Source organism: Achromobacter dolens (assembly GCF_902859745.1).
In the GTDB taxonomy this organism is placed as follows: Bacteria; Pseudomonadota; Gammaproteobacteria; order Burkholderiales; family Burkholderiaceae_B; genus Achromobacter; species Achromobacter dolens.
The window spans coordinates 1-55566 of sequence record NZ_CADIJW010000037.1; the positions used below are offsets into that span (position 1 = coordinate 1).

A 55566-nucleotide genomic window follows, 5' to 3' on the forward strand; every position below is an offset into this window, starting at 1 on the left:
CTGGGCGCGGGCCGCGCGGTGCGGCTGCATGCCGGCGCCGGGGCCGCCGCGTTGCTGGCGTTGACGCTGGCAATCGGCCTGAACGCGGCGCCGGCCGTGCTGGCGGCCTGCGCCATGATGGTGGCCGCGGCCATGGGCGCCACCGCCGCCCTGGCGTTCGGCCTGATGATGTCGCATGCCAGGCCGGGCCTGCAGGCGCTGGACTACGGCATCCAGTCCAGCGTGTTCGCACTGACGCGCATCGCCGCGCCGCTGGCGGCCGGGATCCTGCTCGACATGGCCGGACCGGTCGCGATGCTGGCGGCGTTGACGACAGGCGCGGCGGCGGTGCTGGCGCTGGCTTGGCGGCGGGCGGCCGCGCTGCCGGGCTAGGGGTTCGCGGCGCGGCGCCCTCAACCGCCCGGCCGGTGCCCCGCCAGCACCGCGCTCATGGACTGCGCCGCGCCCTGCAAGACCGGCACCGCGCGCAGCAGGTCGTCGAGCATCAGCCGCGCGGTGGGCGCATGGCACGCCACCGCCGCCACCACGCGGTCCTGCGCGTCGCGCACCGGCACCGCCACCGCGCTCATGCCGCGCACGAACTCCTCGTTGTCGATGCCGATGCCGCGCGCGGCCAACCGTTCCAGTTCGTCTTCCAGCCGCGCCGGATCGGTCAGCGTGCGCGGCGTGTTGCGCGTCAGCGGCAGGCGCGCCAGCACCCGGCCGCGTTCGAGCCGGTTCATCGACGCCAGGAACAGCTTGCCGCTGGCGGTGCAATGCATCGGCACGTGGCTGCCGACCGCGAAGAACAGGCGCAGCGGTTCGGTGGTCTCGACCCGCTCCATGTAGATCACCTGGTCGCCGTCGGGCGCGGTGAGATTGCAGGTTTCACCCAGCTTACCGACCAGTTGCGCCAGCACCGCGCGGCAGGCGCGCGTGAAGGCCGAGGCGTGCAGCGTCGACAGCGCCAGCGCGGTGGCCTGCGGCCCCGGCACGAAGCCGTTTTCAGTGGGCGTGGCGGCGACAAAACCGGCGCGCTGCATGGCCGCCAGCAAACGCATCAGGGTGGACTTGGGCATGTCCAGGCGCTGCGCCAGTTGCGCCAGCGTGGGCGGATGCTGGGCGCGGGCCAGGTAGTCCAGCACCAGCAGCGCGCGCAGCGAACGCGCGGCATCCTGCGGCTCGTCGGCGTCGTGCCTCCGCGCCGATGCTGCACTGCGATTTTGAAACCGAAGATCCATGTTCTGTGCCATTTCGCCGTTCCCGCGCTTGCCGCGCTTTCTTTCCCGTGGCGGCTTCCTAGAATCGCCACAGATACGGAACCTTTGCGCGTCGCCGCGCCCCCCTCGCATCAGGCCAGTATATAAGTGCGCGGCGATGCGGCAAGCAGGGTAAACGCGCCGTCCGGACGAGGGACTCCCCGCGTCACGGCACGGCCAGGCCAAGGAGGAAACAGACATGTCCGATGCCGTGGACTACATCGTGGTGGGGGCCGGTTCCGCCGGCTGCGTGCTGGCGAACCGCTTGAGCGCCAATGGCCAGCACAGCGTGTGCCTGCTGGAGGCGGGACCGCCGGACCGCTCGCCGTGGATCCACATCCCCATCGGCTACGGCAAGACCATGTTTCACAAGGTGCTGAACTGGGGCTACTACACCGAGCCCGACCCCAACATGCTGGACCGCCGCATCTACTGGCCGCGCGGCCGCACGCTGGGCGGTTCCAGCGCCATCAACGGCCTGATCTACATCCGCGGCCAGCGCCAGGACTACGATGCCTGGGTCGCCGCCGGCAACCCGGGCTGGAGCTGGGAGGAATGCCTGCCCTACTTCCGCAAGCTCGAGAACAACGACCTCGGCCCGGGCGCCACGCGCGGCACCGAAGGCCCCCTGAACGCCACCTCCATCAAGACGCCGCACCCGCTGGTCGAAGGCCTGATCGGCGCGGCGCGCGCGCTCGGCCTGCCTCACGTGACCGACTTCAACAACGGCGACCAGGAAGGAGTGGGCTACTACCAGCTCACCACCCGCAATGGCCGCCGTTGCTCCACCGCGGTGGCCTATCTGCGCCCGGCGCGCGGCCGCGCCAACCTGCGTGTCGAGACCGGCGCGCACACGATGGCGGTGCTGTTCGAGGGCAGCCGCGCCTGCGGCGTGCGCTACCGCCAGGACGGCCAGGTGCGCACGCTGCGCGCCCGCCGCGAGGTGATCCTGTGCGCCGGCGCGCTGCAATCGCCGCAACTGCTGCAACTGTCGGGCGTAGGGCCGGCCGCGTTGCTGCGCCGCTTCGGCATCGGCGTGGTGCGCGACCTGCCCGGCGTGGGCGAGAACCTGCAGGACCACCTGCAGATCCGCCTCATCTACGAGACGCGCCGCCCCATCACCACCAACGACCAGCTGCGCACCCTGCACGGCCGCGCCGCGATGGGGCTGCAATGGCTGCTGTTCCGCGGCGGGCCGCTGGCGGTGGGCATCAACCAGGGCGGCCTGTTCTGCCGCGTCGATCCGGCCAGCGCCACGCCCGACACCCAGTTCCATTTCGCCACGCTGTCGGCCGACATGGCCGGCGGCAAGGTGCATCCGTTCTCGGGCTGCACCTATTCGGTGTGCCAACTGCGGCCGTCCTCGCGCGGCACGGTGCGGTTGCGCAGCGCCGATCCGTTCGAGGCGCCCGCCATGCAGCCCAACTACCTGTCCACCGAGCTGGACCGGCGCATGACGGTGGCGGCGGTCAAGTACGCGCGCCGGCTGGCCGCCACCGAACCGCTGGCCGGCCTGATGAAGCGCGAATTCCGACCCGGGCCCGAGGTGCGGAGCGACGACGAGATCCTGCACTTCTGCCGCGAGTACGGCGCCACCATCTTCCACCCGTCGGGCACCGCAAAAATGGGGCCGCGCGAGGACCCCATGGCCGTGGTCGACGAGCGCCTGCGGGTGCACGGCGTGAGCGGGCTGCGGGTGGTGGATTGCTCCATCATGCCGACGCTGGTCTCGGGCAACACCAACGTGCCGGTGGTGATGCTGGCCGAGCGCGCGGCCGACTTCATCCTGCAGGACCTGCACGCGGCGCGGCCGCGCGCGCAGGCGCAACCGGCATTGCAACAGGCGGCATGACATGAGCTGACCGCAACCCGCGGAGCGGCGCCGCAGAGCGCCGCCCGCTTCCCCCAAAGGAGACAGGCATGGCCAAGCAGAACGAAACCGCGGTGAGAAAAGTCGTCGCCGCGTCGCTGATCGGCGCCACCATCGAGTGGTACGACTTCTTCCTGTACGGCGTAGTCGCCGGCATCGTGTTCAACAAGCTGTACTTCCCCACCGGCGACCCGCTCATCTCGACCATGCTGGCCTACACCACCTTTGCGGTGGGCTTCATCACCCGGCCGCTGGGCGGGCTGGTGTTCGGGCATTTCGGCGACCGCATCGGCCGAAAGAGCATGCTGGTGGTGACGCTGATGATCATGGGCGTGTCGACCTTCCTGATCGGCCTGGTGCCCACCTATGACAGCATCGGCCTCTGGGCGCCGATCCTGCTGCTGCTGTTGCGCGTGTTCCAGGGCATCGGGCTGGGCGGCGAATGGGGCGGCGCGGTGCTGATGGCCTACGAATACGCCCCGCCCGACAAGAAGGGCTTCTATGCGTCGCTGCCGCAGATCGGCCTGGCGATCGGCCTGTGCCTGGCGTCCGGCACGGTGGCGCTGCTGTCGACGCTGCTGACCGACGCGCAGTTCATGGCCTGGGGCTGGCGCCTGGCATTCCTGGCGTCGGCCGCGATGGTCGGGGTCGGCATGTACATCCGCCTGAACATCAAGGAAACGCCCGAGTTCACCGCGGTCAAGCGCGACAACGCCGAAAGCCGCATTCCGTTCATGGACATGATCCGCCGCTATCCCGGCAACGTCGCCAAGGGCATGGGCGCGCGCTACATCGACGGCGTGTTCTTCAACGTTTTCGGCGTGTTCTCGATCTCGTACCTGACCCAGACATTGCAGATCACGCGCACGGAAGCGCTGACCGGGGTGATGGCGGCGGCGCTGGTGATGTGCTTCACCATCCCCTACTTCGGCCGGCTGTCCGACCGCATCGGGCGCACGCGGGTGTATTTCTGGGGCTCGCTGGTCACGGCGGTGGCCGCCTTCCCCGGCTTCTGGCTGATGCTCAACAGCCAGGGCAGCGTGATGCTGGTGTGGCTGGCCATCATCATTCCGTTCGGCATCTTCTACGCCGCCGTCTACGGGCCCGAGGCCGCGCTGTTCTGCGAGCTGTTCGACGCCAAGGTGCGCTACACCGGCATCTCGTTCGTCTACCAGTTCTCGGGCATCTTCGCCTCGGGCATCACGCCGATCATCGCCACCGCGCTGCTCAAGACCGGCAATGGCCAGCCGTGGCTGATCTGCCTGTACGTGCTGTTCTCGGGCGTGGTGTCGGCGTTGTGCGCCTGGCTGATCGGGCGCGGCGGGCGCACCGCGGCGCAGGACGGGCTGGCCCCGCCGGCCAGCGCGACCCTGCGCAAGGCCTAACCGGCGCGCGGGCGGCGCCACGCGCCGCCCCTGCCCGCCGTCAGGCCACCGTGACCGGACGGCCGTAGAACGGATAGTTGGGATCGTTGTAGCCGTGGGTCGAGGCGTGGCCCGGCGTGACCCAGCTATCCACCAGCGCCTCGTCCTCGGGCGTGATGGTGACGTCCAGCGCGGCGTAGTAATCGTCCATCTGCGCCAGCGTGCGCGGGCCGGCGATGACGCCGGTGACGATCGGATTGGCCAGCACCCAGGCGGTGGCGAAATGGCCCGGCTGCACGCCGCGGGCGGCGCTGTGCTCGACCAGCCGCTGCGCGATCCGCAACGACTCTTCCCGGAACTCGGTGGCCAGGATGCGGCGGTCGCCGCGCCCGGCGCGGGTGTCGGCGGCCGGCGCCTGGCCCGGCAGGTACTTGCCGGTGAGCACGCCGCGCGCGATCGGGCTGTACGGCACCACGCCCAGGCCGTAGTGCTGGCAGGCCGGCAGGATCTCGACCTCGGGGCCGCGATTGAGCATGTTGTAGTACGGCTGGCACACCACCGGCTGCGGCACGCCCAGTTTTTCGCACAGGCGCAGGGTTTCGGCGATGCGCCAGCCGCGGAAGTTCGACAGCCCGAAGCTGCGCAGCTTGCCGGCGCGAATCAGGTCGCCCAGCGCCCACAGCGCTTCTTCCAGGTTTTCCTCGTGGTAGTCGCGGTGCAGGTACAGGATGTCCAGGAAATCCGTGCCCAGCCGCGCCAGGCTCTGCTCCACGCCGCGGATCAGCCACTGGCGCGAATAGTGCGACTGGTTCGGGCCCTTGCCCACCACGTTGCCGATCTTGCTGGCCAACACCCAGTCGTGGCGCTGCCCTTGCAGCAGCTTGCCCACCACTTGCTCGGAACGGCCGTCGTTGTAGACGTCGGCGGTGTCGATGAAATTCAGGCCGTGGTCGCGCGCGGAAGCGACGATGCGCGCGGCCTCGTCATCGGGCGTCTGCTCGCCGAACATCATGGTGCCCAGGCACAGGGGCGATACGCGAAGATTGCTTGATCCGAGACGGCGGTAGTTCATGGCGAAATCCTTGGTCGGCGCGCGGGGTGCGCGGGGGAAGCGAAACAGGAAGCGGTGCGGCGCGCCCGGGGCGCGGCGGGGCAAAGGGTCATGTTGCCAGAAGCCGGCCGGCATGCCGCTGAAAATCCCTGCCCCGGGCAGGGACTCCACCGACGACGCGCCGGCGGCGTGTCAGGCCGGCTGGGCGTCCACCGCCGCCAGGATCCTGCCGAACAGCGCGTCCGCGTGCGCCGAATCGAGCCAGCGCACGATCGCCACCAGCTTGCGTTCGGGCTCGACCCAGGTGAACGAACTGCCCGCGCCCACGCCGAAGAAACTGGACGCCGGCACGCTCGGAAACACGCGGCCCTCGTGGTTCAGCCAGATCAGGTAGCCATAGTACGGCGCGATCGCGCAGGGCTGGCGCATGGCGTCGATCCATTCCGGCGACAGCACCTGGCGGCCGTCGGCCGCGCGGCCCTGGTTCAGCAGCATCTGGCCGATCAGCGCCTGGTCGCGGGCGCTGATCGACATGCCGCCGCCCCAGTGCGAGCCGCCCGGCACCGACGGCATGCGCTGGCCGTCGATCTCGACCCAGGCGTTGTCGTAGCCGACCCACTGCCAGTTCTCGCTGGCGCCCAGCGGCCGCGTGACGGCCTCGCGGAACACCTCGGGCAAGGGCCTGCGGAACAAGTGCAGCAGCGCATACGACAGTTGGTTGATGCGCACGTCGTTGTATTCCCAGTACGTGCCCGGCGCCTGCAAGGGACGGGCCTCGCCCTTTTTGCCGTCGGGCGGCACGCCGAAGGTGACGGCGCGATAGCGGTCGGCCTGGTCGGAGACGCCGAAGCGCTCGCCTTCCCATTCGCTGGTCTGCTGCAGCAGATGACGCCAGGTGATGTCGGCGTTGCGTCCATGATCGAAGCCGATGCCGGGCACGCGCTTGCCCACCGGCTCGTCGACGTCCGGCAGCAGGCCGCGGTCGTGCGCCAACCCGGCCAGGATCGCCAGGTACAGCTTGGCCACGCTGAAGGTCAGGTCGGCGCGGTCGGGATCGCCCCACGCGGCGATCTCGCGGCCCTCGCGCAGCACCACGCCCGACACCGGGCCCCGGTCGTGCAGCGGGCCCAGCAGGCGGTTCCAGGGCGGCGGATCGTTCTGGTGCACGCCGAAGACCCCGTTGACGCTGCGGTCCCAGGCGGTTTCGTGGTCGTTGGCGAACTGGATCGCCTGCTGCATGAGCGCGTTCATTGTTTTCCCTTGTGTCGTCGTCGGGTGTTGGCTGATGGCGCTAGCGAGTATATCCACCCAGCCACGCCGCAAGCGCCGCAGCGCCCGTCCGCGCGTTATGGCCACGGGCAATAAGCAACTCGGGAATCAATCGTTGGCGCGCGCCGCCGCGAACGGTAGAGTCCAACGCCCCGCATCCCTCGATGACATTTTCCGCCTCATGCCTGATCGCTTCATCTCTATCGCCGAGCGCGCCGCCCGCGCGACCTTGCCGGCCCTGCGCGGCGCCCGTGTCCGCCTCGGCGCCGCCTTGCTGGCGCTGGCCGCCTGCAGCGGCGCCGCGCACGCCGAATCGCGCGTCGTGCGCATCGTTGTGCCGTACGGCACCGGCGCGGTGCAGGACACCATCGCCCGCGCCATCAGCGACGAACTCGGCCGCGCCCTGGATGCGTCCATCGTGGTCGAGAACCGCGCCGGCGCCGGCGGCACCGTCGGCACCGCGCAAGTGGCACGCGCGGCTCCCGACGGCAACACGCTGGTGCTGGCCGCCGCCAGCCACCACATCGCCGGCTACCTGTACAAGAACCTGAGCTACGACCCCTACAAGGATTTCACCGGCGTCGCCTACCTGGGCAACACCGGCTACATCCTGCTGGCGTCCTCGACGCTGAAGGTGGCCAACACCGCCGAATTCATCCAGGCCGTCAAGGCCAAGCCCGACGCCTACGACTACGCCTCGGCCGGCAACGGCAGCGCCTCGCACCTGGGCATGGCCTCGCTGCTGGCGGCCGCCGGCGCGCGGATGCAGCACATCCCGATGAAGTCCACCGGCGACGCCGTGACCGAGCTGCTGGCCGGCCGGGTGCAGGCCGTCACCGCCGCCACCATCGGCGTCACCGGCTACCGCAACGATCCCCGCGTGACCTTCCTGGCCTACACCGGCAAGCAGCGCTCGCGCTTCGCCCCCGACCTGCCGACCGTGGCCGAGAGCGGCCTGCCCGGGTTTGCCTTCGATTCGTGGCTCGGATTGCTGGCGCCGGCGGGCATCGCCCCGGCCGAACGCGACCGCATCAACGCCGCCGTCAACCAGGCGCTGTCCGATCCCAAAGTACAGGCGCGCCTGGCGGCGCTGGGCGTCGAAGCCGAAGCCAAATCGCCCGCGCAATTCCAGCAGTTGCTGAAAGCGGACTGGGAGGCCACAGGCGGCCTGGTGGCCGCCTCCGGCGCCCGCGTCGAATAGGCGGAACGAAGATGTTCCCGGCAGGCCGCCGGCAGCGGCCGCTCGGCCGGGATACGCCGGCTAGCGCTGGCGCACGCCTTCCAGGAACATATCCGTGATGAAATCGGCCAGCGCCTCGCGCTCTTCGGCATTGGGCTCGCGGCGCGTGAAGCGCTCGATCACCCCCATGAACGCGTGCGACAGCCATTCCGGCGGAATGTCCTTGCGGAACACGCCCGCGCGCTGGTCGATGCGCACGTTCTCGGAAATCATCTCGACCAGCTCGTCCTTGAGCGCCTCGGCCGCATCGACCTGGAAAAAACCGATGCGCGTCAGGTTGGGATCCTCTTGCAGGATCGCCAGCCAATTGCTGACGCCGCGGCGCACCCGCACCTCGACCGGCAGGTCCTGGTCGTCGGACAGCCGCGCCTGGCAGACCTCCTGCCGCAACCGCTGCGCGAACATGCCCACGAGCTCATCGTACGCCGCCTGCTTGCTGGCGAAATACTGGTAAAAAACGGGTTGCGTCACCCCCGCGCGGGCAACAATATCGCTGATCCGGGTGTGCTGGAAACCGCGCTCGGCGAACTCCGCCGCCGCCACTTCCAGCAGTTGCAACCGGGTGCGCTCACCTTTCGTCAAACGCTTTTCTTGCGGTACAGATGGGGGTATTGCCGTCGTCATCGCGTGAAAATACTCTCATTCCGGCTTTTTTGCCATACATTCCTGCATACATAGGATCCTGATGCGCCGACTATCGCGCCCGCTGCACGCTTTCTGCGCCGCCGTGCTCCTGCCGGCCCTGGCGGGCTGTGTACCTTACCCCACTTACAAGACCCTGCAGCCGCGTGCGGCCATCGCCGTGCAGGACGAAGCCGGGCAACCACTGGCCGGCGCCCGCGTGGTGCTGATCGCCGGCGCCTACCCCTATGGCTACGACCGATACCGAGTCGAACAGCGCACCGGCGCCGACGGCCGAGCGGACTTCGATGCGCGCCATGAATGGCGGATGGAGGTGCTGGCGATCCATGGCTCGGAACAGTTCTTCTGGAACTGGTGCGTCGAAAAGGCCGGCTACGAGACTTACGCCACCCACGACCGCAATGCCGAGGCCTTCGACGCCAAGGCGGTCGTCCGGCTCAAGGCCGGTGTGTCGCAAACCTGCGACAACCCCAATGGTTCGCCGTTCATGCGCGAGACCCGCACAAGCCCCTGAAATCACTTGAAATCTTCGTAATTCTTGACACAACTATTGCGTCGCCTCGGCGTTACAGTACGGTATCGTCGGCCGCCGCAGCACGTGGACGTCCGACGGCTCAGGAGCAAGATCATGAAGCGGTTTACAGGTCGTATGGTCGGCGTCGCGCTGGCACTGGCCTTGGCAAGTTCCCCCGCGCTGGCGGGCGGGTATCGTGGCGGCTATCACCATCACCACGGCGGTGGCGGCGGCAACGGCTGGTGGATTGGTGGCGCGTTTGCGCTCGCGGCCACCGGGCTGATCCTGGCGGCCAATAACTCCGGACCGAGCTACGTACAGACCGGCGTCTACGCCCCGGGCGTGGCCTACTACCCGCCCCCGGTGTACACGGCGCCCGTGTACGAGGCGCCGCCTGTCTATGAAGCGCCGCCCGTCTACCAGGCCCCGGCACAATACGCTCCGGTGCAGTACGAACCGGCCCCTCCGGTCAACCGGGCGCAGGCCAGCGCCTCGGCCGACTGCCAGCGCTGGGCCATGAACCAGAGCGGCTACGACCCGGCAACCATTTCGCAATGGACCACCCAGGTCATGGTGGACACCTACAACCGCGCGCTGGATTCCTGCATGAACAGCCGCGGTTACCGGGCCAACTGACGACCATCGCGCCCACGGCGCGTCAGCCAGGGAGGAGCCCCGCCAGGGCCTCCTCCCTGTTGTTTTCACGGCCGTTGACGCCCGCGTGCATGGCGCCCCTCAACCGCGCCCGCCGCCCCATCCGCGCCAGGCGAAAAACGCCCCGGCCAACAGGGCCAGCGCGGCCGGCAGCACCCAGACGAAGCCGCTGTCGGTGTAGACAACCCCATCGACGGGATCGTAGTAGCGGCCCAGCTCGTTGAAATCCCACTTCAGGTACTGCGCGTACCAGAGCCAGAAGAAGAACGCCGACAGCGCCAACGACACCACCGCCCCGGCCCGCGCCAGCAGGCGCCCGCGGCCGGTGCCCGCGATCAGCCGCCAGGCCGACAGTACGCCGGCCGCCACGGCTACCAGGACCAGCCAGTCGCCGACGTTAAAGCCCATGCCCCGCCTCCAGGCGCGCCAGGCAGGCAGCGGCGTCCGCCCATTGCCCTTCGCTGAAGACGCGCACCCCGGCATCGGCCAGCAATTGCGCGGTCACGCCCACGCCCGGCCGCCGCTGCCCCGAAAAGCTGCCGTCGTAGACATACCCGCTGCCGCAGGACGGACTGCCCTCCTTGAGCACCGCAATGCGGATGCCGCGCTCGCGCGCAGCGGCCAGCGCCAGGTGCGCGCCGCGCAGGAACGGCACGGTGGCATCCTCGCCCGACACCGCCATCACGCGGGCGCGACCGCCCAGCACGTCAGCGGCATTGGCGCCCGGCTCGATCTCGGCGGGCGGGCGCGGAATCGGCATGCCACCCGCCACCTCCGGACAGACTGGCACGACCCGGCCTTCATCGAGCCAGCGCGCCAGGATCGCGTGGCCTCGCGGCGCCGAGCGGCCGTCGTAGCGCACGGGGTGGCCCAACAAACAGGCGCTGACCAGGACGTATTGCATGAGCGGGAAACTCCTAGACCACGGTGCCGAACAAGGCGCCGACGCCAGCCGTCACTGCCATCGCCAGCGCGCCCAATATCGTCACCCGCACCGCCGCCGGCCCCTTGGGCGCGCCCCCGGCGCCAGCCGCCAGGGCCCCCAGACAGGCCAGACAGGCCACGGACGCGCCGATCACCCAGCCGATAAGCTGCGGCAACGGCGCCACCGCGGCCACCGCAAGCGGCAACGCGGCGCCGCCGGCGAACGAGGCGGCCGAGGCCACCGCCGCCTGCACCGGCCGGGCGCGATTGTGGATCGAGATGCCGAGTTCGTCGCGCGCATGCGCGTCAAGCGCGTCGTGGCGCGTCAGTTGCCGCGCGACCTGCTCGGCCAGGTCCCGCGACAGCCCGCGGCCGACGTAGATCTCGACCAGTTCCTCGAGCTCTTCGCCCGAGTTGCGCTTGAGCGAACGCTGCTCCATGCGCAGGTCGGCGGCCTCGATATCGGATTGCGTCCGCACCGAGACGTATTCACCCGCCGCCATCGACAGCGCCCCGGCCACCAGGCCGGCCAGGCCCGAGGTCAGCACCGCCTCGTGCGAGGCCTGGGCGGCCGCGACGCCGGTGATGAGGCTCGCGGTGGAGACGATGCCGTCGTTGGCGCCGAGCACCGCGGCGCGCAGCCAGTTGCTGCGGAAAATCCGGTGATGTTCTTTGGAAGGCATTGCCGTGGACCCGTTCAAGGCGCGACAAGGCTGGCGGCGGACGGCCGCCGCCAGCGGCTCAACGCGGCGTCACGCGCACCGCGGTGAGCAAGCCTATCACGCAAAGCGTGGCCTGTTCGCCCTCGTAGGCATGCACTTCGACCTGGCAGATCGACAGGCGCTTGCCCGGCTTGACCACGCGGCCGCTGGCCACGTAGCGCTCGCCCTTGGCGGGCGCCAGGAAGTTCATCTTGAACTCCGAGGTCAACACGTCCTCGCCCGGGTGGAACAGGCTGAAGGCGGCATAGCCGCCGGCCGAATCGGCGATGGTGGTGGAGATGCCGGCGTGCAGGAAACCGTTCTGCTGGCACAGATCGGCGCGGTACGGCAGCACGATGTCCACCCTGCCCGGCTCGACCACGTCCAGGCTCGCGCCGAGCAGCCGCATGATGCTCTGCCGCTCGAAGCTCGCCTGGACCCGCCCGGCCGGATCGACACAAGTCGCGGGCGCGGCCATGTCAGTCCTGGTCGCGCTTGACCAGATTGACGATGCTGGAGAAGTCCAGCCGGCCCGAGCCGCCCGCGCTGTGCAGCGAATACAGGTTGCGCGCCAGTTCCCCCAGCGGGATCGAGGCGCGCGCCGACAGCGCCGCCTCGGCCGCCAGGCCCAGGTCCTTGAGCATCAGGTCGACGCCGAAGCCGCCGGCGTAGCCCTTGGAGGCCGGGGCGTGTTCCATCACGCCGGGCCACGGGTTGTACAGCTCGGTGGCCCAGTTGCGGCCAGAGCTCTTGGCGATGATGTCCGACAGCACCTTGGGATCGAGGCCGTTGGCCACGCCCAGCGCCAGCGCCTCGGAGGTGCCGGCCATGAGGATGCCGAGCAGCATGTTGTTGCAGATCTTGGCGACCTGGCCGGCGCCCGCGGGCCCGGCGTGGAAGATGTTCTTGCCCATCTTCTCCAGCACCGGACGGGCGCGCTCCAGCGCGGCGGACTGGCCGCCGACGATGAAGGTCAGCGTGCCCGCGGCGGCGCCGCCGGTGCCGCCCGAGACCGGCGCGTCGATCATGGCGATGCCGCGCACCTCGGCGGCCTGCGCCACCTTGCGGGCCGAGTCCGGCGCGATGGTGCTGCACTCGATCACGAGCGCGCTGGACGCAATCTTGCCCAGCAGGTCCTGGTCCAGGTACAGGCCTTCGACGTGTTTGCTGGCCGGCAGCATCGAGATCACCACCTCGGCCCCCTTGACCGCCTCGGCGGCCGAGGCCGCCGACTTGGCGCCCGCATCGGTCAGCGTCTTGACCGCCGCCGGCACCAGGTCGAACACCGTCAGGCTGTGGCCGGCCTTGACCAGATTCAATGCCATGGGCGCGCCCATGTTGCCCAAACCGATAAACGCGATACTGCTCATGATGTCCTGTCTCCTGTTGCTATTGCTGTAGGTATGAAATCAGTGTTGCGACGCGATGCCGGCCCGCTCCGCGGCGGACGTCAGCGGCCTTCCTTGCCCAGGTCGTCCAGCGGATGCGGCTGGCCCTCGGGCCAGGGCTCGTCGAAGAACTTCTGCACCCAGGCCTCGGTGGCCATGTCCAGCACCGCGGGGTTCCAGCGCGGCGTCTTGTCCTTGTCGATCAGCAGCGCGCGGATGCCCTCGGCGAAATCGCCATGCGCGGTGCAATGGAGCGCGGCGATGTACTCCGCGCGGAACACATCGTCCAGCGACCGCAGCCGCATGCGCTGCTGCAGCGCGAACGACAGCCGCAGCGAACCGGGCGAACCGGCCAGCATGGTGGCGGCGGCGCGCGCCAGCCACGGGTCGGCATGGTCCTTCAGGCCGGCCAGTTCCTCGTAGATCTCGTCCAGGCGGTTGCCGCTGCACAGGCTGTTGATCATGAACGAGTGCTGGCGCAGGTGACCACTCTCGAGCGGCGTCTGCGGTTCGAGCGCCGTCAGCGCCCGGCGCAACAGGCCGTCGTTGATCGAGCGCGGCGGGATCGCATCCTCCGCGCCGCCTGCGGCCTGGCCGGCCCAGGGCTGTTCCTCCAGCGAAGCCAGCAGCTTGGGCCAGTCTTCGTGGTTCAGGCGGAAGTCCGCCAGGCCGGCGAAAAACGCGTCGGCGGTATTGATCTGCGCGCCGGTCAGCGCCAGGAACACCCCGATGCGGCCCGGCATGCGGTTCAGCAGCCAGCTACCGCCGACATCGGGAAACAGGCCGATGGAGATTTCCGGCATCGCCAGGCGCGAGGTCTCGCTGACCACGCGGTGGCTAGCGCCCATCATCAGGCCGATGCCGCCGCCCATGACGATGCCGTGGCCCCAGCACAGCACCGGCTTGGGGTAGCTGTGGATGCGGTAGTCCAGGCGGTATTCATGCTCGAAAAAACGGCGCGCGTAGGCATTGCCCCACGCGCCCTTGCCGGCGTTCTCGGTCATGCTGCGGTACAGGCCATGCAGGTCGCCGCCGGCGCAGAAGGCCTTCTCGCCCGCGCCCTGAAGCACCACCAGCGCCACCGCCGGATCGCGCGCCCAGGCGTCCAGGCGCTCTGCCAGCAGGTCGACCATCTCCAGCGACAGCCCGTTCAGGGTCTGCGGCGAATTCAGCGTCGCGATCCCGAAGCGCATTCCATTGGCGGCGGCCCTTTCTTCGAACAGCACCGGTGCATTCATCTTATGTCGGCTCCTTTTTCCAACAATTGGCGGGCGATGATCACGCGCATGATCTCGTTTGTCCCCTCCAGAATCTGATGTACGCGAGTATCGCGCACCAGACGCTCCAAGGGATAGTCCCGCAGGTAGCCATAGCCGCCGTGGATCTGCTGGGCGTCCAGGCAGATCTGGAAGCCCATGTCGGTGGCAAAGCGCTTGGCCATCGCGCAGTAGGTGGCCGCGTCGGGCGCGCCGGCGTCCAGCTTGCAGGCCGCCAGCCGCACCATCTGGCGCGCCGCCACCAGGTGGGTGGCCATGTCCGCCAGCTTGAATTGCAGCGCCTGGAATTCCGCCAGGCGGCGGTTGAACTGGCGCCGCTCGTCCATGTAGCGGCGGGCCGCGTCCAGCGCGCCCTGGGCCGCGCCCACCGAGCAGGTGCCGATATTGATGCGGCCGCCGTCCAGGCCCTTCATGGCGATCTTGAAGCCCTCGCCCTCCTCGCCCAGCAGGTTGCCGGCGGGCACACGCACGTTCTCGAACACAATCGGACGGGTGGACTGGCTGTTCCAGCCCATCTTCTCTTCCTTGCGCCCGTAGCTGATGCCCTCGCTGTCGGCGGGCACGGCAAAGGCGCTGATGCCGCCCGCGCCCTCGCCGCCGCTGCGCGCCATCACCACCAGCAGGTCGGTGTCGCCGCCGCCCGAAATGAAGGCCTTGGCGCCATTGAGCACGTAGTGGTCGCCCTGGCGCTGCGCCCGGGTCGACAGCGAGGCGGCGTCGGAGCCGGCGCCCGGTTCGGTCAGGCAGTACGAGGCCAGCTTCTGGCCGCTGGCCAGCAGTGGCCCCCAGGCCTCGCGCAGGGCCGGCTGGCCCCACTTGCCGACCATCCAGGTGGCCATGTTGTGGATCGTCAGGAACGCGGTGGTCGACGGATCGACGGCGGCCATTTCCTCGAACACCAGGGTGGCGTCCAGGCGCGGCAGCCCCAGGCCGCCGATGTCCTCGCTGGCATAGATGGCGCAGAAGCCCATCTCGCCGGCGCGCGCGAACGCCTCCTTGGGGAAGATGCCCTCGGCATCCCACTGCGCCGCATGGGGCGCCAGTTCGCCCTCGGCATAGTCGCGCGCGGCCTGCGCGAACGCGCGCTGCTCGTCGGTCAGTTCCAAGTCCACAGCCTGTCTCCTGATGTCATCGGTATTGTCTGTTGGCGTTGCTGCCGTCTCGTGAACGTCAGCCGGATCATTTTGACATGACGTTGACGTAAACGTAAGGGTGCGGCGCCGTCAATGTTACGCCGGAAGGGCCGGCGTGATTTGTCCTGATGATGACAATGTGGCGGCAGCCCGCCGGGCGCCGGCGGCGCGCGCCCCGGGGCCGACTGCTACAGCAATCCGGCCGGACGCACACGGCCGTTGCGAGCGGTCCTGGCGCGCCGGTGCTCGGCGCGGCGGCGGCGCGATTCCTTGGGATCGAAGCTCAGCCCGCGGTAGATCTCCACCCGGTCGCCGTCAGCCAGCGGCGTGGCGGCCTCGACCGCGCGGCCGAACACGCCCACGCCCCGCTCCCAGGGCTGGACCACCGGGAAGGCCTGGGCGAAGCCGCTGGCGCGCAGGGCGTCCGCCACGGTCGCGCCGGCCGGCAGCCGCACCTCGCGCAGCCAGACCTGGGCCGACAGGGCATAGCAGACCGACACGGCGATCTGCCCGTCGGCGGACGGCTCATTCCCCATACTTGGCCTGCGCGCGCTTGGTGAAGGAATCGATGAAGCTGGTGGCGATGCGGTTGAACACCGGCCCCACCACCATCTCCAGCGCCCGGTTGGAAAAGGCGTATTCCATGGTGAACAGCACCTTGCAGGCATCCTCGGCCAGCGGCTGGAACTCCCAGTGCCCCACCAGGCTGGAAAAAGGGCCATCGACCAGTTCCAGGTCGATGCGGTCGGGGTAGACGTGCCGGTTGCGCGTGGTGAAGCGCTGCTTCATGCCCGCGAAACTGATCAGGATGGACGCCTGCATGCCGTGCTCGTCGCGCGTCTGCACCTCGGCGCCGCCACACCACGGCATGAACTCGGGGTACTTTTCCACGTCGGCGACCAGGTCGAACATCTGGGCGGCGCTGTAGGGCACCAGGACGGATCGCTGTACTTTGTGCATCGACTATCGCAAATGGCTAGAATGATAGGATTTTACCGGCACTGCGCCGCCGGGGCGCAAACGAGCACAAACGAAGAACAAACGGGCATATTGGGCCCCACAAGATGAGCATTATCGATAACCGCAAGGCCACGCACGACTATTTCATCGAAGACCGCTACGAAGCCGGCCTGGTTCTCCAGGGCTGGGAAGTCAAGGCGATCCGCGATGGCCGCGTGCAGCTCAAGGAAAGCTACGTCATCGTGCGCGATGGCGAACTGTTCCTGCTGGGCATGCACGTCAGCCCCCTGCCCACCGCGTCCACCCACATCCACCCGGACGCCATGCGCACCCGCAAGCTGCTGCTCAAGGCCGAGGAAATCAGCAAGCTGATCGGCAAGGTCGAGCAGCGCGGCTACACCCTGGTGCCGCTCAACCTGCACTACAAGAACGGCCGCATCAAGCTCGACTTCGCGCTGGGCCGCGGCAAGAAGCTCTTTGACAAGCGCGACACCGCACGCGAGAAGGACTGGCAGCGCGAGAAGGAGCGCATCATGAAGCACGACACGCGGGCGTCGCGCAAAGACAGTTGAATCACGCGGCCGCCGGCAGCGGCACGCGCTCGGCCGGCTGCATGCCCGGCCCCAGCACCCGGTTGCGGCCGCCCTGCTTGGCCGCGTACAGCATGCGGTCGGCGCGCTCAAAAAAGGCCTGCAGGTTCTCGCCCGGCACCCACTCCGCCACCCCGGCGCTGAACGTATAGGCAATCACGCTGCCGCCATGGGCGCAGGGCGTGCGCTGCACCGAGTCGAGCAAGCGCTGCGCCACGTCCATCACGGCGTCGCTGCGCAAATCGGCGAACAGCACGCTGAATTCCTCGCCCCCCACCCGGCCGACATGATCGCCCGTTCGCAACGTGGCCGTGGCCAGCAGGCCGAAATGGCGCAGCACCGCGTCGCCGGCGGCATGGCCGTGCGTATCGTTGATCCGCTTGAAGTGGTCGATATCCAGCAGCATCAGGGACAATGGCCGCCGCGTGCGCAGCGCCTGGGCGCAAAAGCGCTCCGCCTGCAGCCACCATGCCTTGCGCGACATCAACCCTGTCAGGAAATCGGTGCTGGCCTCATGCTCGCGATCGGCCAGCATGCGGTCGTGGATGATCATGATGGTGCCCAGCGTCAGGCAGGGCATCGCCAGCACGCCCAGCGTCATGAACACAATGTTCCAGTTGGTTGGCTGCAGCAGGAAATCGGCCCGGGCCACGCCGGACGCGAACAGCACCGACCGCAGCGCGCAGGTCAGGCCGGAGATCATCGCCACCGACCAGACGAAGTAATAGCTGTAGCGCGAACGGTTGGCGGGCAGCCCCCGCCACACCGCCGCCGCCACCGCGAACATGAAGCCCATCTGCAGCGTCGACATGGCCACGATGCGGGGCGCCACCTGGTTGTCCAGGTAGGTATATCCCGCCAGCACCAGCCAAGCCGCGCCGCAGGCCAGCCCCATCAGGTGGCGCGGCACCCGCTGCCCCAGCAGGCGCCGGATCCCGGTGTAGTAGGCGCACAGCGCCAGGCCGATCAGCACATTGGGCAGCACGATCGACAGCCAGCGCGGCGCCTCGGTGGCCTGCAGCCCGAACAGAAAAAACGCCAACAGCGTGAGCAGGTTGGCGCGTATGGTTTCGCGGATCCCGGCCATGCCGCTGCGCGCCAGGGACCCCAGGACACACAGCGATAGCACTCCCGTCAGTACTGCGATCGACAGCAAATGGACGGGAGCGATCATGGGCGAAGCGCCTCGCGGCGCGCGGTTCAGCTATTGCGGGTGGACTTGACGATGGTCATGGCCGAGGCAATCATGCCGCCCACGTCCGACAGGTTGGCCGGCAGGATCAGCGTGTTGCCTTCCTTGGCCACGTTGCCGAAGGCCTCGACGTAGCGCTCGGCCACCTTCAGGTTGACCGCTTCCATGCCGCCGGGCTGGCGCACGGCGTCGGCCACCTGCGTGATGGCCTTGGCGGTGGCTTCGGCGATCGCCAGCACCGCCGCGGCCTCGCCCTGGGCCTGGTTGATCTGGGCCTGCTTCTCGCCTTCCGAACGGGCGATGGCCGCTTCGCGTTCGCCCGTGGCGATGTTGATCTGTTCCTGGCGGCGGCCTTCCGAGGCCGCGATCAGCGCGCGCTTCTCGCGCTCGGCGGTGATCTGCGCCTGCATCGAGCGCAGGATCTCGTTGGGCGGGGTCAGGTCCTTGATCTCATAGCGCAGCACCTTCACGCCCCAGTTCAGCGCCGCCTCGTCCAGCGACGACACGATGGTGCTGTTGATGGCGTCGCGTTCCTCGAAGGTGCGGTCCAGTTCCATCTTGCCGATCACCGAGCGCAGCGTGGTCTGCGCCAGTTGCGTGATGGCCGAGATGTAATTGGACGAACCGTACGACGCGCGCATCGGGTCGGTCACCTGGAAGTAAAGCACGCCGTCCACCTGCAGTTGGGTGTTGTCGCGCGTGATGCAGACCTGGCTCGGCACGTCCAGCGGGATTTCCTTGAGCGAATGCTTGTACGACACGCGCTCGATGAACGGGATCACGAAGCCGGCGCCCGGCGACAGTACGCGGTCGAACTTGCCCAGACGCTCGACCACCCAGGCGTGCTGCTGGGGGACGATGGCGATTGCCTTGATGACGATCAGGATCGCCAGTGCGACGATAACGAGCAGGACGATAGTGGAAGTGTCCATCATGGTGTAGTGCCTCTTCTGGGGTGAATGCGGTGACGCGCCTGCCCGCGATAGCCAGGGCGCCTGCTGCGGCCGGCCCGTCTGCGCGGGTCCGGGTCCTGCCTTGGAACGGGCCGGCGCGCAAAGGCAAGGAGCCTTCCACGCCGCCACGCCCTAGCGCGTGGCGCCGGTCGCGTCCCCCTTCGGAGTCAGGACCAGGCGCGTGCCGCGCATTTCGGTGATGATGTGTTCGCCGCCGTGGGCCGGCTGTCCCTCGGCCAGTTCCGCCTGCCAGTGCGCGCCGCGGTACCAGACGCGCGCGGTGCCGTCCTGGCTCCAGGCTTCCACCTTGACGGTCTGGCCGATGTCCAGGTTGACGTCGGCGTTGCGCGAGGCGTCGACCTCGCGCTTTTTCAGGACGCGCGTCTTGCGCAGCACCAGCAGGCCCAGCAGCAGCACGACGCCACACGCCACCAGTTGCCATTCCAGGCCCGCCAGCAGCCAGGCGGCGACGCCCCCCGCGGCCAATCCCAGCGCCACCAATAGCAGGTAGAAGGTTCCTGTCGCCAGTTCGCCGATGAGCGCCAGCGCGGCCAGCCCTAACCAAATCCACATAGTTACGTTTGCCTGAAAGGATGAGTCGGTCAGCGGATTGTACGTATTTCCATGACGCCGCGGTGACGCCCCCGCCCACCTCGGACAATCGCCTGGATTATGATGTGCGCTGGCTGCCGTCCCCGGCCGCTGGCATTTACCACGCATACACCCCCAATGACCGCTGCAATCTCCCCCGCCCGTCCCGTCCTCATCCTGCACACGGGCGACCCGGACGATACGCTCAAGAGCCAGTTCGGCGGCTATGCCGAACAGTTGGCGCGGGCCTCCGGCCTGGCGCCCGACGCCCTCGAAGTGGTCGCCGTCCACGCCGGCGAACGGCCGCGCGCGCCGGACCAGTACCGCGCCGCCCTGATCACCGGGTCGCCGGCCATGGTCACCGACCTGGAACCCTGGAGCGAAGACACCGCCGCCTGGTTGCGCGAAGCCGCCGCGGCCGGCCTGCCGATGTTCGGCATCTGCTACGGCCACCAGCTCCTGGCGCACGCCCTGGGCGGCAAGGTGGGCTACAACCCCGCCGGCCGCGAAGTCGGCACCCAGACGGTCGAACTGCTGCCCGCCGCCGCTGGCGACAAACTGCTGGCCGGCCTGCCGCCCACCTTCCCGGCCCAGATGCTGCATGCGCAGACCGTGCTGCAGTTGCCGCCCGGCGCCGCCGTGCTGGCGCGTTCCGACCTGGACCCGCACCAGATGATCCGCATCGGCCGCAACGTCTTCTCGACCCAGTTCCACCCCGAATTCGGCCCCGATTTCGTGCGCGCCCATCTCGAACGCTTCGGCCGCCGCTACGCCGCCGAAAACCTCGATGTGCCCGGCCTGTCCGCCAACGTGCGCGCCACCCCGGTGTCGGGCGAACTGGTGCGCCGCTTCCTGGACGCCTACGCGCCCGCCTGAGGCCCCGGCCAGGGGAGCAGGCCGCCCCCGGCAACAACCGGAGTGCAGCGCGGGCAGGCCTTTGAGAACATGGTCGAAAGCGCGCAAACCGGCGCGCCCCCGGAGCCCGACATGACCCACGCCGTCCCCTTGAGCAAACAGCACGCCGCCGCCGTCGAACGCGCCTGCCGGGCGCTGGAGGCCGAGCAGCCGCCGGACCTGAACACGCTGGCCGAACAGGCCGGCATGAGCCGCTTCCATTTCCACCGCATCTTCAAGGCGGCCACCGGCATCACGCCCAAGGCCTACGCCAACGCGCTGCGCGCCGACCGCGCCCGCCAGCAACTGCGCCAGAGCGCCAGCGTCACCGACGCCATGTACGGCGCCGGCTTCAACTCCAGCGGCCGCTTCTACGAGGCGGCGCCTGCCATCCTTGGCATGACGCCCACCGCCTTCCGCAAGGACGGCGAAGGCGTCGAAATCCGCTTCGCCGTGGGCCAGTGCGCGCTGGGCGCCCTGCTGGTGGCGGCCAGCGACACCGGCATCTGCGAAATCGCGCTGCACGAAGACCCCGAACAACTGGTGCGCAACCTGCAGGACCGCTTCAAGGCCGCCCGGCTGATCGGCGCCGACCGCGAATTCGAGCAATGGATGGCGGCGGTGGTCGGTTTCGTCGAGAATCCCGCGGTGGGCCTGCACCTGCCGCTGGACGTGCGCGGCACCGCGTTCCAGCGCCGCGTCTGGGAAGCGCTGCGCGAGATCCCCGTCGGCACCACCGCCACCTACACCGACATCGCCGAACGCATCGGCTCGCCGCGCTCGGTGCGCGCGGTGGCGCGCGCCTGCGCCACCAACAACATCGCGCTGGCGATTCCCTGCCACCGCGTGGTGCGCACCGACGGCTCGCTGGCCGGCTACCGCTGGGGCATCGAACGCAAGCGCGAACTGATCGAGCGCGAGGCCAAGGCGGCCTGATTCCAGGGCGCGCCGCCACGCGGCGCGGTCGGCCGCGGCGCCCTCCTCTTCCAACGCCGCGCGCGCCAGGCGCAAGCCTCGCACGCGCCACCGCCTGCCCCAGGCGACGTTTTCACCTTGGGACGGCCCGATGGCAAAAAAAAACCCGCGCCATCCGTGGCGCGGGTTTTTTGCATGCGGACCGGCGATTACTTCGCCAGGCGCTGCCAGGTGTCGACCACCGTGTCCGGGTTCAGCGACATCGACAGGATGCCTTCGTCCTTGAGCCACTGCGCGAAGTCCGGGTGATCGCTGGGGCCCTGGCCGCAGATGCCGACGTACTTGTTGGCGGCCAGGCAAGCCTTGATCGCGCGGCGCAGCATGAACTTGACGGCGTCGTCGCGTTCGTCGAAATCGGCCGCCAGCAGTTCCATGCCGGAGTCGCGGTCCAGGCCCAGGGTCAACTGGGTCATGTCGTTCGAACCGATCGAGAAGCCGTCGAAGTACTGCAGGAACTCGTCGGCCAGGATGGCGTTGGACGGCACTTCGCACATCATGATCAGCTTCAGGCCGTTCTCGCCGCGCGCCAGGCCGTGCTTGGCGAGCAGGTTGACCACCTTTTCCGCCTGGCCCAGGGTGCGCACGAACGGCACCATGATCTCGACGTTGGTCAGGCCCATGTCATCGCGCACCTTCTTGAGCGCTTCGCATTCCATGCGGAAGCACTCGGCGAAGTCGTCGGCGATGTAGCGCGAGGCGCCGCGGAAGCCCAGCATCGGGTTCTCTTCCTCGGGCTCGTAGCGCGAACCGCCGACCAGCTTGCGGTACTCGTTGGACTTGAAGTCCGACATGCGCACGATCACGGGCTTCGGGTAGAAGGCCGCCGCGATGGTGGCCACGCCTTCGGCCATCTTCTCGACGAAAAAGGCGCGCGGGCTGGCATGGCCGCGGGCGGCCGATTCCACGGCCTTCTTCAGCTCGCCGTCGACGTTCGGATAGTCCAGCACCGCCTTCGGGTGGATGCCGATGTTGTTGTTGATGATGAATTCCAGGCGCGCCAAACCGACGCCGCCGTTGGGGATCTGGGCGAAGTCGAACGCCAACTGGGGGTTGCCCACGTTCATCATGATCTTCAGGTCGATGGCGGGCATCTCGCCGCGGCGCACTTCCTCGACCTCGGTCTCGATCAGGCCGTCATAGATGCGGCCTTCGTCGCCCTCGGCGCAAGACACGGTCACGGCCTGGCCTTCCTTGAGCACGTCGGTGGCGTTGCCGCAGCCCACCACGGCCGGAATGCCGAGTTCGCGCGCGATGATGGCCGCGTGGCAGGTACGGCCGCCACGGTTGGTCACGATCGCCGAGGCGCGCTTCATGACGGGTTCCCAGTTGGGGTCGGTCATGTCGGTGACCAGCACGTCGCCGGGCTGCACCTTGTCCATGTCGGAGATGTCGCCGACCACGCGCACCGGGCCCGAGCCGATCTTCTGGCCAATGGCGCGGCCGGTGATCAGGACCTGGCCGGTGGCCTTCAGGCGGTAGCGCTGCTGCACGTCGTTGGCGCCCTGCTGCGACTTCACCGTTTCCGGACGCGCCTGCAGGATGTAGATCTTGCCGTCGACGCCGTCGCGGCCCCACTCGATGTCCATCGGGCGGCCATAGTGCTTCTCGATGATGACGGCGTAGCGGGCCAGCTCGATGACCTCGTCGTCGGTCAGCGAGTAGCGGTTGCGCTCGGACACCGGCACGTCGACCGTGCGCACGGCGCGGCCTTCCGGACGCTCGGGGTCGAATTCCATCTTGATCAGCTTGGAACCGATGCGGCGGCCGACGATGGGGAAATGGCCCTGGGCCAGCGTGGGCTTGAAGACGTAGAACTCGTCGGGGTTGACGGCGCCCTGCACCACGGTTTCGCCCAGGCCGTACGACGAGGTGATGAACACCACGTCCTGGAAGCCCGATTCGGTGTCGATGGTGAACATCACGCCGGCGCTGCCCTTGTCCGAACGCACCATGCGCTGGATGCCGGCCGACAGGGCCACATCGGCGTGGGCATAGCCCTTGTGCACGCGGTAGGAGATGGCGCGGTCGTTGTAGAGCGAGGCGAACACGTGGCGGATCTTGTCCAGCACGTCGTCGATGCCGACCACGTTCAGGAAGGTTTCCTGCTGGCCGGCGAACGAAGCGTCGGGCAGGTCTTCGGCGGTGGCGGACGAGCGCACCGCGAACGAGCCCTTGCCATCGGCGTCGAGCTTGGCGAAGGCCTCGCGGATCTGCGCTTCGAATTCGGCCGAGAACGGCGCTTCGACGATCCATTGACGGATCTGCGCGCCGGCGTTGGCCAGCTCGCGCACGTCTTCGGGGTTCAGCGTGGTCAGGCGTTCGGCGATGCGCTTGTCCAGGCCCGAGGCCTTGAGAAAGTCACGGAAGGCGTCAGCGGTCGTGGCAAAGCCGCCCGGCACGCGGACACCCGCGCCAGACAACTGGCTGATCATTTCGCCTAGTGATGCGTTCTTGCCTCCTACCGAGTCCACGTCCGTCATGCGGAGCTGCTCGAACAAAACAACGTACGACATTGAAGTCACCTTTTACAATGGAATGAAAGCGAGTTTGGTCAATGCAGATTCGACGCCGGCTTACCGCCCGGATTTCGCCGATCCGCCTGCGCTGACCAAACTGGCCTTGGACCGCCCTTGGGGTGACTTATAGGGGCCTGATTGTACTCGGAGGAGCACATCCGGCCATCCGCCTGGTTGGAATTTTTACATATGACATCTACCCCGATCGTACGCACGGTATACATCGTTTCCGACAGTACCGGTATCACCGCGGAAACCTTCAGCCAGTCGGTGCTTTCCCAGTTCGAACAAGTCGATTTCAAGCCGGTGCGGCTGCCGTTTGTCGACACGCTGGAAAAAGCCGCCGAAGTGGCCATGCGCATCGACCGCAGCGCCCAGGAAGCCGGGGTGCCGCCGATCGTCTTCAGCACCCTGGTCAATCCCGACATCCTCGCCCGTGTTCGCCAGGCGAACGGCATTTTCCTCGACCTGTTCGGCACCTTCGTCAGCCACATCGAGCAGGCGCTGGGGCTCAAATCCAGCCATTCCATCGGCCGCTCGCACATGCAGGCCAATTCGGAAAAGTACCGCAACCGGATCGACGCCATCAACTTCAGTCTGGCGCACGACGACGGCCAGTTCGTCAACCAGCTCGACCAGGCCGATGTCATCCTGGTGGGCGTGTCGCGCTGCGGCAAGACTCCGACCAGCCTGTACCTGGCCATGCAGTACGCCATCAAGGCAGCCAACTTCCCGCTGACGCCGGACGATTTCGAGCGCGGCACCCTGCCCTCGACCATCGCGCCGCACCGCGCCAAGCTGTTCGGCCTGTCGATCCAGCCCGAGCGCCTGGCCGAAGTGCGCAACGAACGCCGTCCCAACAGCCGCTACGCGCAACTGGAGCAGTGCCGCTATGAAGTGGCCGAGGCCGAGCGCATGATGCGCCGCGAGGGTATCTCCTGGCTGTCCACCACCACCAAGTCGATCGAGGAGATCTCGACCACGGTGCTGCAGGAAGTCGGTCTGGATCGCGGCTGAAAATGACAGGGTCCGGCCATGGGCGCCGGCCCCCCTCCGTCGCGCAACCGGCGATCGCCGGCCGCGCGGGCCGTCACTGCCGCACCGCTCCAGGCAGGACGACGGGGCGGGACAGCTCGATGTAACTGCTGTCGGCCGGCAGGTAGAACCCCACCAGCTTGCCGGACGAGGCCACCAGATAGGCGTCCGTGCGGCGCGGCAAGGCAATCGCGAACGGACCGCCCAGCGGTCGGAACACGTCGCCCTGCACGATGGCGCCGGCCCGCCGCCATTGCGAGCCGGAAGGCAGCGTCACGGCGGCGTCGTTGGGCAGCTTCGCCACCACCTCACGCGACAATTGCAGCCGGCCGGCCGATTCGGTCATGTCGACCGGCACCAGACTGACCCGTTGCGGTGCGCCCGAGGCGCATCCGCCCAGCGCCAGCGCGCACAGGCAGGCGGCAAGCAATGACTGGCAGCGGGCGCGGCCTGGCAGGGAGTGAGCGACCGGCAATGACGCCATGGAACACCTAGGGAGCGGCAAAGCGTCGAGTATATGCCGGCCCGGCGCCCGCCTGGCGGGTCAGACACGCACCAATGCAGAATCAGCGCGCCGCGTCCGCCAGCGCCTGGCGGCGCTGCTCGAACAGGCAGATGGCGGCGGCGGCGCCCACATTGAGCGACTCGACCGCGGCCATGTCGTGGGGAATGCGCAGCCTGAGCCGCGCCGCCGCCAGCAACTCGGCCGCGACGCCCTGGCCCTCATGGCCGAAGACCCAGGCGCAACGCTCGGGCAGGCGCCCGGCATACAGGTCCTGGGCGCCTTCCAGCGCGGTCGCCACCAGCGGCACGCGCAACCGGGGCAGCAGCGCCTGCAGGTCCACGTGCTCGTGGATCGCCAGCGCGAAATGCGCCCCCTGGCCGCTGCGCAACACCTTGGGCGACCACGCGGCGGCCGTGCCGGTGGCCAGGAACACGCGCTTGACCCCGGCCGCGGCACAGGTGCGCAGCAAGGTACCGACATTGCCCGGGTCCTGGATGCGATCGAACAGCACGCAATTCTCGTCCACCGCCTCGGGCAGGGACGGCAACGGCGGCGTCACCACGAAGGCCACGCCCTGCCCGCTTTCCACGCTGGCCAGCGCCTGCATCAGGCGCGCGTCCAGCGCCAGGCAGCGGGCATCCGGCACGGCGGCCGCCAGCGCCGCGATATCGGGCTGCGACAGGCGGTCGACGTCGAAGATGGCCTGGTCCGGCGCGCCATGGTGCTGCAACCACGCCTGGCACAGGTGCACGCCGTCCAGCAGCACGGGCGCGCCGCGCTTGCCCGCAGTGCCGGCGAGCTTGACCAGCGCCTTGACCGCGGGATTGTCGCGGGAACTGATGTGTTTCATGAGACCAGGCCGAAGGCCTTGATGGGCGCGAAACTGCGGCGGTGCTCGACACAGGGACCGTGCTCGCGCAGCATCTGCAAGTGCAAGGCGGTGCCATAGCCCTTGTGCTGGTCGAACGCATACTGCGGGTACAGCGCATGCAGGCGCAGCAGATCGGCGTCGCGCGCGGTCTTGGCCAGGATCGACGCGGCGGAGATCGCCGGCACCAGGGCATCGCCCTTGATCACCGTCTGCACCGTGCAACCCAGCTTGGGGGCCTGGTTGCCATCCACCAGCGCCAACTGAGGCGCCGTCGACAGGCCCTCGACGGCGCGGCGCATCGCCAGCAGGGTGGCGCGCAGGATGTTCAGGCTGTCGATTTCGGCCACGCTGGCGCTGGCCACGCACCAGGCCAGCGCATGCGCCTGGATCTCGAGGGCCAGCGCCTCGCGCGTGGCGGCCTTCAGCACCTTGGAGTCGGCCAGGCCGTCGATGGGCCGCGCCGGATCCAGGATCACGGCGGCCGCGTATACCGCGCCCGCCAGCGGACCGCGGCCGGCTTCATCGACGCCGGCCGTCACCAGGGCCGGCTGCGCCGGCGCGGCAAACAGGTCAGGCTGCTCCACCGGCCACCTCCAGGATCGCCTGGGCCGCGAGCGCCGGCGTGTCGCGCAGCAGCTCCTGGTGCAGCGCCGTGAAGCGGGCCTCGATACGCGCCGCCAAGGCCTCGTCGGTCAACGCCGCCCAGGTGGCCTCGGCCAGCTTCTCCGGCGTGGCGTCGTCCTGCAACAGCTCGGGCACCGCGAAGTCGCGCAGCAGCACGTTGGGCAGCCCCACCCACGGCAGATAGGGCCGTTCCTGGCCGGACTTCCAGGCCATGATGCGACGCATCAGCGGCGACAGCACGTAGGAAATCACCATGGGCCGCTTGTACAGCGCGGTTTCCAAGGTGGCGGTGCCGCTGGCCACCAGCACCGCGGTGCTGGCTTCCATCACCGACCACGCCACCGGCGCCTGGCGATCGCCATCCGCGCCGTGCAGATCCTGCGCGGTCACGCAGCGCAACCCCGGCACGGGATACTTGGCCAGGATCGCCTGGAATTCGGCGCGGCGCTGGTCGTTGACCATCGGCACCACGCATTGCAGCGCCGGATCGCGCTTCTGCAGCATCTGCGCGGCCTGCAGGAAGCGCGGCGCCAGCAGGCGAATCTCGGACGAACGGCTACCCGGCAGGATCGCCAGCACGCGCGCGTCCTGGTCGATGCCCAGCCGCGCGCGCGCCGCCGCGCGGTCCGGCTGCATCGGCACCGCGCCGGCCAGCGGATGGCCGACATAGGTGACCGGAATGCCTTCCTTGCGGTAGATCTCTTCCTCGAACGGGAACAGCACCAGCATGTGCGACACCGATTCGCGGATCTTGTGGATGCGATCGTAGCGCCAGGCCCAGATCGAGGGGCCGACGAAATGGACGGTCGGCGTGCCGGCCTGGCGCAGTTGGTGTTCCAAACGCAAGTTGAAATCGGGCGCGTCGATGCCGACGAACACCGACGGCGGCTCGGCCAGCCAGCGACGCGACACGTCGCGATAGGTGCGCAGCAGACTGGGCAGACGCTTGAGCGCGTCGACGTAGCCGAACACCGTCAGCGCATGCATCGGATGCCAGGTATCGAAATCGCGGGCCTGCATCTGCGGGCCGCCGATGCCCTCGCACAGCACGCCCGGGGCGCGCTGCTGCAGACCGGCAATGATGCGGCCGGCCAGCAGATCGCCCGAGGGCTCGCCGGCCACCATGCCGATCCGCATGTTCATGGACGGATGATGCCGCGCGACGCGACGTCGAGGAAATCCAGCAGCGTCTGCAGATGCTCGGCGACTTCGGGCTCGGCCTGCTGGCGGGCGCGCAGTTCGGCCCGGGCCGTGTCCAGCGGCAAGCCGCGGCGATAGATGATCTTGTAGGCGTCGCGCAGCGCCGACACCTGGGCGGGCGTGAATCCGCGGCGCTTCAAGCCTTCGACGTTGATGCCGACCGGCCGGCATGGATTGCCCGCGGCCAGCACGAACGGCGGCGTGTCCTGCATCAGCGAGCTGTTGCCGCCGGTCATGCTGTGCGCGCCGATGCGCGAGAACTGGTGCACGCCGGTCAGGCCGCCCACGATGGCCCAGTCACCCACATGGACGTGGCCGCCCAGTTGCACGGAGTTGGCCAGGATGGTGTTGTTGCCCACGTGGCAATCGTGCGCGATGTGCACGTAGGCCATGATCCAGTTGTCATCGCCCAGCGTGGTGGCGCCGCCATCCTGCACCGTGCCGGTGTTCAGCGTGACGAATTCGCGCACCGTGTTGCGGTCGCCGATGATCAGCCGGGTCGGCTCGCCCTTGTACTTCTTGTCCTGCGGCATCCCGCCGATCGAGCAATACCGATAGAAGCGGTTGTCGCGTCCGATGGTGGTCACGCCATCGACCATGCAATACGGGCCGAGCTCGGTGCCGGCGCCGATCGTCACATCGGGGCCCACGACGCAGAACGCGCCGATGACCACGCTGGGGTCGATTTTCGCCGCCGGATCGACGACGGCGGTAGGATGGATGTTTCCTGCCATTTACTCTTCCAGGCTGCGGATCGCGCACATGAGCTTGGCCGACGCCACTTCCTGCCCGTCCACCGTGGCACGCGCTTGGTATTTACAGATGCTGCGGCTCAGGCGCTCGGCTTCGACCTCGATGCGCAACTGGTCGCCCGGCACCACCGGGCGGCGGAAACGCGCGCCGTCGATGCCCACCAGGTAGTACGCCGTCTTGGCGCCTTCGCACTTCAGGCCGCCGTTCTCGTCGGTGAACGAGAACAACGCCGAAGCCTGGGCCATGGCTTCCACGATGAGCACGCCCGGCATCACCGGATGGTGGGGAAAGTGACCGTTGAAAAACGGTTCATTGATCGAGACGTTCTTGATGGCGACGATGGATTTGCCGGGCACCATTTCGACGACGCGATCAATCAGCAGCATCGGGTAACGATGCGGCAGCCTCTCCATGATCCCCTTGATGTCGAGTTCCATTTTTCTGTGAATTCCTGCGTAATGAATTAAATCTGTCGGCGCCGCGAGCGCCAGGGCGGCATGGCGGCGCCCTAGTCTTTTTCCAGCGTCCGCAAGCGGCGGCGCAATTGCGCCAACTGTTGTATCACGGCGGCGTTGCGCTGCCATTCGCCATGTTCCGCATACGGGTACACCCCGGTATAGCGGCCAGGCTTGGAAATATTGGACGTCACCGCGGTGCCGCCCGAAATGTGTACGTCGTCGCCCAGCGTCAGGTGCCCTGACAGCATGGCCGCGCCGCCGATGGTGCAGCGCTCGCCGATGGTCGTGGACCCCGCCACGCCGACGCACGCCGCGATCGCGGTGTAGGCGCCGATACGGCAGTTGTGGGCCACCATGATCTGGTTGTCGAGCTTGACGCCATTGCCCACGACGGTGTCTTCGAGCGCGCCGCGGTCGATGGTCGTATTGGCCCCGATTTCGACGTCGTCGCCCACCGTCACCCCGCCCAACTGGGGAATCTTGCCCCAGGCGCCCTTGCCCAGCGACGGATCCGGCGCGAAACCGAAGCCGTCTGCGCCGAGCACCGCGCCGCTGTGGATGATGGCGCGCGCGCCGATCTTGACGCCTTCGTACAGCGTGACATGCGCATGCAGGCGGCTGTCCGGGCCGATCGACGAGCCAACGCCGATGACGCAGCCAGCGCCCAGCACGCTGCCGCGGCCGATGCGCGCGCCTGATTCGATCACGCAATTCGGACCGATACGCACGTCTTCCTCGATGTGCGCATCAGGCGCGACCACGGCCGAGGGATGCGTGAACGCGGGCAGGGCCGGACGCCGCGCGGCGTCGAACCACTGCGCCACGCGGGCGTAAAGCAGATACGGATGCTTGCAGACGACCAGCGTGAAACGCGGCCGATCGGCGCCGGCGGCTTCCAGCGTCTCGGCCACGTCGGCCGAGACGATCACCGCCCCCGCCTGCGTGGCGGCGAGCTGGCTCTGGTACTTGGGATTGGCCAGGAAACTGATCTCATGGCCGCTGGCCGAAGCCAGGGTGCCGATGCCGCAGACCCGCAAGGGGTCTGCGCCGGCGGGCGCGCTGATGCGCCAGTCCATGCCCTGGGTATTGGCGGCGCTCAACAGCGCTTCGAGCGTCGGCGCGCGGGCAAGATCCAGTAGAACCGGCATACGGCGACTGCAGCTTACTTGCCCAGGCTCTGGATCACCTTGTCGGTGATGTCGATGCGCGGGTTGACCGTGACGGCGTCCTGGATGATCAGGTCGTAGTTTTCCTGTTCAGCGATACGCTTGATGGCCTCGTTGGCCTTCGTCACGATGCTGGAAAACTCTTCGTTGCGGCGGCGGTTGAAGTCTTCCTGGAATTCGCGGCGCTTGCGCTGCAGGTCGGTATCCAGGTTCGACAGCTCCCGCTGGCGCTTGACGCGGTCGGACTCGGACAGCACGGGCGCATCCTTGTCGAACTTCTCGGCTTGCGAACGCAGGCTGGAGTTCAGACGCTGCAGTTCGTCGTCACGCTTCTTGAATTCGGCTTCGATCTTGCTTTGCGCCGTCTTGGCCGGACCGGATTCACGCAGGATCCGCTCGGTGTTGACGAAGCCGATCTTGGTGTTCTGAGCCTGAGCGGGCACCGCCGCGACGGAACCGAGAATGAGCGCACCCACCAGGGCAATGGAGCCGCCCAGCTTGCCACGACGATTAACGCGCGGCGAATTCGATGATTTAAGTGCGAAGTCAGACATCATGAAAATCTCACCTTCCAGTAAGGCAAAGCCAAAGTATGTATTGTGCCACTAAACGACAAGGGAGCCGGGCCAGGAGGCCTCTCCCTTGTTTTCAAGCGTAACGCCAGCGCTTAGAACCCGGTTCCGATCTGGAACTGGAAGCTCTGCTTGTCGTCGCCCGGCTTGGCATTGAGCGGACGCGCGTACGACAGTTGCAGCGGGCCCATCGGCGACTGCCACGACAGGCCGATACCTGCCGAGAAACGCCAGCCGCAAGGATCGTCGACCTCGCTGCCCGGCTTGCCGTTGGTGCACGACAGGCCGCTGCCCGCGCCCACCTGGCCCGCATCGCTGAAGATGAACCAGCGCAGCGTGCGGTCCTTGGACGCGCCCGGGAACGGCAGGTACAACTGCGCGTTCGCCACGATGCGGCGCGAACCGCCCAGGTAGTCGCCCGTGACCGGGTCGCGCGGACCCAGCGACGAACCTTCGTAGCCGCGCACCGTGCCAATACCGCCGGCGTACACGTCCTTGATGATCGGGTAGTCCTTGCCGCCGTAGCTCTGGCCCCAGTCGACCATGCCGTTCAGCGCCAGGGTGTACGAATTGCCCAGCGGGATGAAGTACTGCTGCTGACCGGTGAGCATGTAGTACTTCAGGTCGACCGTCGAGAAGTCGCTCTTCAAGCGGGTGTACGAACCCTTGGTCGGCGCCAGGGCGCTGTCGCGGGTGTCGTTGGACCAGCCGGCGGTGAAGATCACCGAGTTGGTCGCATCGCCGTACTGGTCGACGAACTTGCGGTAGGCCAGCGGCGAATTCGAGAACAGATCGATCTGGTTGCGCTCGAGGTTGGCGCCCAGGAAGATCCGGTCGTACTCGGAGATCGGCACGCCGAAGTTCATGCCCAGGCCCATGGACTTGACGCGGTAGTCGCCGTCGTTGTTGTTCCAGGGCTCGGTCACGCGGTAGTAAGCGGACGTGGTGCGGCTGATGCCGTCCTTGGTCCAGTACGGGTCGGTGTGCGACAGCACCACCGCGCGGTTGCTCTTGCTGGTGTTCAGTTGCAGCGTGAGGTTGGTGCCGCTGCCGAACACGTTGTCTTCGCTGATGCCGGCCGACAGGATCGCCTTTTCGGACGAACCGTAGCCCACGCCCAGGTTGATCATGCCGGTGGGCTTTTCCTTCACGTCGACGTTGACGTCGACCTGGTCGGGCGAGCCCGGCACCGGATCGGTCTTGACGTTGACGTCGCTGAAGTAGCCCAGGCGGTCGACGCGGTCGCGCGAGGTCTTGATGTCCTTGGCGTCGTACCAGGCGGCTTCCTGCTGGCGCATTTCGCGGCGCACGACTTCGTCGCGCGTGCGGGTGTTGCCGCCGATCTGGATGCGGCGCACGTAAACGCGGCGGCTCGGATCGACGTAGAACGTCAGGTCGGCCTCGTGCTTGGCGCGGTCGAGCTGCGGGTTCGGGTTGACGTTGGCGAAGGCGTAGCCCAGTTCACCCAGGTAGTCGGTGATGGCCTTGGCCGAATCGTTGGCCTTGGCCGCCGAGAACGTTTCGTCGGGCTTGATCTTGACCAGGTTGTTGATTTCCTGGTCCAGGCCGATCAGATTGCCCGCCAGTTTGACGCTGCGCACCTTGTACGGCTCGCCTTCATGGACCGTGATGGTGATGCGGATGTCCTTGCGGTCGGGCGAGATCGTCACCTGGGGCGGCTCGACCGTGAATTCCAGGTAGCCGCGGTCCAGGTAGAACGAACGCAGGCGTTCGAGGTCGCCTTCGAGCTTTTCCCGCGAGTACTTGTCGGTATCGGTGTACCAGGTCAGCCAGCCCGGCGTGGTCAGCTTGAATTCGTCGAGCAGGTCGCTTTCCGAGAAGGCCTTGTTGCCGACGAAGCGGATTTCCTGGATGCGGGCGACCGAGCCTTCGAACACGTCGAAGCTCACGCCAACGCGGTTGCGCGGCAGCGGCGTGACTGTGGAGGTGACCTCGACGCCGTACTTGCCCTTGGACAGATACTGCTGCTTGAGTTCGTATTCGGCGCGCTCGAGCATCGAGCGGTCGAAAATCCGGCCTTCGGCGAAACCCACCTGCCCCAGCGACTTGGTAATGGCCTTGGAATCGAACTCACGCATGCCGTTGAAATTCACGGATGCAATCGTCGGACGCTCCTGGACCACCACGACCACGACATTATTGTCGGTCTGGATCTGCACGTCGGTGAAAAATCCCGTGCCGTACAGGCGGCGAACGGCCTCGGTGGCCTCTTCCTCGGTGAATTTCTCACCGACCTTGACGGGCAGATAACCGAAGACGGTGCCGGCGTCGGTTCGCTGGATCCCCTCTACGCGGATATCCCGCACGACAAAAGGGTCGAAGGCGTGAGCCATGCCTGGCAGCAGCAATGCGGCGATCAGACTCGGCACTACGCCCGGCAGTACACCCTTTTTGTGATGAAACATCCGGCGAAAAGACATCCTTGAGTATCCTCGGTCGTGCAAATGGCGGGGGATTTTATGCTAATTGGCGCTTAAGTGAACAAGCGCGTGAAATCATTGAACAACGCAAGCCCCATCAGGCTTGCCAATAAACCAATGCCTGCGCGCTGTCCGATATCGATCCACCGTGCGGGCGGCGGACTGCCCCGCACAATTTCGACGAGATAGTACAGCAGATGGCCACCGTCCAGCATAGGAATGGGCAGCAAATTTAGTACGCCCAGGCTGATGCTGATCAACGCGATATAGGCGATATACGCAACAATGCCGATGCGGGCGGTCTGGCCGGCATAATCGGCGATCGTGACCGGGCCGCTGACATTGCGCCAGGAAACGTCCCCCGTGACCATGCGGCCCATCATGCGCAGCGAAAACAGGGCGGTGTCCCAGGTGCGGACGGCGCCGCGCCAGAGGCTGTCGAAGACGCCGTAGCGCACCGTCACCATGGGCACGTCGCCGCCTAGCTGGACGCCGAGCCGGCCGATGACCTGGCCGTTGACCGTTTCGGCGCGCGGCGTGACATTCACGGAAATCTGGGCGCCATCGCGCGCCACCGTCAGGGCCAGCGTCTTGCCCGCGCTGTCCTGGATCTGCTTTACCAGCGCGCCGGTGTCCGGCGTGGGCTGGCCATCGACGGCCAGGATCAGGTCGCCCGCGCGCAGGCCGGCCGCCTGCCCTTCGCCGCCATCGTTGACGACGCGCACGGCGGGCTTGGGTTGGGCCAGGCGGATGCCGGCGGCCAGCAGCGGATCGCCGCCGGCCGGATCCATGGCGTTGGCCGGCAGGGTCAGTTCCCGTTGCTGCGATGCACCACCGGGGGTGCCGACTTCGATCTGGGTGCGGCCGCCCGTGGCCATCACGTCCATCAGGCGCCAGCGGGCGTCCGACCACGACGCGACCTCCTGGCCGTCGATGGCCAGGATGCGGTCGCCCGCCACCAACCCGGCGCGCGCCGCGGGCGTATCGGCAGCGGGTTGGGCGATGACAGCCACCGGCTCCTCGGTGCCCGCCATGTTCAGGCCGGCATACAGGAAGACCGCGAGGATGAGATTGAAAATGGGACCGGCGGCAACGATCGCGATGCGCTTGCCGACCGATTTGTTGTTGAAGGCGCCTGCCGCTTCGGCCGGGCTGGCGCCCGCCGGGGCATCGTCCTGCATCTTGACATAGCCGCCCAGTGGCAAGGCCGACAGGGCCCATTCGGTGCCATGGCGATCGGTGCGGCGCAGGACCACCTTGCCGAAGCCGACCGAAAAGCGCAGCACCTTGACGCCGCACAGCCGCGCCACCCAATAGTGCCCCAACTCATGGAAAATGATCAGGGAGCCAAGCGCAACGGCAAAGGCCAGCAGGGTGAAAAGCATCGGGGTCAGGAAATCAAGGAATCAACGCACGGGAAAAACGGCGCACGGTCCGGGGAACGATCCATGCGCCATCACGCCAGGCCGAGATTGCCGGCGTAAACGCGCGCGGCGGCATCCAGCGCCAGCACATCGTCAAGACTATTGAGCGTAACAGATGATTGCCCCCCCTGCCACTCCAGGGTCGCCTCGATAACCCGCGGTATCCAGGTATACCCCAGACGGCCCGCCAGGAAGGCGTCCACCGCCACCTCATTGGCCGCGTTCAGGGCGATGCAGGCGCCCTGCCCGGCACGCAGCGCCTCGAACGCCAGCGCCAGGCACGGGAATCGCGCCAGGTCCGGCTTTTCGAAATCGAGCCGGCCCAGACGGGTCAGGTCCAGCGGCCCCACGCCGCTGTCCAGGCGCTCGGGAAAGCCCAGGCCGTAGGAGATCGGCGTGCGCATGTCGGGCTGGCCCAATTGCGCCAGGATCGAGCCGTCGTCGTATTCGACCATGGAGTGAATCACGCTCTGCGGATGCACCACGACCTCGATGCGGTCGGCCGGCATGGCAAACAGCCAGTGCGCCTCGATCACCTCCAGGCCTTTGTTCAGCATGGTGGCGGAATCGACCGAGATCTTGCGGCCCATGCTCCAGTTGGGATGGGCGCAGGCCTGCGCCGGCGTCACCTCGTGCAGGTCCTCCAGGTCGCGGCCCCGGAACGGGCCGCCGGAGGCGGTCAGCAGCAGTCGGCGCACGCCCGGCGCCGGCGCATCGGGCGCCCCGGCCCGGCCGCCATGGGGCAGGCACTGGAAAATCGCATTGTGTTCGCTGTCGATGGGGAGCAATTCGGCGCCGTTGTCGCGAATTGCCTGCATGAACAGCGAGCCGGCGGCAACCAGCGCTTCCTTGTTGGCCAGCAAGACCCGCTTGCCGGCACGCGCCGCGGCCAAGGCCGCGGGCAGGCCGGCAGCGCCGACGATGGCCGCCATGACGGCGTCGCACTGCGCATCCGCCGCCGTATCGGCCAGGGCCTGCGCGCCGATCCGGATTTCCGGCGCGGCCTGCCCGGCCGGCCAGGCCGCCACGAATTTGTCACGCGCCTTGGCATCGGGCACCACGACCACCGGGGCGCGGCTGGCCAACGCCTGCTCGGCCAGCCGTTCCATGCGGCTGTAGGCAGACAGGGCATACACCGCCAGGCGATCCGGATGGCGAGCGATCACGTCCAGCGTGCTCTCGCCAATCGAGCCGGTCGATCCCAGCACCACGACGCGTTGAAAAGCCGTCAAAACAACACTCCAGACAAGATTAGCGCCAACGGCGCGACCGGCAGGATCGCGTCGATACGGTCATAGACCCCGCCGTGCCCCGGCAGCAGTGCGCTGGAATCCTTGCGGCCCGCGCGGCGCTTGAGCAACGACTCGAACAGGTCGCCGATGATGGATAGCACGCCCAGCAACGCCGCGATCGGCAGCGCCAGCCAGAACGACCAGTGCGCCACCAGCGCATGGCCGAACGTGCCGTCCCACAGGCTCGACAGGCCGATCCAGATGACGGCGCCCAGCACGCCGGCGACCGCGCCGGCCACCGTCTTGCCCGGGCTGACCCGCGGCGCCAGTTTACGCTTGCCGAATGCGCGGCCGGCGAAATAGGCGGCGATATCGGCGACCCAGACCAGGGCCAGCAACGACACCACGAAGGCGGCGCCGCGCGCCATGAACATCTGGGCCAGCACCGCCCAGGCGGTGAACGCGGCGGGGACCGAAAACAGCGACCACCCCAGATTCGCCGGCGCCGCGTCGGATCGGCCGCGCACCACGGCGGCGGTGGCCCCGAACAGCCAGACCACGGCAACCAGCGGCGCGGCGTAGCGCAGGATCCAGGACGGATCCGCGATGCCGTCGCGCTGGCCCGACAACCAGGCCGACGCCAGGGCCAGCATGGCCGCGAACAACAGGACGGGAATGCCTGCGGCGATCACGGACGACGGCGGTTGCGGCAGCGTCAGGCGCAGCCACTCCCAATTGGCGCAGGCCGCCGCCAGCGCGAGCAACGCCACGAACCACCAGGGATTGGCGCTCATCATTGCGGCCGCCAGGACGGCGAGCAGGACGATGGCGGTAACGATACGCTGGCCCAACATGGTGACGATCTCCTCGGGTCGACCCACAGCCGCCGCGCGCGGGGCACGGCGAGCCGCGGCCGGACTATTTTTCGCCGGTTTCGGTGAGCTGGGCGCTGGTGCGGCCGAAGCGGCGCTCGCGCGTCCGGTACCAGTCAAATGCCTGGCGCAGTTCGTCGGCGCCGAAATCCGGCCAGTAGCGGTCCGTGAAATAGAACTCCGCGTACGCCATCTGCCAGATCAGGAAATTGGAAATGCGCTGCTCGCCGCCGGTGCGGATGAACAGGTCGGGCTCGGGCGCCCAGGACATGGAAAGATGCCGCGCCAGGCGCTCTTCGTCGACCCGCTCCGGATGCGCCGCCAGCTCGGGCTCGGCCGCCAGCATCGCGCGGGTGGCCTGCAGGATGTCCCAGCGACCGCCGTAGTTGGCGGCCACCGTCAGGTGCAGGCGGTCATTGTGGGCGGTGCGCGCCTGGGCGGCGAAGATCAGTTCCTGCAGGCGCGGCTCGAACGCGGACAGATCGCCGATGACGTGCAGGCGCACGCCCTGCTCTTCCAGCTTGCCGACTTCGCGCTCCAGCGCCTGCACGAACAGGCGCATCAGCAGCGACACCTCCTCGGCAGGCCGGCGCCAGTTCTCGGAACTGAAGGCGAACAGCGTCAGGTAGCGCACCCCCGCGCGGCCGCAGGCCTCGACCACGCGGCGCACCGCCTGCACCCCCTTGGCATGCCCGGCCGTGCGTGGCAACAGCCGCCGCGTCGCCCATCTGCCGTTGCCATCCATGATGATGGCCACGTGCTCCGGGATGTCGCGGGTATCGGGAACCGCCTGGGTAGAACTGGTTGCCATGGGTCTGGGGAGCGCCGTCGACCGGCGTAAAACAGGGAATACGGGGAAAAACCCGCGCCGTCGATCCACCGCTGCGTCAGTGTGCTGCGAAGCAATGGATAGGACGGCGCGAAGGCAAAAATCCTGGGGCCGGGGCGGCTTGCTGCCCGCTCCGGCTCTGCAAGGATTATACGGTCATGATTTCCGCTTCTTTTTGGGTAACCATCTTGTCGATGTCGGCCACGTTGCGGTCGGTCAGCTTCTGGACGTCGTCCTGGGCGCGACGCTCGTCGTCCTCGGAGATCTCCTTGTCCTTGACCAGCTTCTTCAAGGTGTCGTTGGCTTCGCGGCGCAGATTGCGCACGGCCACCTTGGCGTCCTCGCCTTCGCTGCGCACGACCTTGGTCAGGTCGCGGCGGCGCTCTTCGGTCAGGGCCGGCATCGGCACGCGGATGGTATCGCCCATGGACATGGGGTTCAGGCCCAGGTCCGATTCGCGGATGGCCTTCTCGATCGCGGCGGCCATGCTCTTTTCGTAGGGCTGGACGCTGATGGTGCGCGCGTCGATCAGGTTCACGTTGCCGACCTGGCTGATCGGCACGGGCGAACCGTAGTACTCGACCTGCACGTGGTCCAGGATGCCGGTGTGGGCGCGGCCCGTGCGGATCTTGGCCAGGTTGGTCTTGAGCGTGTCAAGCGACTTGGCCATCCTGGCTTCGGCGGATTTGCGGATTTCTGCGACGCTCATGGATTTTCCTTTTCTTTAAACGTGTACCAACGTGCCTTCGTCTTCGCCGCTGACGACGCGCTTGAGCGCGCCCGACTTATTGATCGAAAACACCTTGATCGGCAGCTTCTGGTCGCGGCACAGGGCGAACGCCGTGGCGTCCATGACTTCCAGGCGGCGGACGATGGCCTCGTCGAAGCTGATGCGCGCGTAGCGCGTGGCGGAAGGATCCTTGTTGGGATCCGCGCTGTAGATGCCGTCGACCTTGGTGGCCTTCAGCACGATCTCCGCGCCGATCTCGGCGCCACGCAGGGCGGCCGCGGTGTCGGTCGTGAAGAAGGGGTTGCCGGTGCCCGCGGCGAAGATGACGACCTTGCCTTCTTCGAGGTAACGCAGGGCCTTGGGGCGGATGTACGGTTCGACGACCTGGTCGATGTTCAGGGCCGACTGCACGCGGGTGTCGATACCCTTGTGCTTGAGCGCGTCCTGCAGGGCAAGCGCGTTCATGATGGTGGCCATCATGCCCATGTAGTCGGCGGTGGCGCGGTCCATGCCCTGCGCACCCGGGGCGACGCCACGGAAGATATTGCCACCGCCGATGACGATGGCCAGCTCGACGCCAGTGGCGGCGACTTCGGCGATCTCATCGGTCATGCGGACGATGGTGGCGCGATTGATGCCGAATGCATCGTCGCCCATCAGCGCCTCGCCGGAAAGTTTGAGAAGAACCCGTTTGTATGATCTGCTGCTCATAGGTGATATCCCGAAGAACATTCCGACGAAAGTGTAAGACAAGAAATAGGCCGGACTAGAAAATATCTAGCGCCGGCCTGTAAGGACTACCCCGAGATCAGGCGCGGCCGGCGGCGGCGGCGGCAACCTCAGCGGCGAAGTCGCTGGTCTTCTTCTCGATACCTTCGCCGACGACGAACAGCACGAACTTGGTGATCGAGGCGCCCTTGGCCTTGAGCATCTGTTCGACGGTGTTCTTGTCGTCCTTGACGAAAGGTTGCGACAGCAGCGTAACTTCCTTCAGGAACTTCTGCACCGAGCCTTCGACCATCTTGGCGACGATTTCAGCCGGCTTGCCCGATTCGGCGGCCTTCTGCTCGGCGACCGAGCGTTCGGCGGCGATGTCGGCCGGGTTCACGCCGTCGGCGTTCAGGGCCTTCGGCTTGGTCGCGGCGATGTGCATCGCCAGGTCCTTGCCCACTTCCTCGGCGCCGGCGTATTCCACCAGCACGCCGATCTTGCCGCCGTGCACGTAGCTGGCCAGCGCGTTCGGGGTCTGGATGCGCTCGAAGCGGCGGATCGAGATGTTCTCGCCGATCTTGCCGATCAGGGCGGTACGGGTCGATTCGATGGTGCCGTCGCCGTAGGGCAGCGCCGACAGGGCGGCCACGTCGGCGGGGTTCTGGGTGGCGACCAGCTCGGCCAGCTTGTTGACGAAGGCGACGAAGTCGTCGTTCTTGGCAACGAAGTCGGTTTCGCAGTTCACTTCGATGACGGCGCCTTGCTTGGCGTCGGCCGAGATGAACAGGCCGATCAGGCCTTCGGCCGTGACGCGGGCGGCAGCCTTGCTGGCCTTGTTGCCCAGCTTGACGCGCAGGATCTCTTCAGCGCGGGCCAGGTCGCCTTCGGCTTCCGTCAGGGCCTTCTTGCACTCCATCATGGGCGCATCGGTCTTTTCGCGCAGTTCCTTGACCAGGGCGGCGGTAATTTCAGCCATGTTAGCTCCAAATTTTGCTAAGACATGCCCCGGCGGGCCGGGGCATTGGTGTGATTCGATGAGACGTCCGCAAGCTGCGGATGAGGAAGGCGGGAGTCCGCCTTCGCACTGCCGGCGAGGCGGGGGCACGCCGCATTCCGCGACCGCCCCCTGACACTAACCGCCGGACATGACAGCAGGCTTAGGCCTGGTTGTCCTGCACTTCGACGAACTCTTCCTGGCCTTCGCCGATTTCCTCGACCAGACCGTTCAGGTTCTGTTCGCGGCCTTCCAGCACGGCGTCGGCGATGCCCTTGGCGTACAGCGCGATGGCCTTGGCCGAGTCGTCGTTGCCGGGGATCACGTAGTCGATGCCGTCGGGCGAGTGGTTGGTGTCAACCACGGCGACCACGGGGATGCCCAGGGTCTTGGCTTCGGCGATGGCGATCTTGTGGTAGCCGACGTCGATCACGAACATGGCATCGGGCAGGCCGTTCATGTCCTTGATGCCGCCGATCGACTTGTTCAGCTTTTCCAGTTCGCGCTGGAACAGCAGGCCTTCCTTCTTGATCATGCGCTCGGCGCCGCCTTCGGCGACCACGGCTTCCATGTCCTTCAGGCGCTTGACCGAGGTCTTGACCGTCTTGAAGTTGGTCAGCATGCCGCCGAGCCAGCGGGCATCGACGTAGGGCATGCCGCAACGGGCGGCTTCGGCGGCGACCAGCTCGCGGGCGGCGCGCTTGGTGCCGACGAACAGGATGTTGCCACCGCGAGCAGCAAGCTGCTTCACGAACTTGGTGGCTTCCTGGTACTTATCAACCGTCTTTTCCAGGTTGATGATGTGAATCTTGTTGCGATGGCCGAAGATGAAGGGGGCCATCTTGGGGTTCCAGTAGCGGGTCTGGTGACCGAAGTGGACACCCGCTTCCAGCATTTCGCGCATCAAAGACATAACTTTCTCCAAGGGTTGATTTCTTGCGCCGCACCTGCATCAGCCTGTGGCTGACACCCTGGGTGGTGTTGCGCGCGATTTCCCGCACCTGCGGGATGAACAGAATTTTAACCGGGCCGGCCGATCACTGCCGCACTACTCCGACGTGCCGGGCATGTGCCCTGCGCGCCTTGCTGCCACGCTGCCGCGATAAACCCAGACGGCCGCCACGACGAAGCGCCTGGCGCCGCTTGCACGCATCGCGCCGTCCGACCCGCCAGGAAATTCCTGGCAGTTTCTTCCAGCGCACCCGGACCTGTTTTGTTGGCAGCGAAATCCAGTTCATTCGCGCCATGGCTTTTCAACCATTGCGCGCATCAGTCGCCGGGGGCGGTTCTTCAGGAAAACCTCCAGGAACTGGAAACCTTCCAAGAACTTAAGCCGGCAGCCACCTTGAACCTGCATCGCTGCTCGAAAACGTGACCGGGCTTGCGAGCACGCAGCGCCCCGACCTGTGTCGATGCAAGCCCCCCGCCCGCCCCGGCCCGCCGCCTGCTCTCGTCCGCTGTGCCGCCGTGCTTCCCGGAACCTGGCGACTGGCCCGAACCCCCACCACAACCTTCGCTTGCGATGAAACTCCGAAGCCCGCCACCGATCTCACAAGAAGCGGTGTGGCCCAACGTACCAAATCAGACAACCAACCGGGTGGCCTGGAAGATTCCATCCCCACCCGCCGGGATCGGCGCTTGCCGCTACCCAGATTGCTCCCCAAAATTTTAGGGAAGCCTATAATTCTACTATTCTTTCAAGCAGACATTCAAGCGAGATTCGTCAGTCATTCCATGGGCACCATTACCAATCCGGCCGACCTGGCCAAGATGCGCGCGGCCTGCCAGGACGCCGCCAAAGTCCTCGATTTCATCACCCCCTACGTCAAGCCTGGCGTCACCACCGGGGAACTGGACCGCCTCTGCCTGGAATACCTGACCGACGAACTCAAGGTGAAGTCCGCCACGGTGGGCTATGCCCCGCCCGGCTACCCGCCCTTCCCTGGCGCCATCTGCACCTCGGTCAATCACCAGGTGTGCCACGGCATCCCGGGCGACAAGGCCTTGAAAAACGGGGACTCCCTCAACATCGACGTCACCATCATCAAGGACGGCTGGTTCGGCGACACCAGCCGCATGTACGCCGTGGGCGAGCAGTCGATCCTGTCGCGCCGCCTGACCGATATCACCTTCGAGTGCATGTGGAAAGGCATCCAGCAGGTCAAAAACGGGGCCACATTAGGCGACATCGGCAACGCCATCCAGAAGCATGCCGAGTCCAACGGCTTTTCGGTGGTGCGCGAGTTCTGCGGCCACGGCATCGGCCAGCGCTTTCACGAAGACCCGCAAGTGCTGCACTACGGCAAGCCGGGCACCGGAGTGAAATTGGTGACGGGTATGCTGTTCACTATCGAGCCCATGATCAACGCCGGCCGCCGCGAGATCCGCCAGTTGTCCGACGGCTGGACGGTCGTGACGCGCGACCACAGCCTGTCGGCGCAATGGGAGCATGCTGTGTGCGTCACCGACACCGGCTACGAGGTCCTGACCCTGTCGCCCGGCATGCCCAAGCCGCCTGCCTTCATCACCGAACCGATCGTCATCCCCGCCGTCTGACCCCGGCCCGTCCGCCACCATGACCGCCGACATTCTCAGCACCCTGCGCGAACGCATCCAGGAATCCCGGCGCGCCGCGGTGGCCCAGTTCCGCGAGCACGAACGCCCCGACACGCTGCTGGGCGAACTGCGCCGCATCGTGGACGCGGCGCTGCGCGATCTGGTCAAGCACTATCCCCTGCCCGCCGGCGCCACGCTGGCCGCGGTGGGCGGCTACGGCCGCGGCGAACTGTATCCGCACTCGGACGTCGACCTGCTGATCCTGCTGCCGCACGCCCCCACCGCCGACGACGAATCCGCCATCGAGCAACTGGTCGCCTCGCTCTGGGACCTGGGCCTGGAGCCCGGCCACAGCGTGCGCACCATCGAGGACTGCGAGCGCGAGGCCGACGCCGACATCACGGTGGAAACCGCGCTGCTGGAATCGCGCTGGCTGGCCGGCAGCCGCGCGCTGATGAAAAAGTTCGAGGCCGCCACCCAGTCGCGACTGGACGCGCGCGCGTTCTTTCGCGCCAAGCGCGTCGAGATGCAGCAGCGCCACGCGCGCTACCAGGACACGCCCTATGCGCTCGAACCCAATTGCAAGGAATCGCCCGGCGGCCTGCGCGACCTGCAGGTGATCCTGTGGATGGCGCGCGCGGCCGGCTTCGGCGAGAACTGGCGCGCGGTGGCGCAGGCCGGTCTGCTGACCCCGTCCGAGGCGCGCGACCTGCGCAAGGCGGAACAGGCTTTCAAGCGCCTGCGCATCGAATTGCACCTGCTGGCCAAGCGGCGCGAGGACCGCGTGCTGTTCGACCTGCAGCCGGCCCTGGCCGAGGTCTACGGCATCCACGCCACGGCCACCCGGCGCGGCAGCGAACTGCTGATGCAGCGCTACTACTGGGCCGCGCGCCTGGTGACGCAGCTCAACGGCATCCTGGTGCAGAACATCGAGGAACGCCTGTTCCCGCGCCCCGACAGCGATGCGCGCGACATCGACGACGATTTCCGCAACCTGCGCGACCGCCTCGACATCATTCGCGACGACGGCTTCGAGCGCAACCCGACGCTGTTGCTGCGCGCCTTCCTGGTGATGCAGCAGCATCCCGAGCTGACCGGCATGTCGGCGCGCACACTGCGCGCCATCTGGCACTCGCGCCATCGCATCGACGCGCAGTTCCGCCGCAACCCGGTCAACCGCAAGCTGTTCCTGCAGATCCTGCAGCAGCCGCGCGGCGTCGTGCACGAGCTGCGCCGCATGACCATGCTGAACATCCTGCCGCGTTACCTGCCGGTATTCCGCCGCATCGTCGGCCAGATGCAGCACGACCTGTTCCACGCCTACACGGTGGACCAGCACACGCTGGCGGTGGTGCGCAACCTGCGCCGCTTCACCATGCCCGAGCACGCCCAGGAATATCCGCTGGCCAGCCAACTGATCGCCGGCCTGGACCGCCATTGGCTGCTGTACGTCGCGGCGCTGTTCCATGACATCGCCAAGGGCCGCGGCGGCGACCACTCCGAGCTGGGCGCGCGCGAGGTGCGCAAGTTCGCCCACGACCATGGCATGGAGCCGGAAGACGCCAAGCTGGTTGAATTCCTGGTGCGCCAGCACCTGCTGATGTCGGCCGTGGCGCAAAAGCGCGACCTGTCCGATCCCGCCGTGATCCAGGACTTCGCCGCCACGGTCAAGGACGAACGCCACCTGACCGCGCTATACCTGCTGACAGTGGCCGATATCCGCGGCACCAGTCCCAAGGTCTGGAACGCCTGGAAGGGCAAGCTGCTCGAGGACCTGTACAAGCTGACCCTGGCCGCGCTGGGCGGCGCCCATGCCGACGCCCACACCGTCCTGACCGAACGCCGCGAGGAGGCCGCGCGCCTGACCCGCCTGGCGGGCCTGCGCGACGACGCGCGCGAAGCGTTCTGGAGCCAGCTCGACGTGGCCTACTTCCTGCGCCACGACGCCTCCGATATCGCCTGGCATACGCGCCACCTGTACCACCAGGTGGCGCCGGCCCACGCGGTGGTGCGCGCCCGCCCCACCGAACAGGGCGAAGGCCTGCAGATCATGGTCTACACGCGCGACGTGCCCGACCTGTTCGTGGCCATCTGCGGCTACTTCGACGCCAAGTCGCTGTCGGTGCAGGACGCCCGCATCCACACCACCCGCCACGGCTGGGCGCTGGACAGCTTCATCGTGCTGCTGCCCGAAGGCGCCAGCGACCTGCGCGCGCAGGCCACGCTGGTCGAGCACGAGCTGGCCGAGCGCCTGAAGGACGCCAAGACGGCCGCCCAGGCCCCCGCAGCCCGCGGCGGCTACTACGGCCGCGGCCGCCAGTCGCGCATGTCGCGGGTGTTCCCGATCATGCCGCAGGCCGAGCTGCAGCCGGACGAGCGCAGCACCTCGTGGCGCCTGTCGGTCACCGCGACCGACCGCCCCGGCCTGCTGCACGCCCTGGCGCGGGTCTTCGCCCAGCATGAAGTGAACCTGCTGATGGCCAAGATCATGACGCTGGGCGACCGCGTGGAAGACGTCTTCATCGTCGATGGCGCGACGCTGACGCGGCCGCGCAGCCAGATGCAGTTCGAGCGCGACATCCTCGATGCGCTGGCCGGCGACGAGGTCCGGCAACAGGCCGCCTGAAGCCGGACCGGCGCCCCATCGCCAGACAGCCGCCGACCGCATACAATCCGGTTTTCGGCTTGGCGATACCGTGCGATGGAGCTAAACGAATACCTGCGGGTGCTGGGAACCAGCTTCTTTTTCGCGCTGGCGACGCTGCTGCCGTTTCTGAACCCGCCGGCGATCGCGCCCATCTTCCTGTCCCTGACCGAAGGCGCCTCGTCCGCCACCCGCACGGTGCTGGCCAAGCGCGTCGCCGTCAACGTCGGCCTGATGCTCATCGTCGCCATGGTCGCCGGCAACGTGCTGTTGAGCTTTTTCGGCATTTCGCTGTCGATCGTGCGGGTGGGCGGCGGCATGCTGGTCATCGCCAGCGCCTGGCGCCTGGTCAATTCCCCCGATGCCGACACCGAGCGCGTGGCCCGCATGGCCGAATCCTTCACCCCGGAAATGGCCAAGGCGCGCGCTTTCTACCCGCTGACCTTTCCCATCAGTTGCGGTCCCGGCTCGATCGCCGCGGCCATCACGGTAGGCGTGTCGCTGCGCGACCAGAACCACGTGCTGAGCCTGCTGCGCCTGGGGGGTTCGATTCCCGGCATCGTGGTCGTTTCGCTGACCTTGTACGTCTGCCTGCGCTTTGCGGCGCAGATGCTGCACCGGCTGGGCGATAATGGCACCGCCGTTTTCATGCGCATGTCAGCCTTCATCATGCTGTGCCTGGGCGTGCAGATCTTCTGGGAAGGCTCGCGCGAGCTGCTGCTGGGGGTATTGCAGCAGGTCATGCAACCAATTCCGATTCCCAAGGCCTAACGCCTGGCGGCCGGACCGGCCATCCCCCGGGGCCCCGCCCCCGCGAACCCCTTACCTTGCAACAACCATGACTTCTCGTTCAGAACGCCTGCTCCGCCTGATCGCCCTTTTCAGCTTCGGCGCCGTCGGCATCGCCCTGATTTCCCAGTACGTCTTCGACATGCCGCCTTGCGCCTGGTGCGTGATGCAGCGCCTGATCTACCTGGTGATCGGCGTCATCGCCCTGATCGGCGGTTTCGGCGGCGGCCGCGCGCTGACGCGCATCTGCGCGTCCCTGGCCGCCCTGCTGTCGATCAGCGGCATCGCCGCGGCCTGGTACCAGTACACCGTGGCCGCCAAGATGCTGTCGTGCGACCAGACTTTCGCCGACCGCTTCATGACCGGCATCGGCCTGGACGGCAGCGTGCCGTGGCTGTTCGGCATCTACGCCACCTGCATGGACGCGGTCGTGCCGGTGCTGGGCATCGAGTATGCGCTGTGGAGCCTGGCGCTTTTCGTGATCCTGCTGGTCATGGCGCTGGCCGCGGCGTTCGGCCGTGGCCGCGCCTGAGCCGCACGCCTCGCCATTGGAAGCGCCCCACGCCGAACGCCTGCGCGCCCTGGTCCGCGATCACGCACCGCTGATGCGGTGGCTGCGCGCCGCGCGTGATTGCGGCCTGGCCGAATGGTGCCTGGGGGCGGGCGTGGTCCGCACGCTGGTCTGGAACCATCTGCACGACCTGCCGCCGGACAGTCATGCGCCCGCGGATGTGGACTTCGTCTATTTCGACGCCGCGGATCTGACGGCGGAGCGAGAGGCCGCTATCGCGCACCGCCTGCGCGGCGCCGCGCCGGACGCGCCCTGGGAGGTGGTGAACCAGGCGCGGGTCCACCTGTGGCGCCGCGACGGCTGCATTGCGCCGCCCCCGCTGGCGTCGCTCGCGGCCGGCATCGCCACCTGGCCGGAGACCGCCACCTGTATCGGCGTATCGCTGGACGCCGGCGATCACCTGCGCATACTGGCGCCGCACGGCCTGGAGGACCTGTTCGACCTGGTGCTGCGGCCCAGCCCCGGACTGCGCGACCCCGCCCTCTACACCCAACGGCTGCGGGCCAAGCGCTACACCGAAAAATGGCCGCGCCTGCGTGTGCGGCACCTGCCTCTTTCCTGACGCGATGAAATACCTGACCGGCTATCCGGAAACGCTGCTGGCGCAGGCTCGCGCGCTGCTCGACCAGGGCAAGCTCGGGCCGGCGTTGCGGGCCCGCTATCCCGCCGGCGCGCATGGCGTGCGCACCGACAAGGCGCTGTACGACTACGTGGTGGACCTGAAGAACACCTACATCCGCAACGGCGCGCCGCTCAGCAAGATCGCCTTCGACAGCAAGATCCACGTGATCCAGCACGCCCTGGGCCAGCATACGTTCATCTCGCGGGTCCAGGGCGGCAAGCTCAAGGCCAAGCACGAGATCCGCGTGGCCACGCTGTTCAAGACGGTGCCGGAGGAATTCCTGAAGATGATCACGGTGCACGAACTGGCGCACCTGAAGGAGAAGGACCACAACAAGGCCTTCTACAACCTGTGCCACTTGATGGAGCCGCAGTATCACCAGTATGAATTCGACCTGCGGCTGTACCTGACCCACCTGGAGGCCAGCGGCGAGAGCCTGTGGTGAAGCCAGCAAGAATGAGGGAGCAATGCCGTGCCCTACCCTCCCGCGCCCAGCGCCTTGTACAAGGCAATGCCTGCTTGCAACTGCGCCAGTTGACTGAGGGCAAGCGACTCGCGCGCCTGGTTCAGGCTGCGCTGGGCCAGCAGCACCGGCAGGTAGGCGCTTAACCCACGCGCATAGAGCCGGGTCGCCTGTTGCAGGGCCTGTTGGCTATCGGCTGCGGCCTTCTGCAACGCGGCTTGCCGCTGGCGCTCGCTGGTCCATGCCGTCAAGGCGTCCTCCACGTCACGCAAGGCCGCACGCACGTCCCGCTCGTAGACGCGCCGCACGGCGTCGGCGTTGGCCTGCGCCGCCGTCACGCCTGCCTTCGCGCGGCCGGCGTCGAAGAGGGACTGGCTGCCTTGCATCGCCGCCGACCACGCCAGGCTGGCGCCCGAGAACAGGTCGTGGATAACGCTGGCGGTGGTGCCGAACCCCAGGGGAATGCGGAACGAGGGAAAGCGCGCGGCCTCGGCCACGCCGATCTGCGCGGTGGCGGCGGCAAGGCGTCGTTCGTCCGCACGCAGGTCGGGGCGTTGGCGAATGAGGTACGAAGGCAGTGACAGCGGCAAGTCTTTCGGCATGGGCAAAACGGGCGCGGGCGTTGCGAGGTCGGCATGCCAATCGCCGGGAAATCCGCCCGTCAGCACACCGATGGCATGGCTGAAACGGGCGATGTCCGCATCCAGCAGAGGTGGTAGCGCCTCGGCCGCTTCGCGCTCGGCGCGGGCCTGGGTGACGTCGGCCAGCGTGCCCAGGCCGCTGCGGTGCGCCCATTCGGCCAAGCGCTCGGCTTCGGCCAACGTGCGGATATTGTCCTGCGCGATGGCCAAACGCAGTTGCGCGGCGCGCAGCCCGGCGTAATCGGATGCCAGTTCGGCCACCAGGCTCACTTGCAGCGCGCGATGGTCCTCCGCCAGCGCCTGGATGCCGGCATCGGCGGCCTCGACCGCCCGGCGCGTGCCGCCGAATAGGTCCAGCTCCCAACTGGCATCGAATCCCAGGCGCCAGGTTCGTGCCTGCCCGCCGGGCTGCGCGCCGAGCGCCTTGCTGCCACGCACGGCCTCGCCGGCGGCGCCGACCGAGATTTCAGGCATGGCGGCCGAGGCGATCTGCACGCGTTCGGCGCGGGCCTGACGCAGGCGCGCCAAGGCAATATCCAGGTCCTGGTTATGTGTCAGGGCCTGATCGACCAGGCGGTCGAGCAAGGGATCCTGGAAGGCGCGCCACCAGGAACGCAGGCCATCATGGTCGCCATCGGACATGGCGGCGTCGGCCTCGATCCAGTGCGTGGGCACGTCCAGCACCGGCGGGTGGTAGTCCGGACCCACGGCGGTGCAGCCGGTCAGGGCCGCCAACAGCGAGGCCAGCATTGCCTGTCGAAGGCGCGGCGGCGTGCGAGGGACGGGTGCATGCATGGCTTTGTCCTCACATCCAGCGGTGCAGCAGCGAAATCAGCCGGCCCTGCGGGACCGGCGTGCCTGCGGAAGGCGTGACCTCAATGCTGCCGGTCATGCCGGCGGCCAGCACGACCTCGCGCGGGACATGCTCGAACTCGACGCGCACGGGAATGCGCTGCGCCAGCCGGACCCAACTGAAGCTGGGCTCCACACTCGGCAGACCCTGTGCGTCGGCCTGCTGGTTGCTATCGGCGATGCCACGCCCGATGCTGGCTACCCGCCCTGGCAATACCTGGTCGAAGCCCATCAGGCGGATGCGCGCTGCCGCGCCGGGCTGGATGCCGCGCAGCTTGGTTTCCTCGAAATAGCCGGTGATCCAGAAGCTGTGGGCGTCGATCAGGGCGAGGTTCGGCTGGCCCGCCACGGCGTAGTCGCCCTTGTTCAAGCGCAGGCGCGTGACGTAGCCATCGGTCGGCGCACGCAGTTCGGTACGCGCCAGATCCAGCTTCGCCCTGTCCACGGCGACCCGCGCACCGCGCAGTTCGGCCTGGGCAATGGCAACGGCCTGATTCGCCCGCTGGATGTCCTCGGCAGGCACCAGGCTTTCCATGCCCCGGCGCCGCCGCGCCTCCTCGGCTTTCTGGCGCAGGGATGCCTCGGCCGCTGCCAGCCGCGCCTCGGCCTGGGCCAATTCCAGCGTGAAGCTGGCATTGTCGATGCGATAGAGCACCTCACCCCGATTGACGTATTGGTCGTCCGCGACCGAGACTTCGGCGACGGTGCCTGACACTTCGGGAGCGATGCGCACGATCTGCGCGCTGACGCGGCCATCACGGGTCCATGGGGCGACGACATAGGCACGCCACAGCGCGCTGACCAGAAACCCCGCGGCAACGACCACTGCGAGAGTGAGTCCTGCCCGCAGCAGGCCCCGGGCGGGAAATGAACGTTCAGACATAAAGCACCAACAGGGAAACAAGGCAAAGGGAAAGGGCGAACTCGAACAGGCCTGGATGCCACACCCAGCGCAGCATCCCGCTGCGCGCCAGCACGAACCGAAGGCCCAGATAGATCGGCAGAGCCAGGCAGGCGTAGGCAAAGAAGGGCGGCAGGTAGATGCCGGCCAACGAGAATTCACTGAGCATGGGTTTGGCCTCCAGAGGGGGACTGAGCGTCGTTTGCATGGCGCTCCAGCAGCGCGGCGATGTCGAGCAGCACGGCTGTCACGCGCCGCGCGTCATCCATCGAGGCGCCGGACCGCGCCGGCAAACGCGCCAAGGAGGCCGCCGCGCGGCGGGCATGGCGCGCGGCCCGCAGCGGATCACCGGCCCGCTGGCGCATATGGCGCAGCGCGCGTGCCGCCAAGCGCGCCCACTCGGCGTCCTGGGGCACCTGGCCAAGCCAGCGTCGCAGGCGCAGGACTTCCCGGCCCAGATGCAGGCTGGTCAGCGCCCGGGCAATAGCACGATCCATCGCCTGCGGCTGCGTTTTGAGCAAGGCGCCGAGTTGCGCGATGCGATGCTGCTGGCGCCATTGCCAGGCCGACGCGTCTGCCCGGTCGCCGCCCAAGGCGCCCAGCGCCGCGTCGCGGATGCGCTGGCGCAGGCGCGTGACGTCGCGAGCCCCGTTGCGCGGCAGCACGATCCTGAAGCCCAGCAGCGTGAAACACGTCGCCAGGATCCAGGCGACGGCACCATTGAGGAACAGCGCAAAGTCGTAGCGCATCGGGTTGTCAGCCGCCGCCAGCGTCGTGAACGCCACCAGGTAGGCCACGCCCGCCAAGGCATGGCGCGGCATCGTGGTGGCATACACACCGGGCAGCCAGAACAGGCTCAGGATCACCAGCAGCAGCGGCAGGCCCGAGACGTGAGGCAGCACGATGAAGGTGCACAGGAAGGCCATCGCCACGGCGGCCACCGTGCCCTTGATGAATTCGACCGCGCCCAACGCGGGATTGGGCGCGGTGGACAGCAGCGCGCAGGCCGCCGCCAACCCCGCCAGCATCATGTTGCCTTCCGTCCAGCCGGTGGCGATCCAGAAGGCGCCGCCCATCAGCACGGTCAACAAAGCGCGCACGCCGTTCTGAAGGGCTGCCACCGTGTCGCGGTGGAATGGCACGGACACGCGCGCCGGCGTCGGCCTGGGTTGGTGGAAACGCTCGTTGCCTTCGAGGGCTTGCTGGTAATCGTCGAGTTGCTCGAGCAAGCGATCGCCCGCGATCATTAGTGCGGCCTGCTCGGAGGCGTCGTCGAACGAGGTGGCGGTGAGCGCGGCCACCAGCCGGGCGCGCAGGTCGGTCAACAGCCGGGTGGCACGCGCTCTTCCGGCCGAGCCAGGCTCCTGCGCCAGCGACTGGCCCACCTCCCGCCATGCCCTTTCCCAGTCCGGCTGCAACGCTCTCAGTACAGCGAGACTGGCGCTTTGCCCGCTCAGGGGCGGCGCACCGCCCACAAGAGCGGAAAACAACGACACCATTACCTGCCGCACCGTGCCGGCACGATGGGCCAGGTCGGCGGATTCGGCCTTGCCCAGCGCCAGCAGATCGTCCACGCCATAGACCTCGGTGATGAGAGAGCGCCGTCCGGCATCGAGGGGCTTGGCCTCTGCGGCGTCGCTGCCTTGAATGGCCTGGTGATGCGTCGCAAGCACTCCCGCCGTGGCGACCGCAAGACGGTCGAGCGCCGCGGCCAGGCGGCTGTGCACGCTGCGGCTGCTGAAGAGAGCCGAGACCAGCGCCAGGCAGACCACGCCGATCATCACGGATGCCCCGCGTCCCATTACTTGGTCGAAGGTGCGCTCCGGGTGCTGCATGGCGCCGTAGGCCGCCAGGCCCACGGTATAGCCCGCCAGCGCGGCGCCATAGGCCCGGAAATGACGCAGCAGGGTCATGCCCACCACGCACACCCCCAGCCACAGGCCGAAACCGAGCAGGAACAGCCAGGGCATCTGGCCGAAGGCGCTCATCAGCACGAAGGCCGCCAGCATGCCGATCAGCGTGCCCAGTACGCGCCACACCCCCTTGCCCATCACGCCTCCCTGGACGGGGTTGATGACCAGCAGCACGCTGGAAGCCGCCGCGTAGGGCGCGTGCAGTTCCAGCAGATAGGCCACCACCAAGGCCAGGCAGGCGGCCAGGAGCGAACGCATCACATAGGTCGCCCGCGGGGTGGTCAGATCGAGATAAGGCAGGCCATGCGCCAAGCCCTCCCGAAGCCGAGAGCGGCGTAAAGAGGCGCCTGAATCCGCGTCAGGCACGTTAGCCGAATGCACGATGCAACCCTTCCACAGTGATCAATACGCGTCACTGTAGGCAAGGCTGAGCATTGCTAAAAGTGAATTTATTGCACTCGGATGATTGCTCAAAACGCACGCATAGCGCGGCGCTTGGTCAGGGCTTGACGCGCTTGGCGGCCTGCGCGTGGTCCTCGTTGCAAAGCGTATGGATGGTCTGCCGCAGCCATTGATGGGCCGGATCGCCTTCAAGGCGCGGGTGCCAGGCCTGGGTCAGCAGCACCGTTTCCAGCGGTGTCGGCAGGTCGAACACGCGAATACGCAAGCCCGCCGACAGCGCGGTACTGGCCAGATGCCGGGGCAACGGCAACAGCAGATCCGAATCTTGCAATGCGAACAGCGCCGTGTACGGATTGGGCAGCACCAGGGCGACGTGTCGGCGCAGCCCCTGCGCCTCCAGTGCGGCATCGACCGGCCCGGCGGCCTTGCCACGCCGCGACACGTTGATGTGCTCCCAGCGAGTGAGGCGCTCGGGCGTGATTTCTTCGTCGAAGATGGGATGATTGACGCGCGCGACGCCCACGAACGTCGTGGTGAACAGGGCTTGAACCCGAATTTCCGGTCCGAGCTTGCGCGAGGCGCTGATGAACAGGTCGATGCGGCCGCTGCGCAGCGCCTCCTCGTCCACATCGTCCTCCTCTGGCGAAAAGCGCAGCATCGCCCGCGGCATGTCCCGTGCCATTGCATCCAGGAGATGACCCAGATGGATGCTCACGAACTCATCGGTGGCGCGGACGCTGAAACGCCGATCCAGCGATTTCAGGTCGATCTCGGCATCGGCAGCGAACACCTGCGAGGCCTGTTCGACCGCCAGCCGCACCTGCTCACGCATTGCCAGAGCCTTGGGCGTGGGTATGAGCTTGCGGCCGACCTGGACGAACACCGGGTCGCCCAACGCCTCACGGATACGGCCCAAGGTGCGGCTCATCGCCGGCGCGCTCAGATGCATGCGGCGCGCGGCACCGATGACGCTGCCCTCGTCGAGCAGCGCATCCAGCGCCAGCAGGAGATTGAGATCAGGACGCGACATGGCTGGCCCTATGATTTACCTTCATGCAATCATAGGCTCTTCCGAATAGCGAATGAAGCATTCAACGGCAAGCCTGTATTCCGTTCATCATCAACTGATGAACAACAGGCATTACAGACTGATCGCCACGATTCCGATCAGCACGATGCCCGCACCCACGACGCGGCGCGCGAGATGGCCCTCACGAAAGATCAGATACGCGAAGAGGGAACCGACGATGATGGACGACTCGCGCAAGGGGGCGACGAGCGCAATGGGAGCCGCCTGCATGGCGTTCAGCACCAGGATGTAGGCCAGTGGGGAGAAGACAGCCACAATGAGAATAGGCGCGGCATTGGCACGAAGTGCCGCGGGCATGTGCCGCCGATGCCGCAGCGCGCCCGGTGTCAGAGCCAGGCTTTGCAGCAGAAGCGTTCCCGCGTAGTAGCTCACTGGCGCGACATGCAGTGACGTGACCGCGTAGCTGTCCCAGAGGGTGTAGCTGGCGATGGTGGCACCCGTGGCGGCCCCCCAGAGCATCCCCTGGAGTGGACGGGGACTGCCGCTGCGGAATGGGTTGCCAGTGACGACAAGCACGCCTGAAACGACCAGGAGCGCGCCGAACACCGCGACGACGTTCAGCCGCTCGCCCAGAACGAGAATCGCGAACAGCATCGTCAGCACCGGCCCCGTGCCACGCGCGATCGGATAAACCACCCCAAGATCGGCGCGATCGTAGCCGGCCTGCAAGGTCAGCGAGTACGCGATGTGCAATGCCGCCGAAACAGCCGCGGCCATCGCGAGCTGCCCATCCATCGTCCGCAGCCCGTGCGCCATGAGACCGACCGCGATAGGGATCCACAACAGTGTCGACGCGAAGCTGTACGCCCAGACGAACAGCAAGGTGTTCCCCTGTTTGTACTTCGACGCCAGGTTCCACACCGCATGCGCTACCGCTGCGGCAAGAACCATGGCAATGGTGTCGGGCTGCATCAGGGCATCAGGAAATGTCAGGCAGATCAATGCCTGCCCGCTCGGCCAGGCGGCTGCGATCTGGATCGCGCAGCGCGAGGGTGGCGACCAGCGCGTCAAGCACGACGAGTTGGGCCAACCGGCTTGCCGCAGCGGCCATCTGTGCCGGTAGCGGCGCGCCGCCGACGACAAGCGCGACGTCCGCGAGGGCTGCCAAAGGCGTGTCGTACTGGTTGGTGATGGCAATCAGCGAGGCGCCGGCCGATGACGCCGCATCGGCAACGGCAAGCGTGGATGACGTGCGGCCAGTCGAACTGACGGCGATGACGACGTCCTCGGCGCCCAGGAGCCGCGCCGCAATCATGGCCGACAAGTGATCGGTGATGCCTACCGTCATCACGCCGACCGCGCGCAGACGGAAAACAGCATCGGCGGCCACCGTCGAGGAAGGGCCGGCACCGAACGCAAAGACCTGCCGCGCGCGCTGGATCAAACCCACGGCCTTATCCAGCGCAGGGAGTTCGATGGCCCCGCCCAGCGCAGTGAGTGCGTCGGCGCCGGCACGGATGGAGGTTTCCAGCACGGAGCCCGACGTCGCATCCGCGCCGAGCACTTCGGGCGGAGCGAAGAACCGGGCTGTGCCGCGGGCACGGGCTATCTCGATCTTCAGCTCGGCAAAGCCGCTGAACCCAAGCGCACGCGCCGCACGGATCACCGTTGGCGGCGAAACGCCGGCCTGGGCGGCAACCTGAGCGGTCGTGCTGACGCCAACAAACAAAGGATCGGTGAGCAGCAGATCGACAACCTTCGCCTCGCTCGCGGCGAGGTCGCCGCTTCGCGCTTGAATGCTGCCGATCCATTGCTGCAATCGGCGCTCG

General features: G+C 67.4%; 56 protein-coding genes and 1 pseudogene (1 of these 57 only partly in view). 16 read left to right on the forward strand and 41 right to left on the reverse strand.

Translation table 11 applies throughout. The annotated features are described in order from the left end of the window. Positions 1-372: pseudogene (locus HV783_RS21300) on the forward strand (MFS transporter); the annotation flags it as partial. A 20-nt stretch (positions 373-392) separates the two neighbouring features. On the opposite strand, the gene HV783_RS21305 reads toward HV783_RS21300, so the two are convergent. After that, on the reverse strand, positions 393-1232 hold the full coding sequence (locus HV783_RS21305) for an IclR family transcriptional regulator (protein ID WP_175189830.1): 840 nt from the start codon (positions 1230-1232) through the stop codon (positions 393-395). A 205-nt stretch (positions 1233-1437) separates the two neighbouring features. Here HV783_RS21305 and HV783_RS21310 point away from each other — a divergent pair, with 205 nt between their 5' ends. Beyond that, entirely contained in the window at positions 1438-3090 is a 1653-nt protein-coding gene (locus HV783_RS21310; RefSeq protein WP_064524493.1) for a GMC family oxidoreductase, read from the forward strand. Between the two features lie 68 nt (positions 3091-3158). Continuing rightward, positions 3159-4493 (forward strand): MFS transporter, encoded by a 1335-nt coding sequence (locus HV783_RS21315; protein ID WP_144658120.1) that lies wholly within the window; start codon positions 3159-3161, stop codon positions 4491-4493. A 40-nt stretch (positions 4494-4533) separates the two neighbouring features. Here the strand turns inward: HV783_RS21315 and HV783_RS21320 are convergent, their stop codons facing one another. After that, positions 4534-5544: an aldo/keto reductase gene (locus HV783_RS21320; protein WP_144658121.1), complete on the reverse strand. Its 1011-nt coding sequence runs from the start codon at positions 5542-5544 to the stop codon at positions 4534-4536. A gap of 171 nt (positions 5545-5715) precedes the next feature. Further along, positions 5716-6774: a serine hydrolase domain-containing protein gene (locus tag HV783_RS21325; protein WP_175189831.1), complete on the reverse strand. Its 1059-nt coding sequence runs from the start codon at positions 6772-6774 to the stop codon at positions 5716-5718. Positions 6775-6973: 199 nt separating this feature from the next. On the opposite strand from HV783_RS21325, the gene HV783_RS21330 reads away from it, so the two are divergent. Next, on the forward strand, positions 6974-7993 hold the full coding sequence (locus tag HV783_RS21330; protein WP_054502786.1) for a tripartite tricarboxylate transporter substrate-binding protein: 1020 nt from the start codon (positions 6974-6976) through the stop codon (positions 7991-7993). Positions 7994-8053: 60 nt separating this feature from the next. Here the strand turns inward: HV783_RS21330 and HV783_RS21335 are convergent, their stop codons facing one another. Continuing rightward, positions 8054-8614, reverse strand: coding sequence for a TetR/AcrR family transcriptional regulator (locus HV783_RS21335; protein ID WP_231132919.1), 561 nt, complete (start codon positions 8612-8614; stop codon positions 8054-8056). Between the two features lie 103 nt (positions 8615-8717). On the opposite strand from HV783_RS21335, the gene HV783_RS21340 reads away from it, so the two are divergent. Beyond that, on the forward strand, positions 8718-9188 hold the full coding sequence (locus HV783_RS21340) for a carboxypeptidase regulatory-like domain-containing protein (RefSeq protein WP_175189832.1): 471 nt from the start codon (positions 8718-8720) through the stop codon (positions 9186-9188). 114 nt (positions 9189-9302) lie between these two features. Then, positions 9303-9824 carry a hypothetical protein gene (locus HV783_RS21345; protein WP_064524484.1) on the forward strand — a complete coding sequence of 174 codons (522 nt, stop codon included), beginning with the start codon at positions 9303-9305 and terminating at the stop codon, positions 9822-9824. Positions 9825-9923: 99 nt separating this feature from the next. On the opposite strand, the gene HV783_RS21350 is transcribed toward HV783_RS21345, so the two are convergent. The 9 genes from HV783_RS21350 to HV783_RS21390 form a co-directional block, all read right to left on the reverse strand. After that, positions 9924-10250 (reverse strand): hypothetical protein, encoded by a 327-nt coding sequence (locus tag HV783_RS21350; protein ID WP_054502790.1) that lies wholly within the window; start codon positions 10248-10250, stop codon positions 9924-9926. Next, positions 10240-10746, reverse strand: coding sequence for a 2-thiouracil desulfurase family protein (locus HV783_RS21355; protein ID WP_054502791.1), 507 nt, complete (start codon positions 10744-10746; stop codon positions 10240-10242). Before HV783_RS21355 ends, HV783_RS21350 begins: the two co-directional genes overlap by 11 nt. Before the next feature lie 13 nt (positions 10747-10759). After that, on the reverse strand, positions 10760-11449 hold the full coding sequence (locus HV783_RS21360) for a VIT1/CCC1 transporter family protein (protein ID WP_175189833.1): 690 nt from the start codon (positions 11447-11449) through the stop codon (positions 10760-10762). A gap of 58 nt (positions 11450-11507) precedes the next feature. Further along, entirely contained in the window at positions 11508-11945 is a 438-nt protein-coding gene (locus HV783_RS21365) for a PaaI family thioesterase (protein WP_054502793.1), read from the reverse strand. Between the two features lies 1 nt (position 11946). Beyond that, the gene (gene mmsB, locus HV783_RS21370; protein ID WP_175189834.1) at positions 11947-12837 is read right to left on the reverse strand and encodes a 3-hydroxyisobutyrate dehydrogenase; all 891 of its coding nucleotides are present in this window, start codon (positions 12835-12837) and stop codon (positions 11947-11949) included. A gap of 80 nt (positions 12838-12917) precedes the next feature. Further along, positions 12918-14093 (reverse strand): enoyl-CoA hydratase/isomerase family protein, encoded by a 1176-nt coding sequence (locus HV783_RS21375; RefSeq protein WP_054502795.1) that lies wholly within the window; start codon positions 14091-14093, stop codon positions 12918-12920. Continuing rightward, entirely contained in the window at positions 14090-15244 is a 1155-nt protein-coding gene (locus tag HV783_RS21380; RefSeq protein ID WP_054472209.1) for an acyl-CoA dehydrogenase family protein, read from the reverse strand. Before HV783_RS21380 ends, HV783_RS21375 begins: the two co-directional genes overlap by 4 nt. 209 nt (positions 15245-15453) lie before the next feature. Beyond that, positions 15454-15801, reverse strand: a complete 348-nt coding sequence (locus tag HV783_RS21385; RefSeq protein WP_054472210.1) for an RnfH family protein — start codon at positions 15799-15801, stop codon at positions 15454-15456. Then, positions 15791-16225, reverse strand: a complete 435-nt coding sequence (locus HV783_RS21390; RefSeq protein WP_006385176.1) for a type II toxin-antitoxin system RatA family toxin — start codon at positions 16223-16225, stop codon at positions 15791-15793. Before HV783_RS21390 ends, HV783_RS21385 begins: the two co-directional genes overlap by 11 nt. Positions 16226-16329: 104 nt before the next feature. On the opposite strand from HV783_RS21390, the gene smpB reads away from it, so the two are divergent. After that, positions 16330-16797 (forward strand): SsrA-binding protein SmpB, encoded by a 468-nt coding sequence (gene smpB, locus HV783_RS21395; RefSeq protein ID WP_006385177.1) that lies wholly within the window; start codon positions 16330-16332, stop codon positions 16795-16797. 1 nt (position 16798) lies between these two features. Here smpB and HV783_RS21400 read toward each other — a convergent pair whose 3' ends face one another. The 3 genes from HV783_RS21400 to HV783_RS21410 form a co-directional block, all read right to left on the reverse strand. Then, the gene (locus tag HV783_RS21400; protein WP_064524476.1) at positions 16799-17989 is read right to left on the reverse strand and encodes a GGDEF domain-containing protein; all 1191 of its coding nucleotides are present in this window, start codon (positions 17987-17989) and stop codon (positions 16799-16801) included. Positions 17990-18015: 26 nt separating this feature from the next. Then, complete coding sequence (locus HV783_RS21405) at positions 18016-18942, reverse strand: SPFH domain-containing protein (protein ID WP_006385179.1); 927 nt, start codon at positions 18940-18942, stop codon at positions 18016-18018. 150 nt (positions 18943-19092) lie between these two features. Beyond that, the gene (locus tag HV783_RS21410) at positions 19093-19533 is read right to left on the reverse strand and encodes an NfeD family protein (protein ID WP_006394517.1); all 441 of its coding nucleotides are present in this window, start codon (positions 19531-19533) and stop codon (positions 19093-19095) included. Positions 19534-19689: 156 nt separating this feature from the next. Here HV783_RS21410 and HV783_RS21415 point away from each other — a divergent pair, with 156 nt between their 5' ends. Together HV783_RS21415 and HV783_RS21420 are read left to right on the forward strand one after the other, a co-directional pair. After that, a complete protein-coding gene (locus HV783_RS21415) occupies positions 19690-20427 on the forward strand; it encodes a glutamine amidotransferase (RefSeq protein ID WP_054502799.1) in 738 nt (245 codons plus the stop codon). Between the two features lie 111 nt (positions 20428-20538). Then, positions 20539-21381 (forward strand): bifunctional transcriptional activator/DNA repair enzyme AdaA, encoded by an 843-nt coding sequence (locus HV783_RS21420; RefSeq protein WP_175189835.1) that lies wholly within the window; start codon positions 20539-20541, stop codon positions 21379-21381. Positions 21382-21569: 188 nt separating this feature from the next. On the opposite strand, the gene ppsA is transcribed toward HV783_RS21420, so the two are convergent. Continuing rightward, on the reverse strand, positions 21570-23933 hold the full coding sequence (ppsA, locus tag HV783_RS21425; RefSeq protein WP_054502801.1) for a phosphoenolpyruvate synthase: 2364 nt from the start codon (positions 23931-23933) through the stop codon (positions 21570-21572). Positions 23934-24125: 192 nt separating this feature from the next. Between ppsA and ppsR the strand changes: the two genes are divergently transcribed. Then, positions 24126-24953, forward strand: coding sequence for a posphoenolpyruvate synthetase regulatory kinase/phosphorylase PpsR (gene ppsR / locus HV783_RS21430; protein WP_054502802.1), 828 nt, complete (start codon positions 24126-24128; stop codon positions 24951-24953). A 73-nt stretch (positions 24954-25026) separates the two neighbouring features. Here the strand turns inward: ppsR and HV783_RS21435 are convergent, their stop codons facing one another. From HV783_RS21435 to rpsB, 17 genes are all read right to left on the reverse strand, one after another. Beyond that, positions 25027-25455, reverse strand: a complete 429-nt coding sequence (locus HV783_RS21435; protein ID WP_054502803.1) for a hypothetical protein — start codon at positions 25453-25455, stop codon at positions 25027-25029. Between the two features lie 82 nt (positions 25456-25537). Next, positions 25538-26326, reverse strand: a complete 789-nt coding sequence (locus tag HV783_RS21440; protein ID WP_116792287.1) for a TrmH family RNA methyltransferase — start codon at positions 26324-26326, stop codon at positions 25538-25540. Beyond that, positions 26323-26931, reverse strand: coding sequence for a ribonuclease HII (gene rnhB / locus HV783_RS21445; RefSeq protein WP_054502805.1), 609 nt, complete (start codon positions 26929-26931; stop codon positions 26323-26325). Before rnhB ends, HV783_RS21440 begins: the two co-directional genes overlap by 4 nt. Continuing rightward, positions 26918-28114: a lipid-A-disaccharide synthase gene (lpxB, locus tag HV783_RS21450; RefSeq protein WP_054502806.1), complete on the reverse strand. Its 1197-nt coding sequence runs from the start codon at positions 28112-28114 to the stop codon at positions 26918-26920. Before lpxB ends, rnhB begins: the two co-directional genes overlap by 14 nt. After that, on the reverse strand, positions 28111-28905 hold the full coding sequence (gene lpxA / locus HV783_RS21455; RefSeq protein WP_054502807.1) for an acyl-ACP--UDP-N-acetylglucosamine O-acyltransferase: 795 nt from the start codon (positions 28903-28905) through the stop codon (positions 28111-28113). The genes lpxB and lpxA overlap by 4 nt, the downstream gene beginning before the upstream one ends. Then, positions 28906-29361: a 3-hydroxyacyl-ACP dehydratase FabZ gene (fabZ, locus tag HV783_RS21460; RefSeq protein ID WP_006385190.1), complete on the reverse strand. Its 456-nt coding sequence runs from the start codon at positions 29359-29361 to the stop codon at positions 28906-28908. Between the two features lie 71 nt (positions 29362-29432). Further along, entirely contained in the window at positions 29433-30530 is a 1098-nt protein-coding gene (gene lpxD, locus HV783_RS21465) for a UDP-3-O-(3-hydroxymyristoyl)glucosamine N-acyltransferase (RefSeq protein WP_144658125.1), read from the reverse strand. A gap of 14 nt (positions 30531-30544) precedes the next feature. Next, complete coding sequence (locus HV783_RS21470; protein WP_054502809.1) at positions 30545-31105, reverse strand: OmpH/Skp family outer membrane protein; 561 nt, start codon at positions 31103-31105, stop codon at positions 30545-30547. 110 nt (positions 31106-31215) lie between these two features. Continuing rightward, positions 31216-33561, reverse strand: coding sequence for an outer membrane protein assembly factor BamA (bamA, locus tag HV783_RS21475; protein ID WP_054502810.1), 2346 nt, complete (start codon positions 33559-33561; stop codon positions 31216-31218). A gap of 53 nt (positions 33562-33614) precedes the next feature. Then, entirely contained in the window at positions 33615-34946 is a 1332-nt protein-coding gene (gene rseP / locus HV783_RS21480) for an RIP metalloprotease RseP (RefSeq protein WP_054502811.1), read from the reverse strand. Positions 34947-35017: 71 nt separating this feature from the next. Then, complete coding sequence (locus HV783_RS21485; RefSeq protein WP_175142468.1) at positions 35018-36217, reverse strand: 1-deoxy-D-xylulose-5-phosphate reductoisomerase; 1200 nt, start codon at positions 36215-36217, stop codon at positions 35018-35020. Continuing rightward, positions 36214-37071 carry a phosphatidate cytidylyltransferase gene (locus HV783_RS21490; RefSeq protein WP_054502813.1) on the reverse strand — a complete coding sequence of 286 codons (858 nt, stop codon included), beginning with the start codon at positions 37069-37071 and terminating at the stop codon, positions 36214-36216. Before HV783_RS21490 ends, HV783_RS21485 begins: the two co-directional genes overlap by 4 nt. Before the next feature lie 64 nt (positions 37072-37135). Then, positions 37136-37900, reverse strand: a complete 765-nt coding sequence (uppS, locus tag HV783_RS21495; protein ID WP_054502814.1) for a polyprenyl diphosphate synthase — start codon at positions 37898-37900, stop codon at positions 37136-37138. 166 nt (positions 37901-38066) lie between these two features. Continuing rightward, complete coding sequence (gene frr, locus HV783_RS21500; protein WP_175189836.1) at positions 38067-38627, reverse strand: ribosome recycling factor; 561 nt, start codon at positions 38625-38627, stop codon at positions 38067-38069. A 15-nt stretch (positions 38628-38642) separates the two neighbouring features. Continuing rightward, positions 38643-39359: a UMP kinase gene (gene pyrH / locus HV783_RS21505; RefSeq protein ID WP_006394495.1), complete on the reverse strand. Its 717-nt coding sequence runs from the start codon at positions 39357-39359 to the stop codon at positions 38643-38645. Between the two features lie 97 nt (positions 39360-39456). Then, positions 39457-40335: a translation elongation factor Ts gene (gene tsf / locus HV783_RS21510; RefSeq protein WP_049074268.1), complete on the reverse strand. Its 879-nt coding sequence runs from the start codon at positions 40333-40335 to the stop codon at positions 39457-39459. 181 nt (positions 40336-40516) lie between these two features. After that, positions 40517-41266 carry a 30S ribosomal protein S2 gene (gene rpsB, locus HV783_RS21515; protein ID WP_054502815.1) on the reverse strand — a complete coding sequence of 250 codons (750 nt, stop codon included), beginning with the start codon at positions 41264-41266 and terminating at the stop codon, positions 40517-40519. A gap of 821 nt (positions 41267-42087) precedes the next feature. Between rpsB and map the strand changes: the two genes are divergently transcribed. The 6 genes from map (at position 42088) to HV783_RS21545 (ending at position 47980) form a co-directional block, all read left to right on the forward strand. After that, a complete protein-coding gene (gene map / locus HV783_RS21520) occupies positions 42088-42909 on the forward strand; it encodes a type I methionyl aminopeptidase (protein ID WP_054502816.1) in 822 nt (273 codons plus the stop codon). A 19-nt stretch (positions 42910-42928) separates the two neighbouring features. Continuing rightward, a complete protein-coding gene (locus tag HV783_RS21525) occupies positions 42929-45535 on the forward strand; it encodes a [protein-PII] uridylyltransferase (protein WP_054502817.1) in 2607 nt (868 codons plus the stop codon). Between the two features lie 75 nt (positions 45536-45610). After that, complete coding sequence (locus HV783_RS21530; RefSeq protein ID WP_054431130.1) at positions 45611-46324, forward strand: MarC family protein; 714 nt, start codon at positions 45611-45613, stop codon at positions 46322-46324. Between the two features lie 67 nt (positions 46325-46391). Beyond that, positions 46392-46874, forward strand: coding sequence for a disulfide bond formation protein B (locus tag HV783_RS21535; RefSeq protein ID WP_054502818.1), 483 nt, complete (start codon positions 46392-46394; stop codon positions 46872-46874). Beyond that, positions 46861-47475 carry a nucleotidyltransferase family protein gene (locus HV783_RS21540; RefSeq protein WP_254603987.1) on the forward strand — a complete coding sequence of 205 codons (615 nt, stop codon included), beginning with the start codon at positions 46861-46863 and terminating at the stop codon, positions 47473-47475. Before HV783_RS21535 ends, HV783_RS21540 begins: the two co-directional genes overlap by 14 nt. Before the next feature lie 4 nt (positions 47476-47479). Further along, positions 47480-47980 carry a M48 metallopeptidase family protein gene (locus tag HV783_RS21545; RefSeq protein WP_175189837.1) on the forward strand — a complete coding sequence of 167 codons (501 nt, stop codon included), beginning with the start codon at positions 47480-47482 and terminating at the stop codon, positions 47978-47980. Between the two features lie 32 nt (positions 47981-48012). On the opposite strand, the gene HV783_RS21550 is transcribed toward HV783_RS21545, so the two are convergent. From HV783_RS21550 to HV783_RS21580, 7 genes are all read right to left on the reverse strand, one after another. Continuing rightward, positions 48013-49434 carry an efflux transporter outer membrane subunit gene (locus tag HV783_RS21550; RefSeq protein WP_175189838.1) on the reverse strand — a complete coding sequence of 474 codons (1422 nt, stop codon included), beginning with the start codon at positions 49432-49434 and terminating at the stop codon, positions 48013-48015. Between the two features lie 10 nt (positions 49435-49444). Continuing rightward, positions 49445-50374 carry an efflux RND transporter periplasmic adaptor subunit gene (locus HV783_RS21555; RefSeq protein WP_175189839.1) on the reverse strand — a complete coding sequence of 310 codons (930 nt, stop codon included), beginning with the start codon at positions 50372-50374 and terminating at the stop codon, positions 49445-49447. Then, the gene (locus HV783_RS21560; protein ID WP_054502823.1) at positions 50367-50561 is read right to left on the reverse strand and encodes a DUF1656 domain-containing protein; all 195 of its coding nucleotides are present in this window, start codon (positions 50559-50561) and stop codon (positions 50367-50369) included. Before HV783_RS21560 ends, HV783_RS21555 begins: the two co-directional genes overlap by 8 nt. Continuing rightward, positions 50551-52563, reverse strand: coding sequence for an FUSC family protein (locus HV783_RS21565; protein ID WP_175189845.1), 2013 nt, complete (start codon positions 52561-52563; stop codon positions 50551-50553). Before HV783_RS21565 ends, HV783_RS21560 begins: the two co-directional genes overlap by 11 nt. A 241-nt stretch (positions 52564-52804) precedes the next feature. Continuing rightward, positions 52805-53737 carry a LysR family transcriptional regulator gene (locus HV783_RS21570; RefSeq protein WP_054502824.1) on the reverse strand — a complete coding sequence of 311 codons (933 nt, stop codon included), beginning with the start codon at positions 53735-53737 and terminating at the stop codon, positions 52805-52807. A 111-nt stretch (positions 53738-53848) separates the two neighbouring features. Next, positions 53849-54709: an EamA family transporter gene (locus tag HV783_RS21575; protein ID WP_175189840.1), complete on the reverse strand. Its 861-nt coding sequence runs from the start codon at positions 54707-54709 to the stop codon at positions 53849-53851. Between the two features lie 7 nt (positions 54710-54716). Continuing rightward, positions 54717-55566, reverse strand: partial view of a MurR/RpiR family transcriptional regulator gene (locus HV783_RS21580; protein WP_064522888.1) — the 3' portion only. It continues 35 nt past the right edge of the window; only the last 850 of its 885 coding nucleotides appear in the window; its start codon lies beyond the right edge, outside the window; the stop codon is at positions 54717-54719.

Coding starts and splice junctions, on each gene's coding strand:
- HV783_RS21305 (WP_175189830.1), bottom strand. CDS start 1,232: ATGGCACAGAACATGGATCTTCGGTTTCAAAATCGCAGTGCAGCATCG.
- HV783_RS21310 (WP_064524493.1), top strand. CDS start 1,438: ATGTCCGATGCCGTGGACTACATCGTGGTGGGGGCCGGTTCCGCCGGC.
- HV783_RS21315 (WP_144658120.1), top strand. CDS start 3,159: ATGGCCAAGCAGAACGAAACCGCGGTGAGAAAAGTCGTCGCCGCGTCG.
- HV783_RS21320 (WP_144658121.1), bottom strand. CDS start 5,544: ATGAACTACCGCCGTCTCGGATCAAGCAATCTTCGCGTATCGCCCCTG.
- HV783_RS21325 (WP_175189831.1), bottom strand. CDS start 6,774: ATGAACGCGCTCATGCAGCAGGCGATCCAGTTCGCCAACGACCACGAA.
- HV783_RS21330 (WP_054502786.1), top strand. CDS start 6,974: ATGCCTGATCGCTTCATCTCTATCGCCGAGCGCGCCGCCCGCGCGACC.
- HV783_RS21340 (WP_175189832.1), top strand. CDS start 8,718: ATGCGCCGACTATCGCGCCCGCTGCACGCTTTCTGCGCCGCCGTGCTC.
- HV783_RS21345 (WP_064524484.1), top strand. CDS start 9,303: ATGAAGCGGTTTACAGGTCGTATGGTCGGCGTCGCGCTGGCACTGGCC.
- HV783_RS21350 (WP_054502790.1), bottom strand. CDS start 10,250: ATGGGCTTTAACGTCGGCGACTGGCTGGTCCTGGTAGCCGTGGCGGCC.
- HV783_RS21355 (WP_054502791.1), bottom strand. CDS start 10,746: ATGCAATACGTCCTGGTCAGCGCCTGTTTGTTGGGCCACCCCGTGCGC.
- HV783_RS21360 (WP_175189833.1), bottom strand. CDS start 11,449: ATGCCTTCCAAAGAACATCACCGGATTTTCCGCAGCAACTGGCTGCGC.
- HV783_RS21365 (WP_054502793.1), bottom strand. CDS start 11,945: ATGGCCGCGCCCGCGACTTGTGTCGATCCGGCCGGGCGGGTCCAGGCG.
- mmsB (WP_175189834.1), bottom strand. CDS start 12,837: ATGAGCAGTATCGCGTTTATCGGTTTGGGCAACATGGGCGCGCCCATG.
- HV783_RS21375 (WP_054502795.1), bottom strand. CDS start 14,093: ATGAATGCACCGGTGCTGTTCGAAGAAAGGGCCGCCGCCAATGGAATG.
- HV783_RS21385 (WP_054472210.1), bottom strand. CDS start 15,801: ATGGGGAATGAGCCGTCCGCCGACGGGCAGATCGCCGTGTCGGTCTGC.
- HV783_RS21390 (WP_006385176.1), bottom strand. CDS start 16,225: ATGCACAAAGTACAGCGATCCGTCCTGGTGCCCTACAGCGCCGCCCAG.
- smpB (WP_006385177.1), top strand. CDS start 16,330: ATGAGCATTATCGATAACCGCAAGGCCACGCACGACTATTTCATCGAA.
- HV783_RS21400 (WP_064524476.1), bottom strand. CDS start 17,989: ATGATCGCTCCCGTCCATTTGCTGTCGATCGCAGTACTGACGGGAGTG.
- HV783_RS21405 (WP_006385179.1), bottom strand. CDS start 18,942: ATGATGGACACTTCCACTATCGTCCTGCTCGTTATCGTCGCACTGGCG.
- HV783_RS21410 (WP_006394517.1), bottom strand. CDS start 19,533: ATGTGGATTTGGTTAGGGCTGGCCGCGCTGGCGCTCATCGGCGAACTG.
- HV783_RS21415 (WP_054502799.1), top strand. CDS start 19,690: ATGACCGCTGCAATCTCCCCCGCCCGTCCCGTCCTCATCCTGCACACG.
- HV783_RS21420 (WP_175189835.1), top strand. CDS start 20,539: ATGACCCACGCCGTCCCCTTGAGCAAACAGCACGCCGCCGCCGTCGAA.
- ppsA (WP_054502801.1), bottom strand. CDS start 23,933: ATGTCGTACGTTGTTTTGTTCGAGCAGCTCCGCATGACGGACGTGGAC.
- ppsR (WP_054502802.1), top strand. CDS start 24,126: ATGACATCTACCCCGATCGTACGCACGGTATACATCGTTTCCGACAGT.
- HV783_RS21435 (WP_054502803.1), bottom strand. CDS start 25,455: ATGGCGTCATTGCCGGTCGCTCACTCCCTGCCAGGCCGCGCCCGCTGC.
- HV783_RS21440 (WP_116792287.1), bottom strand. CDS start 26,326: ATGAAACACATCAGTTCCCGCGACAATCCCGCGGTCAAGGCGCTGGTC.
- lpxB (WP_054502806.1), bottom strand. CDS start 28,114: ATGAACATGCGGATCGGCATGGTGGCCGGCGAGCCCTCGGGCGATCTG.
- lpxA (WP_054502807.1), bottom strand. CDS start 28,905: ATGGCAGGAAACATCCATCCTACCGCCGTCGTCGATCCGGCGGCGAAA.
- fabZ (WP_006385190.1), bottom strand. CDS start 29,361: ATGGAACTCGACATCAAGGGGATCATGGAGAGGCTGCCGCATCGTTAC.
- lpxD (WP_144658125.1), bottom strand. CDS start 30,530: ATGCCGGTTCTACTGGATCTTGCCCGCGCGCCGACGCTCGAAGCGCTG.
- HV783_RS21470 (WP_054502809.1), bottom strand. CDS start 31,105: ATGATGTCTGACTTCGCACTTAAATCATCGAATTCGCCGCGCGTTAAT.
- bamA (WP_054502810.1), bottom strand. CDS start 33,561: ATGTCTTTTCGCCGGATGTTTCATCACAAAAAGGGTGTACTGCCGGGC.
- rseP (WP_054502811.1), bottom strand. CDS start 34,946: ATGCTTTTCACCCTGCTGGCCTTTGCCGTTGCGCTTGGCTCCCTGATC.
- HV783_RS21490 (WP_054502813.1), bottom strand. CDS start 37,071: ATGTTGGGCCAGCGTATCGTTACCGCCATCGTCCTGCTCGCCGTCCTG.
- uppS (WP_054502814.1), bottom strand. CDS start 37,900: ATGGCAACCAGTTCTACCCAGGCGGTTCCCGATACCCGCGACATCCCG.
- frr (WP_175189836.1), bottom strand. CDS start 38,627: ATGAGCGTCGCAGAAATCCGCAAATCCGCCGAAGCCAGGATGGCCAAG.
- pyrH (WP_006394495.1), bottom strand. CDS start 39,359: ATGAGCAGCAGATCATACAAACGGGTTCTTCTCAAACTTTCCGGCGAG.
- tsf (WP_049074268.1), bottom strand. CDS start 40,335: ATGGCTGAAATTACCGCCGCCCTGGTCAAGGAACTGCGCGAAAAGACC.
- rpsB (WP_054502815.1), bottom strand. CDS start 41,266: ATGTCTTTGATGCGCGAAATGCTGGAAGCGGGTGTCCACTTCGGTCAC.
- map (WP_054502816.1), top strand. CDS start 42,088: ATGGGCACCATTACCAATCCGGCCGACCTGGCCAAGATGCGCGCGGCC.
- HV783_RS21525 (WP_054502817.1), top strand. CDS start 42,929: ATGACCGCCGACATTCTCAGCACCCTGCGCGAACGCATCCAGGAATCC.
- HV783_RS21530 (WP_054431130.1), top strand. CDS start 45,611: ATGGAGCTAAACGAATACCTGCGGGTGCTGGGAACCAGCTTCTTTTTC.
- HV783_RS21535 (WP_054502818.1), top strand. CDS start 46,392: ATGACTTCTCGTTCAGAACGCCTGCTCCGCCTGATCGCCCTTTTCAGC.
- HV783_RS21545 (WP_175189837.1), top strand. CDS start 47,480: ATGAAATACCTGACCGGCTATCCGGAAACGCTGCTGGCGCAGGCTCGC.
- HV783_RS21550 (WP_175189838.1), bottom strand. CDS start 49,434: ATGCATGCACCCGTCCCTCGCACGCCGCCGCGCCTTCGACAGGCAATG.
- HV783_RS21555 (WP_175189839.1), bottom strand. CDS start 50,374: ATGTCTGAACGTTCATTTCCCGCCCGGGGCCTGCTGCGGGCAGGACTC.
- HV783_RS21560 (WP_054502823.1), bottom strand. CDS start 50,561: ATGCTCAGTGAATTCTCGTTGGCCGGCATCTACCTGCCGCCCTTCTTT.
- HV783_RS21565 (WP_175189845.1), bottom strand. CDS start 52,563: ATGCGTTCGCTCCTGGCCGCCTGCCTGGCCTTGGTGGTGGCCTATCTG.
- HV783_RS21570 (WP_054502824.1), bottom strand. CDS start 53,737: ATGTCGCGTCCTGATCTCAATCTCCTGCTGGCGCTGGATGCGCTGCTC.
- HV783_RS21575 (WP_175189840.1), bottom strand. CDS start 54,709: ATGCAGCCCGACACCATTGCCATGGTTCTTGCCGCAGCGGTAGCGCAT.